Origin of the sequence: Cytobacillus sp. FSL M8-0252, assembly GCF_038007345.1 — a bacterium.
GTDB classification, from domain to species: Bacteria; Bacillota; Bacilli; order Bacillales; family Cytobacillaceae; genus Cytobacillus; species Cytobacillus kochii.
In genome coordinates, this window is the sequence record NZ_JBBOWZ010000001.1 from 3,054,754 (window position 1) to 3,112,424 (window position 57,671).

Sequence of the window (57,671 nt, forward strand, 5' to 3'; positions counted from 1 at the left end):
TACAAATAGGTAAAATTATTAACAACTACAGCTATTCCCCCTGCACTTATATTTCTACTTATCCCTATAATAGAGTGAGACATCCCTTCACCTACGGGTTGAATTTCAACAGATTCATTGAAATCAACTCTAACATACTCCCTCATTTGTTCCTTCTCATGAGTAAATTCTTTTGCATAAGCAATTTTCAATAATGGTGTGGACTGCATCATTCGACCGACCACTCTTCCAGAGAAGAAAAACATTTTCCCATTTGCATTGTAAGCAACACACTTAATTCTTCTTCCATCTACTAAGTACATTTTCCGATTCGTTTGTAAACAAACGGGATAATGAATATGTAATATATCCTCTTTAATTTCAGCAATTCTAGATATGTACTTGCCCTCACTTGATAGATAATGTTCTATATACAATTGATCACCTGGTGACAATGTATTCCCTCCTAATCTTTTCTACTTTTCCTTATTTTATCACTTAACTGTTACAAAAGAACTATATTTTTATTTGAATGAGATGAGAATTATTAACATCATGGTATAATCACATTACTCTATTTAGTCCTAATTTTTTTCTACATTTATATTTCATCTTCATGTCTTTATTTAGCCAATGATTTCCATAAAAAAAAACAAAAAGAACCCTTTTCGGGTCCTTATTTGCCTTATACCACATCTTCATAAATTGGTTCTGCATTTTGCAATTTTTCTACTTTTTCTTCTCTTCCATTTTCACTATTAATATAGATGCGATACGTGTCTTCACCTAATGTCCCAGTAAATTCATAACAAAGTACTTCTTCATTACTATCATTCAATATAATCGCTAACCGATCATCCATAATTTTTAGTTGACTATTGATTTTTTCTCTTGCTTCCTCTTTTGCTAACACAGCTTGAGGAATATCTCGCTTATGATGGGATTTCAAATAATCCTCTGCTGAAAATCCTAAAATTTGCCCATTATCTAATGCTACTTTCATCTTAATTGAATCTGGGTAAATTCTTACATCGTCCTGTTTAGACACAAATGTAAACACGCCCATTTGATCATATTGCACACTTTCAAATAGATCAAGATCTTCAAATTCATTATCTTTTAAAAATTTCACTGCTGATTGATGAGCATCTTCCAGACTAATTTTTTGTTGTTTTACATCTCTTGCCGTGATAAGCCAAATAGGATAACCGCCCTTTTTAGTAATATCTAAATTGGTTTCTATACTTTCTTTAGGAGACCTTAGTGATACACTAAAAAATCCATAATCCGATCCTTCGCCATTTTCTGCCACGGTTGCTTTAACATCATCAGGGGATTGCGCATATTTCTTCGCTTCTGATACAGCTTCCTTTTTAGATATTTCTTTTCCTTCTAAGTATTGATAGTTCTCATCTTTCTTTTGCATATTTACAAATGCGGGACCTAAATCCGTTTCATCGTATCCCTCAACTGTTTTTTCGACGGTTTGAAAGCCGTCTATAATTGTATTATCTGCTGCTTCATTATTTGTAGCAAGCGCTGTTTCTACATCCATCCATCGTAAGTCATTTTTGACGACCATATGCTGCACATTCCGTAATTCTGATTGAATATCTGCTGCCTGCTTGTATAATCCTTGTAAAGACTGATATTCTTCATCAGTCAATGGGTCTTTATCCAAGTCTCTAATCGCTGTCTTATAACTAAACTCACCAATTTGTGCTAAAAATTCTTCCGTCTTATTAAATGGTAAAAGTGATAGTGGCAGCTGACCTACATCTGAATGTGCTTGAGAGGTAATTCTCCAAACATCCGCAAGCGCAGGAGACAGTGAACTTCTAGAATTCATTGCCAAAGTAGATCCAATTTTATCATGTAATACATCGATTTCATAAGTGAGTTCATGAAATGCACGTTGATAATTGTTTTCTGCGTTAATTAATATCGCATTTTTCTCACGATGTTCTTGATAACCCCAGACAGCAGTTCCGATAACACCAACTGAAAGAACAGTTATGAGTATTCCTTTTAACACGTGACTTCACTCCTTATTTACAGAAAATATGTTGTCCAATTTTTTTAATTTGTGGTCTTGTCCAAATCCACGGACTTGTTGCAGTATCTGGATTAAAGTAATAAAGGGCATCACCACTCGGATCCCAGCCATTAATTGCATCTATCACTGCTTCCCTCGCTGTTTCATTAGGTGTTAGCCAAATTTGCCCATCTGCAACAGCCGTAAATGCTCTTGGTTCAAAGATCACACCATAAACCGTATCTGGAAAAGACGCACTTTCTACTCGGTTCAATATTACTGCCGCTACCGCTACTTGCCCTATATAAGGTTCGCCACGCGCCTCACCGTACACCGCATTTGCCATCATTTGTATGTCGTTTTCCGAGAATCCACTAGGAACATTTGCCGAAGTTGTACCACCGGATTTACCACTTGATGCATTACCATCATTTTGATTTGATCCACTATTATTAGCAGGTGCTTGTTGACTTAAATCCGTTCCGCCATAATGTGTAAATGAATTCCCTTGATTAATTTGATTCTTCACATATTGCTCATCATAATTTGACGCACTCACCAACTTTTCCTTCGTACCAGAACCAGCAAGCCCATCTATATCCAAGCCAAATTCATATTGAAAATTGCGTAATGCCCAATATGTGCCCCAACCGAAGACCCCATCGATTTTACCATTATAGAATCCTAAATATTGCAATCTTGCTTGTAGCTCAATGACATCATCGCCTATCGCTCCTTGTCTAATCACTTGATTCGAAAAAGCATTTGCCGACTTATCCAATTCAGCCATTGGAATAGTGGTCGCTATAAGCAGTAGTATTAGCATCACTTTAGTAAACATCAATAGTTGTTTCATCGTACTAACCTCCAAAAATACATCTTTTCATCTGTTAAACAATCAGGTAACCTAATATGGCGTTTTGCAGGTAAAAAATGATGGCTGTAACAGTTATTCCTCGATCTCTCTTTTTCACGTTTACTAATCAGCGAGGAAGCTAACAATACATCTATTTTTTGGTTCCAATTGGCTTTTTATACAAATTCAATGAGAAAATCATTTGGATAAATATAGCATTTACAGGGTGGCCATCAAATAGAGGCTCGTACGCTTGAAATTTAACGATTTTTATAAAAAATTCAACTTCTATGTTAGATGTTCTGATTACTTATTTTTCCTTTAGAAGGCATCCGTTAGCCGGAGGAAGCTTGGTGATTTGACAAAAAGAAAAGAAGGCGGATTTGAGTGTACTCAAATCCGCCTTCTTACTTTATCTGAACTGAAACTCATTACTTATAGCCTCTTTTAACCTATGTTAACCATAATTTGTTCTTGTATCTTCTAATGATTGATTATATTTAGCACTTAGTATTCTCGCTTGTTTGGCTTTCTTTAGCCCCATCCACCAAAGAAAGATCATAAATGGAACAATAAACAGCAGCCAATTTTCTAATGTTAACAAAATATAATCATATGTTCCATGCAAAAGGAAAGGAGTTGCTAGAGATAAGCATAGCCATTTCCCTCTAGATTTTTTCGAAAACTTTCCTTTTCCTAAATAATAGCCCATAATTACACCAAAAAGTGCATGACTAGAAACCGGGAATAATGCACGACCTAGCGCATGCTCTATTCCGAGTGTCAATAAATAAAAGATATTCTCCAATGTAGCAAACCCAAGTGATACTGCTGCGCCATAAACAATGCCGTCATACGGTTCATCAAAGTGCACATGGGGGTAAATAATAATAAGGAGGATAAACCACTTAAAAAATTCCTCAAGCATACTAGAAGAAAGAAAAGCAGAAACAAAATGAGAAGTAAACACTTGTTCTACTTCAAATACATATTGGATAAACATTATGGGAAACACAAGAAGTGCCCCAAATAAAAAGGTTCTAAAAACCATCGAAAAGGGCTCAGTCTCATGTTGATCTTTTAAATAAAAGTAACTTAATAATGCCAAGCCAGGAGCAATGGCAGCAGATATTAATCCCAGCATGGGCTGTTCCTCTTTTCAAAGCTTTTCTTTAATCGTATCATGTATAGGTAAGATTGAAAATAAATTTACCAAAATAATTACATATTAAATGGAGGTACCAAGTTGGATAAAAAGAAAATACTCCTAATTCATACAGGTGGGACCATTTCAATGAGTGAGGATGTTGAAACAGGTGCAGTATTAACAAATGAAGAAAACCCATTAACAAGACAAACAAAAGAGTTAAATGAGCTTGCGCACTTGATTGTCGAAGAACCATTTCAATTACCCTCTCCCCATATTACGCAAAAGGAAATGCTTATATTACGAAACTTAATTCATTCTTACAAGGATAAGGTATCTGGTGTTGTCATTACACATGGTACTGATACATTGGAAGAAACTGCCTATTTTCTTGACTTAACAGTAAAGGGTTCTTTGCCGATCGTTGTGACTGGGGCTATGCGCTCTAGTAATGAAATTGGCTCAGATGGGTTATATAATCTGATTTCTTCTATTCGTGTTGCCATTTGCGATGAAGCGGATGGAAAGGGCGTTTTAGTAGTGCTGAATGATGAAATTCACACAGCTGAAAATGTGACAAAGACACATACTAGCAACGTCTCGACCTTTCAAAGTCCTCAATATGGACCCATAGGTATAGTCACAAAAAGGGGTGTACTTTTTCATCACCTCCCTGTTCAACATGCACATTTCGAAATCGAACAAGCAGATAAACAAGTGATGCTTATTAAAGCTCATGCCGGCATGGACTCTACCCTATTAGGAGCAATTGCACAAACTACATGCGATGGATTGGTGATTGAAGCGCTTGGACAAGGAAACCTTCCTCCAGCCATGCTTCCTGGTATAAAAGATTTACTTGCTAGAAAGATTCCCATTATTATCGTATCAAGATGCTTTAATGGCATTGCCCAAGATGTTTATGGTTATCCTGGAGGGGGCAAAGAATTAAAAGAGCTTGGCCTCATTTTTTCTAATGGATTAAATGGGCAAAAAGCTCGTATTAAACTATTAATCGCTTTGGAAAGCAGGATGCCCTTCGAAAAACTTGAAGAAATGTTTCAACTATAAATGTTTGATTTACTGACTTTCTTTATTCCATCTATTAGATGGGAAGTCTACTGAGTTGATCGCTCACTCCTTTGGCAGTTTATGAAGATCATAATGATAGTACGCCACAAAATTTCAACATATGGAAAAATCATCCTAGACAAAAGGCAAAAAATATTGACAAAGTGATGCAACATCATTTGAAAACCCGAACAAAGCAAAGCACCATTAAAGAGTGTTTTGCATAAAGTTCGGGTTTACTTAAGCTCATATTCTCGTCTGAACTTGTTTGATTATTGTTCTTTCTCTTTAATCGCTTTGGCAATCATTTCTCCATGATGCCTACCATTCTCGATAAATATTTCATTGGCATTATTACCCGCAGCAATCACGCCAGCAATATATATACCTTCTACATTGGTCTCCATTGTTTCAGGATGATGTTCAGGTTTTCCGGTCTCTTCGTCTTTTTTAATGCCTATTGATTGTAAAAATGGATGATCTGGATGATAACCAGTCATGGCAAAGACAAAATCATTCGCGATTTCCTTAATTTTCCCTTCTTTCTCATAGACAACAGAAGTTGCTCTTATTTCCTGGACATTCGCATTAAATTCCATTTGAATATTCTCATGGCGAACAAGTGAATCAAACTGCGGTAAAATCCACGGCTTAACGCTTTTTGAATATTCATCGCCCCGATAGAGAACCGTCACATTTGCCCCAGCCTTTTCTAATTCAATGGCCGCATCAACACTGGAGTTTTTCCCACCAATAACAACAACATCTTTATTAAAAAACGGATGGGCTTCTTTAAAGTAATGAAAGACTTTATCTAAATCTTCACCAGGGACCCCCATATAATTTGGTTGATCATAATACCCAGTTGCAACAATAACATAAGAGGATTGATATTCCGCTTTATCTGTTTGCACAGAGAAGTCATTATCTTTTTTCTTTATGATGCTTTCAACCTTTTCATATGCATTGACATTGATTGCTTTCCGTTTAACCACTTCTCTATAATAGGTAAGTGCTTGATTTCTATTGGGTTTATGTTCAACCGTTACAAACGGTATATTACCAATTTCTAATTTTTGACTGGAACTAAAGAAAGTTTGATGAGTCGGGTAACGATAAATGGCATTAACAATGTTTCCCTTCTCAATGACTAAAACATCTTTCCCTAACTCTTTTAAACAAATGGCTGCGGCTAATCCACATGGTCCACCACCAACCACAATCGCATCTTTTTTATTCATGATGATCCACCTCTTGGACTGACCCGTATGATATTTTATATATGTAGAATTGAAAAAAATCTCCTAATGTATATAATAGGAGATTTTTTACCTTCTTTCAAATGTAAGAAATTGCGAAAATTAAATCCAACCTCTAAATCTTGATGCTTCAGCCATTTTACGTACACCAACCATATACGCAGCTAAGCGCATATCTACTCTACGTGTTTGAGCGGTTTCATAAATATTATTGAATGATTTCACTAGAATTTTTTCTAATTTTTCTTCTACTTCTTCTTCAGACCAGTAGTAGCCTTGGTTATTCTGCACCCATTCAAAATAAGAAACTGTTACACCACCGGATGATGCAAGCACATCAGGCACAAGAAGAATATCTCTTTCTGTTAATATTTGTGTCGCTTCTAATGTTGTTGGGCCATTCGCTGCCTCTACTACAATACTTGCTTTAATATTATGTGCGTTTTCCTCAGTAATTTGGTTTTCAATTGCTGCAGGAACCAATACGTCACATTCGAGCTCGAGTAGCTCTTTATTCGAAATCGTCTCATTAAATAACTTTGTTACAGTTCCAAAACTATCACGGCGATCAAGTAAATAATCAATATCTAAACCATTAGGGTCATGAAGGGCACCGTATGCATCAGAAATACCCACAACTTTTGCGCCTTCATCATGCATAAACTTTGCTAAGAAGCTACCTGCATTACCAAAACCTTGTACAACCACGCGAGCACCCTTTAAATTAATACCCTTTTTCTTGACTGCTTCATGAATACAGATCGTAACGCCTTTAGCTGTTGCTGATTCCCTACCATGAGAACCACCAAGTACAAGTGGTTTACCAGTAATAAATCCCGGGGAATTAAATTCATCCATTCTGCTATATTCATCCATCATCCAGGCCATAATTTGTGAATTTGTAAATACATCTGGAGCTGGAATATCTTTTGTAGGACCAACAATTTGGCTAATCGCTCTAACATACCCTCTACTTAATCTTTCAAGCTCACGGAAAGACATATCTCTTGGATCACAAACGATACCGCCTTTACCTCCGCCATATGGTAGATCGACTATACCGCATTTTAAGCTCATCCATATAGATAGTGCCTTCACTTCTTTTTCTGTTACATTAGGGTGAAAACGAATTCCCCCTTTTGTAGGACCGACTGAATCATTATGCTGAGCACGGTAACCAGTAAAAATTTTCACCGTCCCATCATCCATCCTAACAGGAATTTTCACTGTTAATAAACGCATTGGTTCTTTCAACAGTTCAAAAACCTCTTCTGGATATCCAAGTTTCTCCAACGCTTTGTGGATTACGATTTGAGTTGACTTCAAAACATCCATTTTATCTTCTTGATTCGTATGATCAGTACCTTTATCGGCCACTATTTGAAACCTCCTAGAAAAATTCACATTCTTTAGTTGTCCGCTTTCAAGACATAGTATACACCTTTACTCTATTTATGCAAGGAGAAAAAGCAATTTTTTCTTATTTTTATGTAAACGCTACCAAAGCTATAATATTACGTATTTTCCTTATTTTCAAAAATATTTACATCTATTTTATTTTGCCTTTATTAGCTGATTTCATTCATAAAATACTCATATGTATTTATCGAGTTAAATTGAATTAATCTCATCGATAAGCTCCATATTACATCCTATTCCCAAAGAACTAATACGATAAACATCAAGGCACCTGAATATTCAAACAAATAGGATCACTTAAATCCTATTTGCTTGAATGTACCATTATTTAAAATAGTGTTCGATCTTTTCTAATGCATGGTCTCTAATTAATTCTTTTCCGTATTCTTTAATAATATATAAACTAACAAAAGAAACGGTACCATATTCAGCTAAAATTGAAATCAGTTTTTCTTCCGCTTGTTTTCTATTGCCTTCAATCAATACATAATAAAGTCCGTTATACACATATAATGAATTTACCACTTCTTCTTTCCATATTTTCCGGTGACTTAATGAAATAATATTCTCAAAATCATGAAATTCATATAAAATATAATCTTGTTTGTCTACATCTACTTGAAAATCAATGATTCCATCCTTAAGCCATTCTTCTTCTACTTCTTCTTGTATCGTTACAATCATAACCATTCCTTGTATTTGCATTGAAAAAATCTCGATACTGATTGTGCCATATATATCAAGGTCAAATTCTTCACTTGCTTCCTCAAGCATATCTTGAAAAAGCTGATGCCATTTTAAAGAGTCCTTCCAAATATCTTCCTTTGACAAGCCTCTCTCAAACAAATCATCTAAAGTAAGCAAAATTTTAATTTTATTATCATTCAAACGCTCCAATTGCATTTCTTCTGCCCCCTGCCCAGAACCGACTCTTGTGATTAGTGTATGGTATATACTTTAGTTGGTGAGTCGTCCTTAACATTTCCTTCTAAACTTGGATATAAAGAAAGAATATGTGTTTGTGCAGGTGCGCCTAGCCTTAAAGGCAAGGCTGTTGTCCCATAACCATTACTTACAAAATAAGGTATACCGTTCTTATATTTCATCCCACCTTTTTCATAAGGTCCCCAGTTTAAGATACGGATTTGCCCACCATGGGTATGTCCTGACATCATAAACGAAATTTGATATTCTGGTAATAAATAGTCAACAATACCAGGGTCATGGCTCATGAGAATACGACAGCCATTCCCAGCATCCTCAATTGCAAGATCAATCTGGTCTCTTTCCCTACTAAAATCATCTGTTCCAAGTAACACGATACGTTTACCATCTGAGCCTTCAAAACTGACTGCTGAATTATCAAGAATTTTCACTCCGAGATCTAATAGCAATGCATCTAGCTCATGAAAATCCACTTCATAATCATTATTCCCCCATACAAAATAAGTCGGAGCAATAGAAACAAGGTTTTCTATATTCCGTTTCGTCCTTGCCAAAGGTACTCCCTTTTCTGTTAAATCACCGCCTATGCAAACGATATCCACCTTTCTATCTTTAACAGCTTGAATCAACTTTCCTGATAGCTCTCTACGATGGATATCAGAAATAAAAAAAATGTTCAATCCTGCAAGACTCTCTGGGAAACCTTGTATGGCAACCTTTCTCACTTCAATTGTATCTTTATGTGCTTCCTTATACATATAAACGACGACCCCAACGAAAATAAACAGTAATGCACCTGCTAAAATAATATACATGACTCCACCTCATCTATATGTACTAAAATTTAAGTTAGTCAATAAAAAAAGGATGCTCTATAAACGAACAACCTAAATATCATTTATTTCGCTTCTACAAACCTTATATTTCATGTGAACTTGCCCGATTGTCGCTATGATGACTTGAATCACCGTTAGTTGTTCTGTAAGTTCTTAGATTTTCAAATGATTCATGTCATGCAATCGCAAACTGGGGTAGGTTTTAGTCAGCAGTTCCTCTTCATTTCTCTGCTTCTTCATTCGTATGAGATAGGTTTAAATGTCTTTACTCCCTATGGCTTTGAACTATGATTATTTGTTCTCATGAAACAGATTAATATCATAATTTTTTTTCATCATATTAAAGACATGATGTCTATTTTTCCACTCATCCTCTTTTTTCCACAAGTCCTTACTCTTATCGATGATCTCGCATCTAAGTGCATGATATTCTTTTTCCGCTTTATCACGCTTCTGTTGTAACAGGACCATATATCCATAAAAGCCAATCAACGTTACCATACTGTATAAATTGAATGGATGATTAATATAAACAGAAAAAACAGAAGCAAATGAATAGGAATAAGGTAAATAAAATTGATAATACACAAAAATCACATAAGCAAATGATAGAAATACAACTAGCCACATAATAACCAAATGCCACTCTTTCAAGTGATCATATTTCGCTTTTCTTTCAACTACTTTTTGAAGCATTTGTCTCGTTGCTTGGTCTGTTCTTTCATCTAGTTGATTAATTGCTGTTTCCATAAAATCCCCCCCAGTCATAGCTATGCTTGCCCACATTATATGATTGGAGGAGTGGATTCATGACTAGTCGAGGGGAATCCTTAATACTTGGCCAACGTAAATTTCCTCAGATGGCAAATTATTAGCAGCCTTAATTTTTGCAATCCCATCAGGTGACTTATAATAATTCATAGCGATTCTATACATTGTTTCTTGTGATTGAACCGTATGCTGAACAACTTTTGTTGCTTGTTTTTTTGCTTCCTCTTCTTTCGCCTTTTGTTCTGCTAATTCCTTCTCTTTTTGTACAGCTTCTTCTCGTGCTTTCTTTTCAGCCTCTTCCTTTTCTTTTTTGGCTGCTTCTTCTTTTGCTTTCTTCTCTGCTTCCTCTTGTTTTTTTCGTTCAGCTTCTTCTTGTTCTTTTAATTTTGCCTCTTCAGCTGCTTTCTCCTTTTCTTGTTCTACCTTATCTTCTTCCTTATCATCAGGGGCGGCTGCAACATTTTGTGATGACCCATTATTACTGCTATTTGATATACCAACAGTTTCAAAATCTTCTTTTTCTGCTGAAGTTGAAGACTGATCAGCTAGCATAGGAACAAGATAATAAACAGACAAAGCCACTATTGGTACCATAATAAAAAATGCTGCAAGTAAACGAATGAGTGGGTAGTCCAACTTTTTATCCACTGTTTGTTTTTCTTTAGTACTGCTGATCTCCGCCATTGACAACTCTTCACTAACATTTACTTTTTGTAATCTTTGGCGATCTCTCTTTGCCTTCTCCCGATATGATGCCTCTCTATTCATCTATCTTCCCTTCCTGCTCTTTGACTTTTATATATATATAACCCCAATAAACAATCAATAATAAAGTGCATAATAATTGTCGCTAACAAATTACCAGTTAATTCATATATCCAACCAATGAAGAAACTCAATAAAACGACATTTAAAAATAAGAACCATTGAAATAAATAACGATAATGGACAAGAGCAAAGATTAAACTAGTCACTATCAACCCAAAGTGAGTTTGCAGCACACCTCTAAATAACACTTCCTCACTAAAGGCAATAATTAACGTAATTACTACGATATGGGCTGGTGATAGTGAGCTGAATATCCTTATATTTACCCCACCATCATTATAATAGGAGGGAGGTAGGACCCGCATCCCTATTATATCAAGCATGACAATGACTAATCCTGATAATATACCAATCGCAATAGATGGTCCATCCCATTGAAATAGCGCAAAAAAAGAATCCCATGAATGAAAGAGAAATAGGCCAATAACCAATGCAATGAAAAGTAATAACACTTGTGTTAAATATAAATGAAATCTTAATTCTTTATCAGATAACAAACGAATGGTTTCTTCATATTTACTCTTCATTTTTGGATGTCTCACTTAATAAAATGTCTTGTAGGATCTCTTCCCAATTTTCATATAAAGGCATTATCCCTAGCTCTTCAGTTTGCAGATCAGGGTAGTTGCTACCATTACAATGATCGCAGCATTCTCCTATATTTAATGTCGGCTCTTCACCAAAATAGTGTAAGATTTTTTCTCGCCTACATGTGGAACTATGAATATATTGATAAACAGTTTGAATGGCTCCTAATTTAAGCTGGAATTGTTTATTCATAATCACCTTTAGTTCATCTAAGGAACTTGCCTCCTTATGATCAAGGATAGCATTACGATGAAAATCCTTTAATATTCGCATAGATGTTTCACTAAGATTAGCAATTACTGTTATATCCTCTTCGTATTTTTCTAACTCCCACCACCTTAGGGAATCTGTTAAAAAAAAACGTTTTAAATTCTCCATTTGACTATCATTAATTAGTTCTGATTCTACCAACTGCATCGGCAGCTGTTCATCAAAAGGTGCATATAACAGTAAAGCAAGACTAGGCTTGCCATCTCTCCCAGCTCTACCAATTTCCTGTAAATATGATTCCATATTCATTGGCATATGAAAATGAATAACATAACGAATATTTTCTTTATTAATCCCCATGCCAAATGCACTTGTTGCACATATCACATCGAGTTGGTTATGAATGTATTGTTGCTGAATAAGTATTCTTTCTTCATGATTCAATCCGCCATGATAGATGCTCACTCTTTTTATCCCATTCTCTTTTAATGATTGTGCACAAACTTCTGCCGTTTTTTTACTAGAAAAATAAATAATACCTGGACCATGTAAAGCTCTTACCCTCTTAATTAACACATCGATTTTCTCTTGATAGCTTTCAACTTTCTCAACATGTAAAGAGATATTTGGTCGGTCAACTGAATAAAGAATATCAATACTGTTTTGCATGTTTAAAGATTGTTTAATATCCTGTTTCACCTTATCAGTTGCCGTAGCCGTTAACGCCAATATAGGCGGATGTCCTAACTCCTTCATTACAGAGCCAATAGCTAAATAGTCCGGTCTGAAATCATGTCCCCATTGAGAAATACAATGAGCTTCATCGACAACAAGTAATGTAATATGAAGCTCACTCAATCTCTCCATGAATAATTTTGATTGCAGCATTTCAGGTGAAGTAAAAATAAACTTATACTGGTGCAAATTTTTAAGTGCATACATTTTTTTTTGGTAATTTAAAAAAGAATTAAATGCGATAGCCCGTTTTTCCCCAATCAATAGTAATTGGTCTACCTGATCCTGCATTAAGGAAAGAAGTGGAGAAATAATTAAAGTTGTGCCTGGGAGCATAAATGTTGGAAGTTGATAACATAAAGACTTCCCAGAACCAGTTGGGAGCATGGCTAACGTATGCTTACCGGCCACTACCGCTTTTATTGTTTCTTCTTGTCCATCTCTAAAAGACGTATAACCAAATTTTTCTCTCAGTAATTGTTTCATTATACGCTCACCGCACTTTTATGTTTAGCTAGTACAAGCCGTATCTGAAAATAGCTTGCTTCAGGAACTGATTGACGGATATATTTTAGCTGCTTTATTCCGTTCGTTGAAGTTTTTATAATGTTTCTTTGTACTTCTGGTGGAACATATACATCTATATTAAAAGACGAATCAACAATGGCCAATTCCACAATATGATCTTCAATTGTTCCTTGTTTTAATTTTCTTATTTTAATAATATCCTCAATATCGTATCCTTGATTTAAATAGATAGCTGTTTTTCTTGTTGATTGTGTTAGCTGTAACCACTCATTTGTCTCTTTTGTCTCTAATATTTGCTCGAGTAACGGATAAGAGGTGTTATTTTCTTTTACTTCAGTTAATATCATGTGAATCACATTTGTAAAATGTAACTGATAGGTTAACATTGACATTTGCAACTGTTCGGCTGCCTGCTGCTGTGTTAAGCCAATTCGATTACTTCCTGTTAACCTTAGAATGAGAATAAGAGGGTCAATTTTTTTATTCGTTAAAATTTGTTGTAACTCCTTAAACAGTTGTGTTGCCAACTCATGGCGATTGATTCTATTCCTTTGAATAAAGTTCTTTAACCAATCAAGATCAGGTTTATTATTTTGAATAGGGAGATACCTTCCGTTATATGCGACTAGGTTAGAAATTACTTGAACCATAAGAGAAAGGCGCTCCCAAAAAAGTTTGTCCATCCGGTTATATGACCAGCCATTGAGATAGCTAGGTATGATTGGTTCAGCAAACTCTTGGAGATACATATCCCCTTTTTCCGTCATTCGATAAGACCCCTCACCAAGACAAGTGACATATTTCTCCTCTAAAAGATGATCTAATATTTGATTAAATTCCTCTCTTGCCAAATGGGGTAACACATGAAAGTATTGCTTCAAGTGAAATAAATGAGCATCTTGTATTGTTTGAGATGACTTTTTGCCATTAAGCAAATGTAAAATGGCATAAGCAGTTCTCTGATTCTCAATTGATTTTAGACAAAATAAGACCAATTTCTGAATAACGCTCACATTTCTCTCCCCTTTATTCATTGACTAATTAGTTTTTAGAATAGCATTTCCGTGGTGAATTCGCAGACTTTTTCGACATTATTTTATTTTTTTTTGTTGAATTTTATTGTATCATGAAACCGTTATATACGTGATAATATCAGTCAATTTTTCATCATGAACAAGATGAAAAGTCCCACCATAGACTATTCTAGATGGTAGATTTTTATTGAAATGTTTACAAGACAGATTTACAATAGAACATGTGGTAAGTGTTTCGGCAGATATTTTCGTGCTTTAACATGAAAAAGATTTTAAATAGGAGGTTATTCCATGGCGAAGTATACAATTGTTGACAAAGAAACATGTATTGCTTGTGGCGCATGTGGTGCGGCAGCTCCAGACATTTATGATTACGATGATGAGGGCATCGCATTTGTAACACTAGATGATAATGAAGGAATTGTTGAAATTCCCGATGTTCTTATAGAAGATATGATGGATGCATTTGAAGGCTGTCCAACTGACTCAATAAAAGTCGCAGACGATGCCTTTGATGGTGATCCGTTAAAATACGAATAGAACAAAAAGAAATCTAATGGTAAAAAAAGAAAACGAGTAAATCCTATTTTAGGGATTTGCTCGTTTTTTCTATGAGCTACAGGGAATCACATACTCGTATACTCATTCGAATAAAAATCGTTCCCTTCATCAATTATCCAGTTGGAATTAAAATAGTAGTTATCGAGGATTGCATATGAGTTCATTGGTGCTTTTACGAATGATGTAATATGATGGATAAGAGTGACAATTCTACTTAAGCGGCATAAAATTATATATTAAAAGGCATCTAACTTTTCAAAGTTAGATGCCTCCTTTATAAATTAAGCAATCGTATTTAGCGATCTTTGTTTATTAATCCAATTACTCATCTTAGCAAATACAAGCATAAATACCGATGCCATTAAAATTCCTTTAATAAAGTTAAAAGGTAGAATAAACATGACTGCAGTTGAACGCATTTCTGGTCCTGACATAGCGGGCATATTTAAAAACATTGTATAGGCAGGTAAAAAGACGAAATAATTAAGCAAACTCATGGATACAGCCATTACACTTGTGCCAATGATTAATCCTATTGTCATACCTTTTTTGGATTTCATCTTTGTATAAACATAATAGGTTGGCAAAATAAATAATAAACCTGCTACAAAGTTAGCAATATGACCAACAGGTACACCAGTAGCACTTCCCGTCATAAAATAATCCAACACATTTTTAAACAATTCGACCAGTATTCCCGCAATCGGACCAAATATTAACGCAGCCACTAAAGCAGGGATATCACTAAAGTCAATCATCAAAAAGTTCGGAAACGGTGGTAATGGAAAGTTTAACAACATAAGAATATACGCGATACTACTCAACATACCGATTGCAACAAAAGCTTTGACATTTAACTTCTTCAATTTTCCTCTCTCCTTTTAGGCTATCTCTCCTATAGAAGAAAGGTTCAGCAAATAAGCGTCTTTGCATAACAAAACCCTCAAGTAAACTTGAGGGAGAATTGAACAAAGACATTCTTAATAAACGTTCTTGTAGTGTATACTTTGAACGTTAGCAGAACCTCCATCTTCTCCCATCCAGACTTTACTGTCGGCTTTGGATTCTCACCAAATCCTGCCCAATACAAACGCTTCGTGCTAATTGCACTCCACTTTTAGGCTCGCGGGCTTAAAGTATAAATACTTATCACCGCCGGTCGGGAATTTCACCCTGCCCCGAAGATAGACCATATTTATTTGACAACTTCATTATACTGAAAAATAATTCATTTGTGAAGCCTAAAATAGTAAATATCTCGAATTAAAAACATTCCTTTCATTATGCACATTTGTCTTCAGGAGATAAAATTTTCTTTCCACGAAGATCGTTTTATTTTACTACATTAAAGCGTTTCCATTTTAAACACAAACAATAAATCCAATTGACAGAATAATATTCGTCTTGTAAAATAATCAGATAATTAAGTAACCAACTTAGGAGGGTTCATACATGTATCAAATATTAGTGGCTGATGCCATTAGTGAAGAAGGCTTATACCCTTTACTTAACGACACAAATGCTGAAATTATTCAAAAGAAAACCGACGATCCCGAGGTTGATTTATCAACTATTGAGGCTTTGTTAGTACGGAGTGCCACGAAAGTAACGGATGAATTAATGGCGGAGATGCCAAAGTTAAAAATTATTGCAAGAGCAGGTGTGGGTGTCGATAATATTGATGTTCCAGCAGCAACTAAAAGAGGCATTATCGTCATAAATGCACCAGACGGAAACACAATTTCTACGGCAGAGCATACTTTTGCTATGATGGCCTCCCTTATGAGAAATATTCCTCAAGCACATAGCTCAGTTAAGAATTTGGAATGGAAAAGAAATCAGTATGTAGGTACTGAACTATTCGGTAAAAGTCTTGGTATTGTTGGTATGGGAAGAATCGGGAGTGAAATCGCCAAGCGAGCAAAAGTATTTGGTATGAGTGTGTTAGTATTCGATCCCTTTTTAACGAAAGAACGTGCAGCAAAACTCGGTGTAGAATCTAGTACATTAGATGAAATACTGCAAAGATCTGATATTATTACGGTTCATACTCCACTTACACCTGAAACAAGAGGGATTATCAATGAAGAGGCATTGAAAAAAACAAAAAAAGGCGTTCGCTTACTTAACTGTGCCCGTGGTGGTATCATTGATGAGCAAGATTTAGCTAAATATGTGGCTAATGGACATGTTGGAGGAGTTGCATTAGACGTATTTGAAACTGAACCACCTGGTGAACACCCACTTTTGAAATATGAAAATGTCATTGTAACGCCACATTTAGGTGCGTCAACAAAAGAAGCACAATTAAATGTAGCAACACAAGTCGCTCAAGAAGTTCGGACTTACTTTGAAGGAAATCCAGTATCTAATTCAATTAACTTACCAGCTATCTCCAAAGACATTTATGAAAAAATACAACCTTTTTACCAAATCTCTAAACAAATCGGAAATATTTTAACTCAATGTGTTAAAGAAGGGGTACATGAACTCTCTATTACTTACTCTGGTTCAGTGACAGATTTAGAAACTGCATACTTAACAAAAGCAATGCTGTCCGGTTTCTTCAAAGGTAGAATTGACGTTAACGTGAATGAGGTTAATGCATTACTCACTGCAAAAGAGCGTGGTATCACTGTTGGAGAAAAGATTTCCACCGATGCATTTGGCTATGACAACTGCATTTCGGTCACAGCAAAAGGAGAAGAAAATGCATTTACAGTTAGAGGAACATTTATTGATCATTATGGGCCAAGAATTGTCTATTTAAACGGGTTTAATATTGACTTCTTACCAGAAGGTAACCTTCTTTATATTCAACATATGGACAGACCTGGTGTTATTGGCCACGTAGGTCAAGTCCTTGGCGATCACCATATTAATATTGCCACAATGCAAGTAGGTCGTAAACAAGCAGGTGGAGAAGCGATTATGGTGCTAGCTTTTGACAAACCACTAAGTGACAAAGAGCTTTCCTTATTGAACAACTTAGATGAGATTGTTTCTATTAATCCTATTATTTTATAATTCCTTTTTGTAGAGAGTGGCCCTCAGTCGACCACTCTTTTTTATATTTAGGATAAAAGTAAAAGTCATTCACAACACAAACAGATTCCAATTAGAACCTGTTCATTTTATGAATGACTTTTTTAAATTGAGCACTATTCATCATTATTCCTAGCCTAAAGGATATTCTTTACGTTCACCTTTTGAAAAAGTCATGATGGATGAATATCCAATTTCTTTTGCTAATGCAAGCGATTGATCAAAGTCTGCACCAACATGCTCGGGAAAATGAGCATCAGACGATAGAACGATTGGTATATTCTTCTCAAAACATTTTCGTAATAATCTTGGATCTGGATATAGCTCACCCACAGGTTTTCTTAAACCAGCACTACTAATTTCCACGCATGTTTTTGATTGTGCTAAAGCATCAGTTACTCTTTCATATTGTTCTAATAGAAACTCTTCATCCTGAGGAACATACTTAAAAATCTTCACTAAGTCAATATGGCCGACAATATCAAATAGATTAGATTGAGCCAAAGTAACTATCTGATCATAATATTTACGATATACATCATAAAGATCGCGTCGTTCCCATTCCTTTTTGTACTCAGCTAAATCTATGCCAAAGTCACCTACCCAATGGACAGAGCCAATCACATAATCAAAATCATATGATTGAATGAATTTCTCCATTTCCTTATGCTTTCCAGGTGTATAATCCATTTCAATGGACATTTTTACATCTATTTCTTTATTCCATGCTTGGTGAAATAATGATACATAATCCTTCATATCATAATATCGTCTTTCATTTACCCATTTATTTTGCAGAATATCTGCCGTTTGGTAAAAGTGATAAGCATGTTCAGAAATACCAAATGAACCAATATTTTTATTATTAGCCGCGTTTGTAAATTGTTCTAAATAGTCTAATGTAAGTGTACCGTTCTCTAAATGATTATGATAATCCGTTAACATTTTGCCTGCCTCCTCAATTGTATGTAACAATTATACGCCTTAAAAGAGGCATGGACAATGAGATTTAACTATTTTTTTAGAATAATCAATACTTAAATGGTGTCAAATTATTTTGATTGAAAAAAGATGCGATTTTTTAAAAAAATACAACCTTTTCATTTATTTTCATATTACATGTACGTACCTTGTATGTATTCCTTTCAATTTAGGGAACCTGTAATATTTGATTAGGATATATGTTTTCTGTCCGCAATCCATTCTTATTTACCAATTCTGCTACCGTCACATTATACCTTTCACTAATCGACCATAACGTATCTCCTGTTTTCACTTCATACGTATCCATATGAGGTCCGTTCATTTTTCCTGAAACAAGTATCGTATCCTCATCGTGATTAAATACTAAAAAAGGATCAAGCGCATTCTCCTTAGAAAAGGTCCATTCGTTTGCGTGAACTTCAAAATGCAAATGAACACCTGAGGAATCACCGGTATTCCCCATCTCTCCTATTGTATCGCCTGCTGAAATCACTTCACCTTCAAATACTAAACGCTTTTTCAAATGAGCATAAATGGTTTCTGTATCGTTATGATGCTGTATAAACACAACATTACCATATGTATCAGAGTAATATGATCTTGTAACTACTCCACTATCCACTGAGTGAATAGGTGTACCTATCTCTGCAGCAATATCAATCCCTTTATGATGTCCTCCTCTAGTTCCATATGTATCTGTGATGACCCCTTCTACTGGCCATACCCAATTTTTTGTTTTTTCTGGCCAAGAGTCTGCTAAAGCATTTTTTTCACTACTGAATATTAAAAAAAGAAAACATATACTTCCGAACATGAATAAACGGCTTACTTTATACTTCAAAACTTTGCCTCCTATAGCGGTTATATTATATAGACAAATTAATTACTCTATGATTACGACAAATCCTGCCAAAAAACACATCCATTACTATGTACGAGTTTTTAAAAAATATGTATATAAAAATAAATTTTTCTTTTTTTAATGTAGCACCTTATTTTAAAATTATAGTTATGAGTGTTTTACTTTTTTCAATATTACCTTTGTCAAAAACGCAAAAAAAGTTGGTAATATTAGACTTTTACAGTCATAATTACCAACTCTTTATTCTTTCTTATGGTAAATCCCTTTTATTAGGTGCTACCGGCACTTGAATTTCTTTTTCTAAATCAAACCGACCAATTTGATCAATTTCGGTATTTTCCAACTTAACCTCATTATATTCAAATTCCTTGGCTGTTAATAGAATCGCTTCAATCGTATATAAAGTTTCCTCATCATTCTTTATATCGGCATCATCTTCAAAAGTAATTAATAATTGTTCATCGGAAACGACTTCCGTTTCAAAGTCTATGTCATTAGGTATAGAAGCTTTCAGGTTATAAGTTTCAATCCCTTTTTTCATTGCTGCAAAAGCATCTGTCACTGAGTTTATTTTTTCTCTAAACGGAACAAGGAAAGGCGTTGTCCATTCTTCGTTAGGATAGTAAAAATAGTAAGCAGATTTATTAGACGTATCAACTTGATCTATTTCTTCTGTAAAGCCTTCATTTCCCATCTCTAGCCCTTGTTCACCATCTGTTAATAAATCGATTTTCTCTATATTAAAATCAGCCATCATATCCGTTAATATTTCTTTTATTGCTTCTGATTGACTGCTTGATGAAATATTTGTTGCAGCAGGAAAATCAACTGCAAGCACTTGATTTGAAGTATCATAATGAAAGTCCGCATTAAATGGGTTTAGCTCCCCTAACCCCCATTCAGCTTCTTTTAAATCTGACATATGATTAATGAATAATTCCATTTTAGAAAGATCTGCTTCTTTATTTACCATCACACTAATGGGAATAAAATTTTGAACATTATGATCCGGTATAGAATAAGTTAAAACTTCCTCTTGATCTTTAATATCTTCCGCATAGACTGCAGTTGGTTCAATTTGCTGTGTCACTGGTTGCTCATTATTATCATTGGCATTGGCATTGGCCTCTTCTGACTGGTCATTTTGAGCATAAATTTCATCCGTCTGATCTATATCTTCTTGCGGAGTTACTTCTTCATCCTTTACTATGTCTTCCGTATTTTCTTGCGTATGATTACTCTCGTCATTTGTTATCTCATCGTTTACTTCCTTTTGTTGAGTCGCATTCGATGCCAATTGATTCTCTTGCTCGCTATCATCTATATTACTTCCGGCTGAATCTTGAAAATTGATCATGGTCGGAACGAGAATACATAACAATAAAACAGCAACTGCAGAAGCTACAGATGGGGTTAACCACCTTTTTCTTTTCTTCTGCTCTTTAAATATCATCATTTGTTGATACATATCTTGCTTACTTATGTGGTTAGTAATTTTAGGAAGTTGTTTCAATAGTTCTTCGATGTGATCATCTTTCCAATCTTGTTTTTTCACTATTTAACCCCTCCTTTTCCCACATGTCAGACATGTTTTTCTTCAGAGCCTTTAATGCTCTGTGTTGCGTAGTTTTCACTTTACTTTCCGTCCAGCCTAGAGTTGCTGCCGTCTCAGCAATGGATAGTTCTTGAATATATCTCATTATAATAACCGTTCGTTGGTCCACTGAACACTTCTCCATGCACCGATATATCATTTGGATTTCCTGACTCTGCATAACTACTTCCTCTGGCATAGGGTGTTCATCTTTAATCTGTTGCTTTGACCAATCAAATTTTTCAATTATTTTTTGTTTCCAGCCTTTTTGTTTTCTAAATGAATCAATGGCCACATTCCTTGCAATTGAGAATAGCCATGTTTTTTCACTACTCTTGCCTTCGAATTTATCATATGACTTCAAAACTCTTATATATACTTCTTGCATAAGATCTTCTGCCAGCTCTCGATCTCTCACCATATAGAATAAGAATTGAAATACATCCTGATGGTATTTTGTATATAATTCATCGAAAACGGAGTCCAATAACTTCCCCTCCCCGTTCATAAATAATAGTCGTTATTAGAATTAAAAAAGTTACACTCTAACTATAGTATTAATGAAATTAAAATGGAAGGGTTTCTTTAGGAAATCTCTTTTTGCTTATTTCGCTTCTGTTTTCTGACATGAATGGTTTGCCAAATGCACATCGATTGTCTGAATCATCACATATCCAGCTCTTTTATACTTGTTAGAGATAAAATTCAAAAGAAGGCCTTATATTAATCCCATGTGGTATTGACATTCATACGTAAACAGAAATAAAAAAACCGAACACGCACTCTTAATTTGTTAATGTCCCCTTTAAGTAGACATTCAAAAAAACCTTCATGTTACCATGAAGGAAAGAATGCTACTTGGAGGGGATTTTTCTATGGCAAAGAAAGGACAAACTTTTAATAGTTATTCGGAAGAGTTTAAACATAATGCCGTCATGAAATATGTGAATGGGTCTAAAAGTTATAAAGCATTGGCAGAGGAACTGGGAATCCGTCACTGCAGCCAGCTTAAAGTGTGGGTTAAGAAATGGAAAGAAGGAGCCCCGTTTGATGAACGTAAAGGAGTTTCTAATCCTTTAAAAGGCAGGCCTAGGACTAAATTTAAGTCGGTTGAAGAGGAAAGGGATTATTTGAAAGCACAAGTTGAATTTCTAAAAAAGCAGTATCCAAATCTGGTAAAGGAGGAGAAAACCCCAGACGAATGAAATATGAATTGGTGGATGAGTTAAGGGTTACCTATCCGGTCTCCTGGCTGTTGGAGATTGCCTATATCAAACCGGCTAGCTACTACAAATGGAGAAAAAACAATCATAAACGCGAAGCAAAAGTTAGGGATGAACAAGAGGTTCGAGAGCACATTTTGGGCATACATTTTATGCATCCCGAATATGGACGACCCCGTATTACAGACGAATTAAATGAAAATGGGTATTTAATTAATCACAAAAAGGTCTACCGATTGATGACGGCAATGAACATACAATCAGTCATACGAAAAAAGAGAAAACGACATGGTCATAGTCCTTCTAACCTCTTTCCTAACCGTCTGAAAAGGAAGTTCAAGGCGGTAGGACCTAATCAAAAAATGGTAACGGATATCACATTTGTGTCTGTTGGCGAAGAATATTATTATTTATCGGTCATACAGGATCTCTTTAATAACGAAATAGTAAGTTGGGAGCTAGCCCAAAGAAATGATTTGGAACTTGTGTTAAAAACGGTAGAGAAATGGACAAAGAAAAAAGACGTGGCTGGAGCCGTTCTCCATTCGGATCAAGGCTTCCAGTACACGTCAAAAATATACGGCAACCGATTAAAGGATTATGGCATCAAAGGCAGCCACTCTCGCAAAGGAAACTGCCTGGACAATGCCTGTATAGAATCATTCTTTTCACACCTCAAAACCGAGAAGCTGTATATAAGTAAGTGTAAGGGAGAAGAAGAACTAGAGCAAGCTCTTGAGGATTACATTTACCATTACAATTACAAACGAAGACAAAAGAAACTAAAGAAACGCGCGCCGATTGAATATCGACACGCGCTCACTGCTTAGCTTTTTATGTTGTCTACTTGACAGGGGCAAGACCAATTAGGAGTTCATGTCCGGTTTTTTTGAATCGCAGTTACTATATTTCATTTTTATGATTGGAATGTTCCTTATGAATCAAGAGAATTCGTCAAGAATAGCGCTGACTATTCATGACTTTTCGGAAGAAAGATGGAAAATGTCGTACCATGTCCAATTTTACTCTGAACAGTGATTTGACCTTTATGGGTATCGACAATATTTTTGGCAATTGCGAGGCCAAGCCCTGTTCCAGATCTTCCTCTTGTTCGTGCTTTATCTGCTTTATAAAACCTTTCAAATACAAATGGCAAATCTTCTTCTGGAATTCCAGATCCAGAATCAACAACCTCTATCATTAGCCCTTTTTCGTTACTACGTTGAACGACAGTGACTTGTCCACCTTCAGGAGTATGTCTAATAGCATTATCTATCAGATTGGTCAAGACTTGCTCCATCCGATCAGGATCAAAACTTGCCCAAACCCCTTTATCTTCCAATGACTCAGCTAATATAATTTTCTTTTCAGCCGCCAGTCTTTGAAACTTTCTAGTAACTTTTAGAATAAATGATTTTACTTCTACAGCTTCACGAATAAGCTGAATATGGCCAGCTTCCATCCTTGCGATATCTAGTAGTTCATTCACAAGTCTACTCATTCTTAACGATTCATCATAAATAACTTTAGCCATTTCTTTCTTTTCATCCTCAGTACCAGCGATGTCATCGACAATTGCTTCACTATACCCTTGCATTAAAGCAATTGGTGTCCGTAATTCATGAGAGACGTTGGCGATAAAATCTTTGCGTAATTTATCAAGTTGTCGTTCCTCTGTCATATCACGGATAACTGCAACAGCACCCCGAATATAGGTTTCATTATATAAAGGACTAATAATCATTACCCACGTTCGCCCTTGAATATTTACTTCACCTATACTTTCACTTTCTGTATTTACAGCTGTTTGGAACAACTCCATTACATAAGCAGGTACACTATTAGTGAGACCATCTTCACGTTCATAGGACCAATTACGCAGAAAACGGTCTGCGGGTGGATTTGTTATCACAATTTCACCATCTTTACTAAAGGTGAATACACCATCTGCCATACTGCTTAAAATACTAGATAATTGTTCTTTCTCTTGACTTAAAGCATCAATATTATATTTCAACTGCCGGCCCATCCGATTAAAGGTAATCGCTAAATCACCTATTTCATCTTTAGAAAGATAAGGTACTTTTGTATCAAAATTCCCTCGTGATGCTGCTGTGACGGCTTCTTTCATTTTTCTAAGGGGTGCAGTAATCCTCGTTGACAAGAAGAAGGCAAAAATAGTTGTTAAAATAATCGCTACCCCAGCGGCTAATAAAGTAAACTTAGTTGTTGACTCTGTTGTTTCTTGCATAACCTCCAAAGATTGATATATAAATACTGCACCATCACTTTCATTTGAAGGCGGAAGTGGGACCCCGCTAATCAGTATATCAGGATTATCTATATTTCCTTCTCCACCATTTGTTAAATAAGAAGACACCTTAGTAACTGATTCATTTTTTGTAAAAACAGCTTTTAAATCTGGGTCACCATGTAAATAGGATAGTGGCAACTCGAATGTTTGACTTTCATTGGGAGAATAGTACACTTGATCATCAGCAATAATAATTACTTTTGTCACTTCATCCACTAGCTCCCAAGCAATTTCCAGTCCTATTTCACGATCATGTTTTTCCAAGATCATTGCTATTTTATTGGCAGTTGCCTTCAATCCCTTTTCTGTTTGATCAATATGATAATTCTCAAAGAATTGCAGCAACATAACCGTTAAAATAAATAAGACAAAGGAGACCAGTATAAGAAAAGTTGCCCATAGTTTCCCTACAACACTATGCCATAACCTCATTCATTTACAACCTCAAACTTATAACCCACTCCCCAAACAGTAACAATCATTCTAGCGGCTTGCTCTGATACTTTGTTTAATTTTTCTCGCAACCTTTTTACATGTGTGTCTACTGTACGCAAGTCACCAAAGAATTCATAATGCCATACTTCTTTTAGTAACTGTTCACGATCAAATACTTTATCTGGTGCTTTAGCCAAAAAGTAAAGCAGCTCATATTCTTTAGGAGTCAAGCTGACTTCTTTACCATCTGCTAATACACGGTGAGCATCATTGTCTATTGTTAAATAAGGAAAGACAATGATATCTTTAGCAGTTGTTTCTGGTGGGACGTAAGAAGATTTAGACGACCTTCTTAGCAATGCCTTCACTCTTAAAACCACTTCTCTAGGACTAAAGGGCTTGACGATATAATCATCTGTACCTACTTCAAATCCTTGGACGCGATTTACTTCCTCACCTTTTGCCGTAAGCATAATGATTGGTGTTGTTTTCTTTTCTCTTATTTCTTTACAAACTTCTATCCCATCTTTACCTGGCATCATTAGATCTAAAAGAATAACATCATATTCATTTGTTAGGGCTTTATCTAGTGCCTCGTCACCATCTTCTGCTTCTTCAATAACATAGTCTTCTCTCTCTAAATACATTTTTAATAATCGGCGAATTCTCTCTTCATCATCAACAACTAAAACTTTTACTTCATTATCCATTTATAGCACTCCTTTAGAATGAAGATTATTTTCATAGAAAAAAGCCTTCACTCCACTACATGTGAAGTGAAGGCATAAAATCTAGCACTACCTTAATGCTCAATTCTATTTTAGCAAAATTTTCACGATCCTGCATAGGAATGCAACCCGGCAATAACTAAGTTGACAACAATTAAGTTAAACATGATAATAATAAACCCAATTACACCGAGCCAAGCAGATTTTTTACCATGCCAACCTTTTGATAATCTGAGGTGGAGGTATGCTGCATAGAATAACCAAGTAATTAATGCCCACACTTCTTTAGGATCCCAGCCCCAAAATCGCGACCAAGCGATCTGTGCCCATATCATGGCAAAAATTAACGCTCCCAATGTAAACACCGGAAAACCAATTAGGACAGATCGGTAACCTACTTCATCGACTAAATCTAAATTTACTCTCTTCGTTAGTGGTTGCAAGGCTAGCGTCATTCGTTTTCTAACAAATAACCTAAATAGCAAATAGAGAATTGCTCCTGTAAACAATGACCATAAAACAGTATTTAACTTTTTGGCATTAATGATACCAGGAGTCTCCACCAATGGGCTAAATTTATCCGGCGTTAAATGTTCACCTTCATGAGGCCCAACGAGAGCAGGTAAGTGATATTCTAACGTTTCTTCTACATTATTATTATCAACCCAATGAAACTCTGACTTATAGCCTGTTGCCCCAAATACGGAAGAAATGATAATAAAACCTAGTGTACAGACAACTCCAAAGAGAACAACTTCTAACCAGATTGCCTCTTTTGTTTTTTTCGTATGATCCACTGCTTTGATTAAATAGATTAAGCCAGCAACAAAGCTAATCGCTAAAATCGCTTGTCCTAACGCTGCTGTTGTTACATGGATATGAAGCCAATTACTTTGAAGAGATGGGACCAATGGTGTAATGTCCCTTGGGAACATGGCAGCATAACCAATAAGGAGAAGTGCCACTGGTAATGTAAATAACCCAAGGGCAGGAAGCTTATAAACAAAATAAATGACAATAAACGCCCCAACTAAACACATGCCAAAGAATGTTGTAAACTCAAATAAATTACTTACTGGTGCATGTCCAGCTGCTATCCATCTTGTAATAAAATAACCTACTTGACATATAAATCCGGCAATCGCTATCGTAACACCTATTTTTGCCCACTTATTTGGTCCATGATCTTTTTCTCTTGCTTTCTTGTCCTTAATCGAACCGGCAAAAAAAGCCGTGCCTACTAAATAGAGCAAAAAGGCGATAAATAATAAATTTCCACTTAATGCAACCATTATTACTCCTCCTTACCCTTCTTATTTGTTGTTTCATCTGATTGGTCAATCGGTTCTTGAATACCACTACCATCAAATACATGGGTGATCTCTCTCTTAAGTCCGTGCCAATTTTTATTTGTATGACCCGCAACTAAAACTTGATCTCCTAACCTTCTAACCCATATTCTGCGATGGTTCCAGTATGCACCTTGCACGACACCAATCATGAAGATGAGACCACCTATAGCTAGAATAGGAAGTGTTAAGTCTTTTCTTACGGTCAAAGCACTAACATTTTGCGTGTCTACTCCTTTAAAGGCCATCTTTAAGTCATTATCACCATATGGTTCAATCGTTTGTTGTATAGCAACGAAGCTAACTTCTCCATCAGGATGTTCGGGTGAGAACATTTTAAAGATAAACGCTGGGTTGTTCGGCACGCGTGATTTCGTGACTGGCTCTGAATTTTCATCAAATTCAAAATCAGGGAAATAGCTCATTAGCTCAACACTGTATCCATTTTCAAATGTATATTCATCTTGTGGGTTATGTAAATCAATTGTCATTTGACCAAATTCTTCATTTGTTTCTTTATTCGTTAAAGCAAACGACATTTCGCTTAGCTCACCTAGTTTATAGCTTTGTTGATAAAGAGCAAACTGTTCAAACTTTAAAGGTTCATTTACCCTTAATTCATAGTCTTCTACCTTTTCTAGTTCTGGGTCTTGCCCTGCAATTGTTTCTCCAGATTCTTTGTAAAGGCTCACATTTGTTTGAAAGTTCTTCGCGACTGTACCATTGTTTTCTATCGCTGTTGAAAACGCTTCATTTTCTTTTTCTTTTTCATAAGTTTCTAGAATAAATTCGTGATTTTCCAGATAATACTCGCCTTTTGTTTCTGGGATAACGACTGTTTCACCTTCACGGATCCATAGCAATTCGTCAACATACATTCCTGGCACAAAACGCAACATGCCTCCAATTAAAAAAATAATCAACCCAATATGGTTTATATAAGGGCCCCATCTTGAAAATCGATTTTTCTCAGCAAGTATACTCCCATTCTCTTCTCTTATGTTGTAGCGTTTTTCCTTTAGTTTCGCCTTGATTTTCTCAAATGAATCCTCTTCTACAGAAGCCAAGGTTGTAGCTCTATATAATCTTTGGCGTTTTAAAAACCCTTCATGCCGATCGACTCTTTGTTTTTTCAAGGCACGGTATAGAGGTACGACACGATCAAGACTACATATAACCAGAGATACGCCAATTGAAGCAATGAGCAATAAATACCACCATGAGCTATACAGGTTGTGAAATCCTAACGTATAATACACTTCCCCAGCAAACCCGTATTGATCCTCATAATAAACGGATGCATTTTCTGTAGGCGGTATATACATTTCTTGCGGGAAAATGGTACCAATTGCTGAAGCGGCTAATGTAATAATGATTAAAGTTACCCCTACTTTAACAGAAGAAAAGAAGTTCCATATTTTATCAATAATTGTTTTGTTGTACGTTTGTGACCTTCTCGCACTGCCCTCATAACGCATATCAACGAGCTTTTTACTTTTCTCTTCTTCTACTAACACACGACCGCATGATTCACATAGGACTGTACCATGAGGGTTTACATGGCCACATTCACACTTTACTTGTTTCATCATAAAAACTCCCCAATAATTACGGTTTGATTTGCGTCATAAAATCTTTTACCATTGGTTCTGTCAAAGTCCCCGTATGATATTTCACGACTTCACCTTCAGGATTAATGAGAAAAGTCGCAGGCAAAGGACCGATTCCATATGCTGCCTTTACATCTTCATTTTTATCAATGACTACCGGAAAAGTCATGCCATGTCTTTCAATAAACTTATTCACTGCTAGATTCGATTCACTTATGTTTACTGCGATTGTTTGAACCCCTTGATCTTTAAATTGTTCATATTGATTGTTGATAAATGGCATTTCTTTTTCGCAAGGCTTACACCAAGTACCCCAAAAGTTCAAAAAAACGCCTTGGCCTTTATAGTCAGATAATTGATGCTCTTTTCCATCCATATCGACTAATACAAAATCAGGAGCTTCTTTACCTATTTGTACTTTATGCACATTATCCTTATTAAAGTTTGCATATAGCGTGTAAGCAACGGCTGCAAATAGAATCACTAATATCGCTGTCCTCATAACGAGCCGTCGTTTTTTCATGAAAAATTCCTCCCAAAGTTAAGACACAAATTTTTAGCATTATTTTAACAATTTGGTATTTATTATATCACTAGTATGAAAACAGTCCTTGTAAACGGTGTGAAGGAAATGTGACAACTCTATGACTTTTTCATTTATTTACCTGTACTCTTTTTAGCTAATGCCCTAAATTGCTTTACTTCATGTGCTGTAAGTTCTCTTGCCCCGCCCGCTGAAAGTCCGTTCAATTGAAGGAATCCGTATCTTTCTCTTTTAAGCTTTTGCACTTGATGACCAACAGCCTCAAACATTCTTCTCACTTGACGGTTTCTGCCTTCGTGAATCGTTAATTCGATTATCGCTGTTTGTTTTTGTTTATCACTACTAAGCACTTTTACTCGTGCAGGAGCCGTTTTTCCATCTTCCAAGCGGACACCTCTTTGTAAATGATTTAAACTTTCTTTAGAAGGAATGCCCTTTACCTTCGCTACATATACTTTTTCAATTTCATTTCTTGGATGCATAAGCAAGTTCGCGAATTCACCATCATTCGTCAATAATAATAATCCTGATGTATCATAATCTAATCGACCCACTGGATAAATTCTTTGTTTCACATGTTCAAAGTAATCGGTTACCACTTTTCTACCTTTGTCATCCGCAACACTTGATAATACACCTCTTGGCTTATATAGAAGAAAATAAACCGGCTCTTCACCCTCAACCGGGATACCATCAACTTCGACTTTATCAGAAGGTGTCACTTTCACCCCTAATTCTTTTACAATTTTACCATTAACCTTTACACGGCCATCTACAATAAGTTGCTCCGCTTTTCTCCTAGATGCAACCCCTGCATGGGCTATGACTTTCTGTAATCTTTCCATTATCAGTCACCTCAAAATCTCTATTACTGTCCATATGAATTATGCCATAAGTTCAAGTTTTTTCAAAGAGCGCATTTTTTAACCAAATTGTACATTTTTAAACTAAGTATACAATAGTCATTCCCTTCTCTTTGAATTTGAACAGTTAGTAGGCAATTCTAACATAAAAGAAGCATTGTAGTAAGCTGTTATCACACTGCACAAAAAAAAGCCAAACAAATGATCCAAATTTGTTCAGCTTCCTCTTTTATAAATAAAAGACTACATTATGAAAAGACAAGTAATACAATAAGGATGGCAGCGATAAAACCTGCTAAGTCTGCTAATAGGCCAACTTTCAACGCATCACCCATCTTCTTAATACCGACTGCTCCAAAATAAACAGTCAATACATAAAAGGTTGTATCTGTACTCCCTTGAATGACAGATGCCATTCTTCCAATTAATGAATCTGGTCCGTGTTCAGCTATTAAATCAGTTGTCATTCCTAAGGCAGCATTACCTGATATTGGACGAATAATAGCGAGTGGGACAACATCTGCTGGAATCCCGATAGCCACAAATAATGGTCTGATGAAATCAAGAAAGTATTCTAATGCACCTGATGCTCGAAAGATAGCAATAGCTACCATCATACCTACTAAGAAAGGAATGATTGAGATAGCAATTTTAATGCCATCTTTCCCACCTTCTACAAAACTCTCATAAGTCGGTACTTTTTTAAACGTCGCGTAGACTAATATAAAACCTATAAGTACGGGAATAAACCAAAGAGAAATTAAAGATACTATTTCCATCTATCTCATCCTTTTCGTGATCTCCTGTAATAAAAGTATCTATCAATCAAAATAGCGGAAATGGTCGAACAAATTGTCGCTATAAGGGTAGGACCAACGATGTCAGTTGGACTAGCTGACCCGTAATTCATGCGGATGGCGATAATTGTTGTTGGAATTAATGTAATACTTGATGTATTGATGGCAAGAAATGTGATCATAGAACGACTTGCTTCTGTACTTTCACCATTTAATGCTTTTAATTGTTCCATTGCTTTAATCCCTAGAGGTGTAGCAGCATTCCCTAAGCCGAACAAATTGGCCATCATATTCGATAATATATAGCCCATTGCCGGATGATCTTTCGGTACATCCGGAAAAAGTCTTGATATAAATGGTTTAAATAGTTTAGCCAGCTTGTCTAATAGACCTGCATGTTCGGCTATTTTCATCATTCCTAGCCAAAAGACTAATATGCTGATTAAACCAATACATAATGTGACTGCTTCTTTTGCCCCTTTAAATATCGCTTCATTTACATCACTTATAGTTCCATTAATCATGGCAAAAACGATACCAATGATCGCTAACCCTGCCCATATAACATTAATCATGTTGTTGTACTCCTAATATCCTTATAAACAGATGTTTGAAGTAATCAAAAAATTTTCCTTTTTCTTCTTTAACTCCAGCCTGATTATAGTGAATAGGCAAAGTTTTAATTGCTTCATCATTTAAGTAAACAACGGCTTTTCCTACTATTTCAGGTGATTTTTCACCTTTTCTCCAACTCTCTTTCGGTTCAATAAAATTATATTTAATCCGAAAAGATTCTTTCTCTTTTTCTGTTACCGGGTATGAAAAGGAGGAGTGCAGTGATACCTTATCTTTGTAGAAAGCATATTCTACCCCCTTAATTCTCCCTTCACTCAATACTTCAACTTGTTCATATTGATCAAATGCACCCTCATACATAGCAATATGATCATTCCAATCATCCGGTCCATTTAACGTAACAGCAATTAGATCAAGATTGTTTTTTGTCGCTGTTGTTACTAAAGTCCTTTTTGCTCTTTTTGTATAACCAGTCTTTCCACCAGTTGTATATTTATAAAGCTGGGTCAATAAACGATTTTTATTATTCCAGCTGTAATCTCTGTTTTCAGATCGATAAGATTTTGTCCCTGCTATTTTTTGATACGTCTCATTTTTCATTGCATAGCGAGTAAGTAACGCCATATCATAGGCAGTTGAATAGTGATTTTCATGATCGTCAAGCCCATGTGGATTTTCAAAATGCGTATTTGTCATGCCTATTTCTTCAGCCTTCTGATTCATTAAATACACAAAGCCATCTAAGCTTCCGCCTACATACTCTGCAATCGCAACTGCCGCATCATTACCCGAGCGAAGCATTAAGCCATAAACCAAATCTTCTAGTTTGATTTCTTCCCCCGGTTTCAAATAAATGGATGAGCCTTCTGCTTTTAAAATCGTATCAGTTACTTTCACATCTTCTTCTAGCTTATTTGATTCAATCGCCAATATTGCTGTCATAATTTTTGTTATACTAGCAATCCGGTTTCGATCATTGGCTGCCTTATCATAAATAATTCTACCTGATTCCTGTTCGATTAATACTGCATTTCTAGCACTAACAGAGGGCTTCGCCTCTACTAGTTGTGGACTTAAACTAAGCAATAAGGTGGACATTATGAGAATAGTGATTAGGTTTTTCCATTTCTTCATCGCACAAACCCCGTCTCATTTTATGGTTTGTACAATTCTATGCAGGACAAGTTTTGTTATGACAGATTCATGGCGATCGGTTCATAAATTAGTAGGCTGTATTTTATCAACCTTCATCGAAAGGAGTTGAACTATTCATTCAAATTGGGGTAAGGATACGGGTATTGTAAACTGTTGGATCACTTGGACTTTGTTGACTGACTATGATTGAGGTTCCGCAAGAGATGAAAGCTCAATACTCTTGCGGGGTGTAAAAAACATAAGCAACTGCCTGTTTTCTTGTGCTATTTTCTTAAAAAGGCTGCCATTTCATTTCATGTGCTTTTTGAAACCTTCTTGAAACATTGTCCCAGTTTACAATATTCCACCAACTGTCAATATAAGCACCTTTGTCATTTTTATATTGTAAATAATAGGCATGCTCCCAAACATCTAACACAAGTAACGGGATCGTGTCCCATTGTGTTAAGTTTTGATGTTTTTCAGATTGTAATACTTCTAAATGTCTAGCTCTCGGAGACCAAACAAGAATGGTCCAACCTGAACCTTCTACTTGCTTTGCCGCTTCTGTAAAATGTTTTTTAAAAGCTTCAAAGCTACCAAAGTATTTGACTATTTCTTTTTTCAATTCCCCCGTAGGTTCTCCACCACCTTGCGGACTCATATTTCCCCAAAATATCGTATGCAAATAATGGCCTGATCCATTAAAAGCCAATTCTCTTGACCAATGTTTAACTAGAGAAAAATCGCCCGAATTTCTCGCCTTTTCTAATTCTTTTTCTGCTTTATTCAGTCCATCCACATAACTTTTGTGATGCTTATCATGATGTAATCTCATGATTTCTTCTGAGATATACGGTTCTAAAGCATTATATCCATAAGGTAAAGGTGGAAGTTCATGCTTTCCAGCTTGAACACTTACTTCATTAACATAAATTTGTCCAAGTGATAATCGGTGATTGAAATACTGTTCCATCTCACCGTGAAGTTCTTCTACTTTTTCGTGAATTTCTTCTATTTCCTTGTCTCCCATACTATGATCAATTGTCTCCATAATGGCTGTCATATGATCAAGTTTATCCCATAGCTCATTGCTCTCTTCAATATTTTCACTCTCCAAAAAAGCCCTCATATCTTCATTCCATTGAAACACATTCTTTAAGTATTCATTCATACGATGATTCAAGCTAAATCCCTCCTCTTCACTACATCATATGTATAGTAATGATAAATAATATCGTTTTTTAGCCATTCTACATGATGCTTATCATTTTGAACGCTATAGACACAAAAAAGCACGAACAAATTTGTCCGTGCCTTAGCTCATTCTAAAGTATTTCATTATTTATTTGGATTGCATCATTTTTGTACGATAATCTGTTTCGTAGTATTCTAGTTCTTCTCTTATCTTTTGGAAATCGCTTTCTAATCCTCTAAATAAGTTCTCAAGGCGAACGGGTACTTCGTGATGAAAACGAATTGAATTCTTTCCTGTATACGCTGAACGACTATTCTCATACCACGCATCATTTTTAGGTGAGAAAAACTCTTCAATACAATGATGGTAAAGTTTATACAATGTTTGCTCAGCTGCTCCCCGCTGAAATTGATCACTCATGAGTATGATGCGACATGCTTCATGACCTTCCTCGCAAAACACTAGAAGCTTTCTCAAATTCGATAAAATGCTTTTATAATATCGCTCATCACCCTGTCCTTCCTCTTTAAGTACCGACAAGGTTGTTTCATTTAAGAAGTTCTCAAAAGTGCTTACCGTATTACTAAGGAATTGTTGCACATCTTCCATTTGTGATTCAACTATAGAATTTCCCATCATTTTCCTCCCGTATATTTAGCTACTCTTTTATCCATTTCGTTCTTCAGCCAATTTGTTTATATCAGCTCTTCATTTATTCTGCATCATTGTTTCTATTATGTTAGATATTTGCTTAAAATCAAATCCCTCAAATAACCGTATAAAAGCGGTCTCATCACTTATAAATAACCGTTTTCTCAGCTTCAATTCCGGATGATTGAGAAGAGAAGCTAGCGCTGCAATATCCTTAAAAGTTCTATCACTTACTGACTGTTCATATGATGTCAATTGATCAAGCTTTTCTTCAAAGTACTGCAAATAAGTTAATGTGAATTTTCTTTCCTCTCCATCTTCCTCATAAATGACTTCACTTTTATTAAAAAAATCTTCGAAGGAATTAGGAAGAGTTTTTTCAAGCGACCATCCTTTCGATTGCAGAATGAACAATCAGAACCCTCCTTCAGATTCAATCTACTTTTTGATAAGCATCGTGATTGATAATAATGAAGTTTGCTGATGATATAAATTTATTAAGGGAAATAATTTTCTTTTGTACCATCTGACATTATGTATATATGCCTTTGGTGTTTAATTATGCTAAACAAGTAAATCACCCTTAATGTTTTTATATTAACATAAATGAGCTGTTGATTGTTCAGAATTATTTCACTTATACATTATTTAATGTATCAAAGAACAAATCTGCTTCTGTTTGCTCAAACTCTTCGTCTCCTTGATCAGGTAGCTTTGGAAGCTCTTTTAAACTTTTTAATCCAAATGTATCTAAGAAACCCTTTGTCGTGCCATACAAATATGCACGACCATTACCTTCAGCTCTTCCTACTTCTTTGATTAATGCTTTTGCCACAAGTGTTTGTAATGGTCTTTCTGTCTTCACTCCACGAATTTCCTCGATTTCAATTCTTGTAATGGGCTGCTTGTAAGCAATAATTGCTAATGTCTCTAAAGAAGCTTGCGATAAAGAATGGGAGGAAGGAGCTTCCACGAGTTTCTTTAAATAGTCAGCTAATTCCTTTTTAGTCGTTAATTGATACGACCCACCAATTTCAATGATTTGTAATCCCCGTCCTTGGTTATTTGCTAACTCAGTCATTAAGTGATTCATTCTTTCACTTGCCTCTTGATCACTCACTTCAAATACCGAAGCAATCGATTTCAAATTAAGTCCTTCATCTCCTGCTGCAAATAAAAGCCCTTCTAAAATGGCTTTCCAATTTTCTTTCTTACTCACTTACTTTCCCTCCGCTACTTCTACATACAATTCTGCAAAGTTATTATCTTGTGTAACGAGCACAGCCTGTCTTTTCATTAACTCTAGAACAGCTAGAAAGGTTACAACAACTTCTTCTCTAGAATGTGCAGTAAATAAATCATTAAAGTTTTTACGGCCATTACTTTTTCTAAGTGTACGTATAACTTCGTCTATTCTTTTTTCAATCGGAATTTCCTGCCTGGCTACTTTCGTTGCAAGTGGTTCTTTCCATTTTTTTCTTCTTAATAACTTTTGCAGCGCACCTAACATATCGTAAAGCGATACGTCGACTTGGGTCTGTTCCATTTTCACTTCTTTTGCCATGTCAGAAAGGTCACTCGGTGCTTTTGTGTATAATAAGCTTCTTTCTTGTTCAAGTTCCTTTAAGTCCTCGGCTGCTTCTTTAAAACGGCGATACTCTATTAATCTTTCAACGAGTTCATCTCGTGGATCTTCTTCCATTTCCATATCAATATCTTCGTCATAGTTATCTTCTTCGTGCTTTGGGAGTAGCATTTGACTCTTGATAGCGAGTAACGTGGCAGCCATAACCAAATACTCACTTGCTATATCCAGCTCTAATTCTTGCATAGTATGTATATAGATTAAATACTGTTCAGTAATTTCTGCGACTGGAATATCATATATATCAATCTCGAGCCGATTAATTAAATGCAGTAATAAATCGAGCGGCCCTTCGAAGGCGTTAATCTTTACATTATAATGCTCCATATGTTCCACCAAAATTTCTATAAAATTATTTCTTTACTCTATACAGTATAGATGATTCAACGTAGCGAATCCAACATAATTCTTTCCTTTAACAAGGGACTCTTTTTTCAACTTTTAGAAACTTACTTTTTATTTTATCCTAAGCCCAAACATGAGACAAACTACGCACATACAATGAGAAGGTAATGACAATTAGGTACTAATGGAGGTATAAATATGTCCAGAGAAAATTATGGTGACAATCATCATAGAGAAGAAGAGTGCTATGGTGGCGGTTTCGGTGCAGGCTTTGCTTTAATCGTTGTTCTCTTCATCCTACTTATTATCGTAGGCGCTTCTTGGTTATTTTAATGTAAATAGACATTGCCTGGCATTGTAATTTGCCAGGCATTTCTTTTTTCCATCATTATTATATGATACCATGAAATTAATCAACTGTATGTTTGAAGGAGGAGTGTAACTTTGCATCCCCAAGCTTTTATTGACTATTTAGCTCATTATCACGGCGATCGTGATTATTTTGAATGCCACGAAATTTTAGAGGAATATTGGAAAGAAGTAGACAATCGAAACAAGCAATCCATCTGGGTTGGCTTGATTCAAGTCGCCGTGTCTAATTATCATCATCGTAGAGGGAATTTTCATGGTGCTAAAAAAACATTGCAAAAAGCAGCATTTATTCTTTCGTCATATCCAAAAGAAGTAAAACAACTTGGTATTGACCATCAACAACTGTTAAATGATATACACACAATGCAAGAAGAAATTGATAAGGCCTTTCCTTATAAAAGCTATTACTTCCCTATAAACGATGTTTCCTTATTAGATGAGGTCAAAAAGACATGTAATTCTAAAGGATTCCGATGGGGACAGGAAAGCAATCTTGAAAACGAAGAAATTGTTCATCGACATATGAAAAGAGATCGGTCAAATGTCATCGCAGAAAGAGAGAAAGCCCTCCAAAGACATCGCTAAAAGGCAGCGAAAATTATTCGCTGCCTTTATTTATCTCTTCACATTTCTGTAAAAAGGCTTCTGTAACATTGTCCGCTGTTAGTTCTTTATGTGGATAAGTGTCATTTAATGCTTTTATCATCGACTTACCGACTCCTTGCTGACGATGAGAAGGGTTGACTGATATATGACGAACTTCAATATGATGATCAGATAAGCATACACCAACTAGCCCAATAATATCTTCGTCTTCTTTCCACAAAAACAATTGCAGATTTTCTTCACTTTCATACTCTTTAATCGTCTGTAACAACTGCTTTAATACTTTTTCTTTTGGCATAAAAGATAAAAGTCCCATAGCAATCTTCTCAAAAGACTTTTTATAGCGTATTAACATGATAACCCCTCATTATTAGTAAAACCGTTTATTTGCTATTATTTCCATTTCACAACTAACATAAACTATTTTATCATATGTATCTATAGATTGAAATGGAACTAGTTATGATTGCGGGGCAATAAATAACCAATAAATAAGCCCCCATATAAAAGCTATACCTAAAATAAAGACAAATAACATAATATTACTTTTTTTATCCATACTTTCTTCAGTAGCTCCCCTTTTGATATACATTCATCTTTATTGTACAGGAAAGGTTTCTACATTCCAATATGTTAAAAGAAGGAGTTCGCCAAATAAGTAGAATAATAGGTGAGTCCCTTATGAAGATTCTGAAACCCACCTAAGTTTCTTGGTTCATGTTAATTACTGATTAACCTTGTTTTTTAAAGGTAAATCTAGCCGTGCCATATCTTCAAATGATTCTCTTTTAATGACCAATCGATCTTCTCCATCTTCCACAAACACAACAGGTGGACGAGGGATACGATTATAATTATTTGCCATTGAATAACCATATGCACCTGTACAAAAAACAGCTAACAAATCGTTGTTTCCAGCCTTCGGAAGTGGCAAATCCCAAATAAGCATATCTCCGGATTCACAACATTTACCTGCGATAGAGACTTTTTCCTCTATATCATCTAGGACACGATTAGCAAGAACAGCTTCATATTGTGCCTGATAGAGAGCAGGACGGATATTATCACTCATTCCTCCATCAATAGCCAAGTATTTTCTTACATTCGGAACATCTTTTGATGAGCCAATTTGGTAGATGGTTGTGCCAGCATCACCGACAAGTGATCTTCCAGGTTCAATCCATATTTCAGGTAAAGTCATCCCGTGATGGCTTGTTTGTTTTTTTACTTCCTTGATAATTTCCTCTACATACGTTTCTGGGTCGAGTGGTTCATCTTCCTCTGTATATCTAATCCCAAATCCTCCACCTAAATTAAGAACTTCAGATTCATAATCATATTTTTGGCTCCACGTTTTCAATTTGGCAAAGATTTTTTGTGTGGCAAGGATAAATCCAGTTGGTTCAAAGATTTGTGAACCAATATGACAATGGAACCCAAGTAAATGGATGTGTTGGGAATTAAGGGCGATTTTTAATGCTTCCTCTGCCTGTCCATTTTGTAAATCGAAACCAAATTTAGAATCTTCTTGCCCAGTTAAAATATAATCATGTGTATGCGCTTCTATTCCTGGAGTAATCCTTAGTAACACATCGACGCGCTTATTCATTGATATAGCTACTTCTTCTAATAAGTTCATTTCATGGAAATTATCTATGACGATACAACCAATATTATAGGAAAGCGCCATTTCTAATTCTTCACGGCTTTTATTATTCCCATGAAAATGAATACGTTCAACTGGAAAATCCGCCCTAATGGCAGTGTATAGTTCTCCTCCAGAAACAACATCTAAAGACAATCCTTCTTCTTCCACTAACTGAATCATCGCTACAGAAGAGAAAGCCTTACTTGCATAGGCTACTTGTGCCTTTATATTATTTTCCTGAAACATTTTCTTAAATCCACGTGCTCTTCTTCTTATTAACTCTACATCATAAATATAAACAGGCGTGCCATATTTACTAGCTAATTTTACTGTATCAACACCGCCAATTTCTAAGTGTCCTTTGTCATTTACCTTTGATGTACCGTGAAAAAACATGCTTTCCCCTCTTTCGTCCATTACTTCTCTAATCAAAGAATTGATGCTTATTTTTATCGGACTAAAATGAAGAAATAGACAGAATCCTTAAGAAACTGTCTATTCTGTTATCCTTTAACCCTTTATTCAGTTGAACATACTTTACCATAATTCCCATATGCCTGCAATCGCCATTTACCCAATTATTTTGGTGGCTGCTTAAAACGATTGCGAGAATGGGTAATACTTGGTCGGATTTTTGACCCTGGGACGGCTCTTCTAAAAATAATATGAACGATAGCGCCAGGGCAAAATGGAATGAATGGCCATAAATATGGTGTTCTAAATGAACGCATGGATACAAGAAAAAGAATAAATAGCGTAATTCCGACAACTAAACCTGGTGTATGAAAAATTGCAACTAATATTAACAAGAGCATACGAATAAGTTTATTTGCCACACTTAATTCATAGCTCGGAGTGGCAAAAGTTCCAATTGCCGCAACAGAAACATAGAGAATAACTTCAGGTACAAACAATCCAACAGTGATTGCAATTTCTCCTATTAGTATTGCAGCTATTAGTCCCATTGCCGTTGATAATGGTGTCGGTGTATGGATAGCAGCTAATCTTAAAAACTCTATCCCTAAATCCGCTAATAATAATTGAATAAGAATAGGTATATTTGATTGTTCATTCGGCCCGATATAATCAATGGCATCCGGAAGCAAAGACGGTTCTAAGACAAATAAAAACCACAATGGTAGAAAAAATAAAGAAGCAGCAAGTCCGATAAACCTCATAAATCTAACAAAAGTACCGACAGCTGGGGCTTGCCTATATTCCTCTACATGCTGCAAATGATGAAATAAAGTCGTTGGGGCGATGATTACACTGGGCGATGTATCCACAAAAACCACGACATGACCTTCCATCAAGTGAGTGGCCGCTACATCCGCTCTTTCAGTGTACCTTACAAGTGGAAATGGATTATAACTTTGATGAAGGATGAATTCTTCTACCGTTTTATCTGCCATGGGTAGCCCATCGATATCGATTTCATTAATTTCTTTACGTAACACTTCTACTAGGTTGGGATCAGCTAACCCTTCAATATAGCCTAAGGAAATATCAGTTTTTGACCTTACACCAACATGGAGCATTTCAAACCTTAAACGTTCATCACGAATTCTTCTTCTTGTTAGAGCTGTATTGACAATTATATTTTCTACGTAACCATCACGAGAACCTCTAATTACCTTCTCCGTATCAGGCTCTTGTGGTGTTCGTCCTGGATAACTTCTTACGTCTATTACTAAAGCGGTACCTTCACCTTCCATCACAATAACAATAAGCCCTGATAATACTTGGTCAACGAGCTCATCAATTGTCTTAATGCGATCAACTGCTTGATGAACGATACGGTTCTCTACAATATCAAAGAGATGGGTCGATAATTTTTCTTTATCATTAATCCCTACAAGCTCTTCAACAATTTCAATGATAAATTGTGTCTCTGTTAAACCATTAATAAAGTATAAATGAACATCCTTTTTTAATACTTTAAGCTTTCTCACTCCAAGGTCAAAACTTGTTCCAAGACCTACATGGTCCTGCATGTACGCTTCAACTTCCTTGACGGATGTGGGTAATGGTCTCTTTCTTATTTTTTCTTTTTCGCTCATAACATACCGCTCCTTTCCAGTATAAGTTCAACAGCTTGTTTCGTAATGGGTGAACCGGCTTTTATTGAATCAATTCTTGCCATTTTACCAATATCACCAATACCGACGATAAAAGGGATATTTAACATTTCAAGACAATAAACGGTATCACCTACTATTCTGCCTTCATCCATATCTGCTATCCCAGATTTATCAACACCATATTCTGTCAATTCACCAAAGCGATCAATGCTTACATCTACCTTTGTCCATTCCTCGTGGTGAGTCCTTGATGCTACAGCTATTGCACCAATGACTTCAATATCAGGGTGATTGGCAACGAAAGTCATCGCTTTCTCTCCTGGACCTTCTCCGATATAACCACTATCATCAAACATGATATAAACAGGATCTGAATGAGCTTTTTTAATTAAATGCACCATCTCTTCACCAGACAGTATAGTTGGATTTCCTTGAGAAGCAGAAATACAACTACCACCAATATCATGAGCAATGAGCTCTATTGTTCGCTTTGCAAACTCATCTCCATCTGTAATCAATATGACTTTTCTCCGTTCTTTCATCGCCATTTCCCTTTCTAAGTGAGCAAACCTACAGATTGACATAATATATCCATTGAAATAAAGATCCGATAATTTTCCCAAAAACAAAAGCCATTAATAAATAGACAATTTTCCCTTCTACACCAATGCGTTTAGCTAATATCGGGAAGACATTTAGAACTTCCGTAAGTGCAGCTGCAAGCATTCCTACAAAGATTCCACATAACAGGCCAATCGGAATAAGTATAAAGGGCGGTGCTTGTAGTACTGGCTCCCACATGGAAGCTACAGCTCCAGCAATCACCCCGCACACCGCTGCCCATTCATAAGCATGGATCATCTTCATTGTTTTTGTTAGTTGTGTAAGCCTTGGAATAATTCCTAAGACAGATAAGAATGCAACTACTCCACCACCTACAGCTATACCACTCGCTAAGCCTATAAAGATGGCAAAGATAATTTTACCGCTCATCAATATTCTTCATACTCTCTTTGTTTTCGTGTAGGGAAACATAATTATCCAAATCCATTTGATAATTAAACATCTCTACCTCTAAAGGACTAGGCTCTTCATTTAAACGCTTTTTAAATACATGATTGAAGAAGAGAATCATTCCTAAGCCTAATCCAATTGAGTATGGGATTTGAAAAATCAATGGCCGACTATCTACTTCACCTGTAATCAATGTATAAATCTTTTGTTGAACTTCTTGCATACTAACGTCTTCATGAAAATTCATGATGGTGAGAGCAGCACCAAAAAATAATAAAAACCATATTAGCATAAACAATGGAAGTGAGACTTTTCTTCTTTTCACGGCAACTTCAACAATAATCTGTGTCGGCCCAACCGTTTGGATTTCCAAACTCGGAAAACATTTTGTAATATGCTTAATTACCTGCATAACATCAATAATGATAATATTTTTATCTTCCTTAGACACACGGTATAACAGGAGATTAGCTAATTTATCATAAACTTCGTCATCTGCAATCAACTGCGCAACATCCGATAAAACAATAGTTTCGTGCGGTTTAACCTGCAATCGATGTCGCAAGCGTAAATAAACGATACGTTCCATCCTTTCACTTCCCACACAAAGATTTCCTTGCATATAGTATGAGTAAAGGTATTTCACTTCATGAAATCCAATAATTTCCTCACACTGATATTACTTTCTTGGTTATTAGTAAATACATAAACGTCGACTTTCTTCGCTTAAAAGAAGCAAATGAAAGAGCATATAGACTATAAGTCCATATGCTCTTTCATTTGCTTCAATATTTTCTTCTCAAGCCTCGAGACTTGTACTTGTGAAATGCCAAGCCTGACTGCTACTTCTGATTGTGTTTGGTCTTTGTAATAGCGCAAATAAACAATCAGTCTCTCTCTTTCATCTAATTCATTTATCGCTTCTTTTAATGCGATTTTATCAAACCATCTCCCCTCATCCCCATCATCTATTTGGTCAAGTAATGTAATAGGGTCACCATCATTTTCATACACGGTTTCATGAATTGACGAGGGAAGTCGACTAGCATCTTGGGCCATGATAATATCCTCTGTTGGGATATCAAGGAATTCTGAAATCTCTGATACGGTTGGTACCCTACCTAATGATTTCGATAACTCATCTTTTGCTTTTCGAATTTTATTTCCGAGTTCTTTAAGTGAACGACTGACTTTAACTGTTCCATCGTCTCTTATAAAACGTTGGATCTCACCAATAATCATAGGAACAGCGTAAGTAGAAAATTTCACATCATAACTCAAATCAAATTTATCAACCGATTTCAACAATCCAATACAGCCAATTTGAAATAAGTCATCTGGTTCGTATCCTCGATTGAGGAAGCGCTGGACAACTGACCATACTAAGCGCATATTCTTTTGGACAATCAAATCTCTAGACGCTTGATCACCATTTTGACTTTTACCAATGAGCTCTTTAACTTCATGATCTTTTAAATATTGCGTCTTTCCTGTTTTAACCTCCACATCCATAGCAAGACTCCTTAATTACATAGCATTTTACTATTTGATAAATGCTTCTTTAAACGAACCTCTGTGCCTTCACCTGGGTGTGATACAATACTAATTTCGTCCATAAAATTTTCCATAATCGTAAAGCCCATGCCTGATCTCTCTAGCTCTGGCTTTGTTGTATAAAGAGGCTGTCTTGCCTCTTCTATATCCATAATACCGAGACCTTCGTCTTTAATGGACAGTTCGACTATTCCTTCCTCAATGGTTACTGAAATGTGTACAATACCATCTGGGCTCATATCATAGCCGTGAATAATAGCGTTCGTTACAGCTTCTGAGACAACGGTCTTAATTTCTGTTAATTCATCCATTGTTGGATCAAGCTGAGCAATAAAAGCTGCCACTGTCACTCGAGCAAATGATTCATTTTGACTGAGAGCAGTAAACTGCATTTGCATAACATTTTTCACTTACGCCACCCCCAATCGTTGCAGGGCAAACGCTTCAGTAGGTTCTAAGCGAATAATTTTAAATAAACCAGACATATCAAAAAGTCTTTTTACAGATGGAGAAATTGCACATACAACCATTTCGCCATTTTTTTGTTTCACTTGTTTATATCTGCCAAGAATTACTCCAAGTCCAGAACTATCCATGAATGTTAATTGTTCCAGATTAAGAATAATATGGTGGATATCGTGTTCCTCAATCGTTTTTGTTGCTTTTGCTCTTAATTCATCCGCAGAGTGATGATCAAGCTCCCCGCTTAAACGAATACATAATACGTTGTTTTTTATTTCTAAATTAATTGCTAGACTCACTAACCATAGCCTCCTTTGTAATCAGTTGTCTCTATGGATTAGACAGGATTGACACCAATAGAATATCAACCTGCCTTTAGTGAGTCCAATTCTATACTATGAACTGTTTTTCCTTCATGAAGACAAAACTAGTGTTTATTCGCTAAAACAGGACTTGTCTTCACTCGATTCGACATATTACTCTGAGACTTTCGTAAACATTCCCATTGAACGCTTAAACAATGTCCATACGTTGGCTTTTTTACTATCTTGACTTGCGACTAAAGGACTTTCAACCATTGTTTTTCCGTCTTTTTCAAAAATAATCTTGCCGACTTCATCACCTTTTTTAACAGGAGCCTTCATATTTTCATCGAGTACAACCGTTTGTTTCACGTTTTTAATATCTTCACCTTTTTTAGCTAATATTGAAATGGGTTCGCTTGTTAATGCTTCTACTTGTTTCTTTTCACCTTTTGACACTTTCACTTTTGCCACCGCTTGATTCCTTTTATACATGGCATGAGTTTCATATTTATTAAAAGCATAGTCTAGCATTTTCGTCACTTCTGCATTTCTCTCTTTTGAGCTAGGTGCACCGAAAACAACCGCAATGACACGCATGCCGTTTTTCTCAGCTGTCGCCGTTAAACAATACTTTGCTTCTTGAGTAAATCCAGTCTTAAGACCATCTACCCCTGGATAAAAACGCACTAATTTATTCGTATTTACTAACCAGAACTTTTTATCGGTGTCTTCACGCAAATAAGCCTCGTAAGTACCGGTAAAGTTTGTAATATCTTCATACTTCAGTAATTCCTTTGCCATCATCGCCATATCATGAGCCGTACTAAAATGATCCGTTACCGGGAGGCCTGTAGGATTTTTGAATACAGTGTCCTTTAAACCTAGCTCTTTTGCTTTTGCATTCATCATATTGACAAAGTCATCTACCGTACCCGCTAATCTTTCTGCTACAGCAACAGAAGCGTCATTTCCAGAACCGATTGCAATTCCTTGTAACATTTCTTTTGTTGTCATTTCTTCTCCAGGCTCAAGAAAAATTTGTGAACCACCCATAGAAGCAGCATATTCACTTGTCTTAATCTTTTCATCCCATTTAAGTTTGCCTTCATCGATTGCTTCCATAATTAAAAGCATCGTCATAATCTTCGTCATACTTGCGGGTGGTAATTGAACATCACTATTTTTTTCATACAGAACTTTGCCTGTATCTCGCTCAATTAAAATAGCTGACTTTACATTTTTCACAACTTCTTCTTCAGTCATTTTTTCACTTTCACGTGCAAATACTTGTGGTGCTATGGTAGAAACCATGAGAATACATATAAAAAATACACTAACTATTCGCTTCATCGCACAAACCCTCCATTCTTTATAGTTTCCATGATTACCATTTGTTGATAATTTATACCAATGAAAATACCATAAACTACATTTTATAAATGAGAAATTCCGTGTTTTACTTTGAAAAAAGATCGGGAAGGTGAGAGGTATGAAATGAGACCTTCTATCCTTTGATGTGGGAATTATTCGAAGGAAATATTTTAAGAATGAGCATCTTTCAGTTAAATTGTACTAAAAAAGCTTAAAGGTTTTATTTCCTTTAAGCTTTTTCTAGTATTTTTATTCTGTGATGACTTGATGTATCAATGTTGGTGCTGTTACTTCTTCTGACACTATTTTAATATGATTAATAAGGATATCTTTTACTTCTTCCACATCTTCCATATTGCTATGAATCGTTAACAACGCTTCTCCTTTTTGGACAGAATCGCCAACTTTTTTATGAAGAAGGAGGCCTGCTGCGAGATCTATAATAGAATCTTTTGTTGCTCTACCCGCACCAAGCATCATTGCAGCAGTACCAAGTTTTTCTGCAGCAATTTCAGAAATATATCCACTTTGTGCAGCTTCTACCTTTATTTGATATTTTGCCTGTGGAAGTAGAGATGGGTCATCAACGACTGCAACATCTCCTCCTTGAGATTGGATAAATGTTTTAAAAGTCTCTAACGCTTTACCACTACTGATTGCTTCTTGTAATAGCGTGCGCGCACTTTCTAACGTATCGGCCTTTTTCGCTAATACGACCATTTGACTTCCAAGAGTTAAACATAAATCAGTCAAATCTTCCGGGCCTTCTCCTTTTAAAGTATTTATCGCTTCTTCTACTTCTAAAGCATTACCGATTGCTAGGCCAAGGGGTTGGCTCATATCTGAGATGACAGCCATTGTCTGTCTACCAACATGATTCCCGATTTTCACCATTGTTTTTGCTAAATCAATTGCTTCTTCAATCGTTTTCATAAATGCACCTGAACCCGTTTTCACGTCTAAAACAATTGCATCTGCACCCGCAGCAATTTTTTTACTCATGATACTTGATGCAATTAATGGGATGCTATTAACAGAAGCAGTCACATCTCTTAACGCATAAAGCTTCTTATCAGCTGGTGTCAAGTTTCCACTTTGACCTATGACTGCTAATTTATTACGATTGACTAAATTCATAAATTCATCATTATCAATCTCTACATGAAATCCATCTATAGCCTCTAATTTATCAATGGTCCCACCCGTATGGCCCAGACCTCTTCCGCTCATCTTTGCAACTGGTACACCTACAGCAGCTACTAGCGGCCCTAATACGAGCGTGGTTGTATCTCCTACACCCCCAGTAGAATGCTTATCGACTTTGATTCCATCAATGTTTGAAAGATTAATTTCATCGCCTGATTTAACCATTGCCGTTGTTAAATCAGCTGTTTCTCTTTCATCCATTCCTTGAAAATAAATCGCCATAGCAAGTGCACTTGCTTGATAATCAGGGATTGTTTCATTTGTGTAGCCTTGAATAAAATAGTTAATTTCCTCTGTCGTTAAGCAATGACCATCCCTTTTTTTCTCAATGATGTCCACCATTCTCATCGTATCGTTCCCCCCACTAAATTTAAATTTTTGTCACGATTCCTTTGACAAAGCTTAAAAATTGTTGTTTTACTTTCTCCGTTGTTTCTATCACTTCTTCATGATTTAATGGTTGGTCTAAAATACCTGCAGCCATATTAGAAATACAAGAGATTCCAAGTACATTCATACCAGCATGATTCGCAACAATAACTTCCGGAACAGTTGACATACCAACTGCATCTCCACCACAAATTCTAAGCATTTTTACTTCTGCAGGTGTTTCATAAACTGGCCCTGTATTAGCTACGTATACACCAGTTTGTATGTTTAATTGTTGGTGTTCTGCGACCTCTTTTGCGACTTGTATCATTTCTTTATTGTACGCTGATGACAAATCTTGAAAACGCACACCAAAATGGTCGTCATTAGGACCTATAAGTGGGTTTACCCCCATATTGTTAATATGGTCTGTGATGATCATTAAATCACCTGGTGAGAAAGTTTCATTAACGCCTCCAGCAGCGTTGGTTACGATTAATTTCTGTACTCCCAACTCCTTCATTACACGGATCGGAAACGTAACTTGCTGCATAGTATAGCCTTCGTAATAATGAAATCTTCCTTGCATCGCAACAACCGCTACACCGTTTAATCGGCCAATAACGAGTTGACCTGCATGACCGGCTACTGTTGATTGCGGGAAACCCGGTATATCTCTATAAGGTATTTTTATCGCATTTGTTATCTCTTCAGCAAGAACCCCAAGTCCAGAACCTAATATAAGTCCTACTGTTGGTGTTTGGTCTATTCTAGATTGAATTAATTCTTTCGCTGCTTTTACCTCATGTAAACTAGTCATTATTTCCCTACTCCCTTGACATTTTTAAGAAAGCTCTCTCCAATCAATGGCTTCTTTACTTGGAAATTCTCTGCAATAGTCGCGCCAATGTTAGCAAATGTCTTGCCTTGAGGCAGTTCTTCTCCATGAGATAAGCGCTTAGAATAAACAAGTAATGGCACATATTCTCTCGTATGGTCTGTACCATGATGGATTGGGTCATTACCATGATCCGCTGTAATAATCAGAAGATCATTTTCATTTAACTGCTCGAACAGTTCAGGTAAACGAGCATCGTATTCTTCTAATGCTTGACCGTATCCAAGTGGATCTCTTCTATGTCCATAAAGGGCATCGAAGTCTACTAAATTCAAAAAGCTCATGCCTGTAAAGTCTTTTTTTGCTATAGCTACCATCTTGTCCATGCCATCCATATTTGAAGTGGTTCTAATTGCTTCTGTTACGCCTTCTCCATCATATATATCATTAATTTTTCCGATGGCTATGACATCTAGATTGGCATCTTTTAACTCATTCATTACTGTTCTGCCAAATGGCTTTAATGCATAATCATGTCTATTCGCTGTTCTTATAAATGCCCCAGCTTTACCAACAAATGGTCTAGCAATGACTCTACCTACCATGTATTTTTCATTTAAAGTCAATTCTCTAGCAATTTCACAAATACGATACTGTTCTTCAATTGGTATGATTTCCTCATGGGCGGCGATTTGTAGCACCGAATCAGCCGACGTATAAACAATAAGAGAACCTGTCTCCATATGCTCTTCCCCTAATTCGTCTAAAATCACTGTTCCACTCGCAGGTTTATTACCAATCACTTTTCGACCTGTCTTTTCTTCTAGTTCTTGAATTAACTCCTCTGGAAATCCATTAGGAAATACTTGAAAGGGTTTTTGAATATGAAGGCCCATTATTTCCCAATGTCCTGTCATGGTATCTTTCCCAACAGAAGCTTCTTGAAGCTTTGTATAATAAGCCTCAGGTTGTGCGACTTTTGCTATCCCTTTTATTTCATTGATATTACTTAATCCGAGACGTTCCATATGTGGCATATGCAAACCGCCCATTTTCTCGGCAATATGGCCTAACGTATGAGAACCTTCATCACCGAAATTTTTCGCATCAGGTGCTTCTCCTATTCCAACAGAGTCCATTACAATAAGGAAAATACGTTTATATGTAAATGTGTTCACAATTAACACTCCTTTCTAACTATTTCTTTACTACAGAAATCCTTACTTATCATACCCCAAAAAGGCTTTCATCAACAGCGAAGGATAGTGTAAAACGTCTAGAACCTAACAAAGAGGAATGTCATGAATATACTTCACCTTTAAGAAAGATTTCTTTCGTCAGAAGTCTGACATCTATATTGTACTGAAAATAAAAAAAGAAAAACAGTCTTTTATATCACTTTTCACTGTTTTTCTACATATTTCCTGTTAAGCCCTCGGATGGAATTGTTTATATACATCTTTTAATCTCGTTTTTGACACATGTGTATATATTTGTGTCGTAGAAATATCTGCATGGCCAAGCATTTCTTGTACAGCTCTTAAATCTGCTCCATTTTCAAGTAAATGGGTGGCAAATGAATGCCTTAAAGTATGAGGCGTTAACTCTTTTTGAATACCAGCTACTTGTGCTGTTTTTTTTAAGTTTTTCCAAAACCCTTGCCGTGATAACCCTTTACCGTGATGATTTAAAAATAAGTATTCTGTCGGGTGTTTTGGTGATAACAACTGTTGTCTACCCTTATCTAAATAATCTTGAATAGCTGCTTGTGCTGTTTTTCCTAATGGAATGATTCTTTCCTTATTTCCCTTACCAATACATCTTAAAAAACCCATGGTTAGATGAACATCATTTATTGTTAAATGGATTAATTCACTGACGCGGATTCCTGTTGCATAGAGTACTTCTAGCATGGCTTTGTCCCTTAAATAAAAGCGGCTGCCATTGTTCGGGAGGTCTAGCAATCTCTCAACTTCCTTCATATTTAAAACCTTTGGCAAAGATTTTTCAGCTTGCGGTGTTTCAATATGAATAGAAGGATCGTGATCTGCTATTTTTTCACGAAGTGCAAATTGGTGAAAGGAACGAATAGACGCTATATGCCTTGCAATTGTTTTAGCAGACTTACCATCATCCTTAAGCTGAGCTAGAAACTGAACAATATGAACACGTTCAATCTCATTCATCGATTGCTTCATCATCTTCTTCTCAATAAACAATATATAACTTCTTAAGTCTCTTTCATATGACATTATCGTATTTCTGGCTAGCCCTTTTTCAATCATTAAATAGTGGATAAAATCCTGCAGATGATCATTCATAAAATCATTACTCCCCATTTAAATAAAACAGAATCAACCGATCCAACCAAGAAGAGTCCGTTGCATTCGCACTTGCTGCTACCTTCACGGCTGCCCCACTCGGTTCATCATAACGATGATAATCCTGATACTCTTCATTTAACCACATAATACCATAATAAAAAAGAATTGTGCTTCCTGTAAAAAGAACAAAAACCTTAATGGTTTGATAGACTAGTTTGATCCATGCACTCATCATTTCTCCCCCAAATAAAACGTCTTATTAGAGGGTATGCCATTTTGGACAAGATTTATACCTGTTTCCAACGAGGAATCATTTAAGTTCTGTGAGCTTCTATCGAACAAAAACCTTAATTTCGTTCGCAGCTTGAGGCAGAATTAGAGAAAAATAAGAAAACCCTTTCCAATGAAATTAGAAAAGGGTTTTGCCTTATGCTTCTGGCTCTTCATCATTTTTTTTATCTTGACATCGATAGCAGATGCCATGAAAAGTAAGACGATGGTCTTTTATTTTGAAATGCCAACGCTTCTCAACAACTTCTTCCACATCTTCTAGTAGATCTTCTTGAATTTCATCTACTGCACCGCATTCTATGCATACAAGATGATGATGGAAGTGAGCAGCACCTTCTTGACGTAAGTCATATCGGGAAACGCCATCACCAAAATTAATTTTATCAACAATTTTTAATTCAGTTAGTAATTCAAGTGTTCGATAAACAGTTGCTAAACCGATTTCTGGCGACTTTTCTTTAACAAGGAGGTATACATCTTCCGCACTCAAATGGTCCTCTTCATGTTCTAACAAAACGCGAACCGTGGCTTCACGTTGTGGTGTTAGCTTATAACTGGATGAATGCAACTGTTTTTTGATTCTGTCAATTCTGCTTTCCATACCGAAAGTCCCTCCCTCACCACTAACATTCTCATTATAACAGATAGATGTATAGAATCAAACTAAAATCATTATAAAGAGACCTTTATAATAACTCTTATATTAGAATTGTTATAATAGCTAAAACAACATAAAAGTACAGAACCTAACGTAGGCTCTGTACATGATAATTTATCCAAGTAGTCATTATTACTAAACTCATATGATAAAAGAATTATAGCATTCAAATCTTATATAAGCAATCGATGAGTTTAGAGGACTGAATCAATGACTGACTTCATTAACACCGGTGAAATATACGCCTCAATAGCTGATGCACCAGCTAATATAATAATGGCAATAAGGAAAGAAATTAAGTATTTACCTAGCAACGGCATAAATGGATTATTTACTTTCTTCATAAACAACCGACGAATCATCTTCATTGAAAATGAAATCGCAAAAGTAGATGTAATAATAAAAATTGGAATGATAATCATATTTTGTGGCAAAATGGACACAAAAGATAGTAAAAACCCATGCCACTTTAATTGACTTACTAAAAAACCGACAGTAAAACCAACGACCATCCCTTTCACAAATAATAAAACTAAAATAAGCGGTAATCCAATAATAGATATCCCCAATAGCCATATCACGCCTATATATTTACCATTATGAAGTAAGCTTTGTTCAAATATGTTAGCCGGTGTCGCCATTTCTTCATTTGAAACATGACCAAAAAACTGAGTCAAGTATTGAAATAAATCCTCTTTTTGCGTCAAACTTAAACTGTTTACGACCACCGCTCCAAATATGACACCCATCAAAAACAATATAATAACAAACAAGTAGATTGAGGAATGCTCACGGAAATGATTTGCTACGACGTTCTGGTACATTTTTTTTATCATTGCTCTTCCTCCTGAAAATGATTTCACTTACTAGAATGTATGCTAGACTTGCTGAGATCATGACAGAAAGATACGAAATAATATAACTAATCTATTAAAATTTTTATTGTCAATAAGATGTTATTTATTTACACTTTAAGAAAGTTACATTTACTATATGTAAAAGGGTATGATAGACCGGCGATAGGCGCTATTAAATTAAAAAGGAGAATAAAGAATGAATCCCATCTTAGTAGATTTTCCAGAGAAAATAGAAACAACACGTTTGTATTTTAGACCATGTTTGCCTGGTGACGGCAAGATAGTGCATGAAGCCATTGCAGTGTCGCGAGATTCTCTAAAAAAGTGGTTGCCTTTTGCTGTAAAAGAAGAGACTGTTGAAGAAGTAGAAGCTGGAATACGCGCATCTTTTGCCGAATTTATTAACCGAAGCGATTTCCGTCTACATATCTATCTGAAGGAGAATCATCTTTTTGTTGGCTCAATCGGCCTTCACCGGATAAATTGGGATATTAAAAAATTTGAAATTGGTTATTGGTGTGATAGCCGCCAAATTAAGAATGGCTATATAACAGAAGCTGCAGAAGCTTTGACAGCTTTCTGTTTTGAGCATTTCAAAGCGAATAGAGTTGAAATCCGCTGTGATGAAAAAAATATAGATAATCGGCGAATAGCGGAACGTCTCGGTTTCCCATTAGAGGGCATATTGCGTAACGATAGCTTAGCAACCGATAACATATCCCTAAGAAGTACATGTGTGTATGCAAAAGTAAAAGTTGATGACTAATTGATATCCTCATACAAAAAGGTGAGGGCCTTGTCAAAATCTTAAACAAAGCCCCCACCATCTCAAGAAAAAAATAAACATATCCCCGATTAATTAACTCGCCTTTGACGACTGAATGAGGTCGTGGTCCTTTTTTGTTTTATGAGCCACATTACCATAAATAATCCCTAAAATGATAATACAAACCCCTAACCACTGAAGCGGGACAAGTTCTTCCTGTAAAACCAGTACAGACATTAGTAAAGCAACTGGTAATTCTGACGATGTCAATATTGTACCTAACCCAGCACCCACATGAGGCATTCCGATTGCAAATAACAATGGTGGTAAAGTGACACCAAAAAGACCTAAAAACAATCCGTACGGCATAAGTGCCGTTACAGTTGCTGCATCAGCTAAGAAAACTGGCGGGAAGATGACAAAAGTAATGAGTAATCCACCAATGGCAAAGACAGCGCTTCTTTGGATCGGCGGTACTTCTTTCCCTACCGTGCTACTAATATAGGCGAAGATGGAGAAGGATAATGCCGCAAGCATACCCCATCCTGCACCAACTAGAGAAAAGTCATTAAATCCTTGTGACAAAATACCTGTTGCCAAGAAAGAGCCAATAAGTAACAGCAAAATCGCACGTAATTTTTTCATTCCTGGTTTTTTTCTATCAACAATAAACTCAATAGCCGTACCAATCCAAACAAACTGAAATAAGAAAATGATGGCTAACGACGCATTTAAAGACTGTAAGGATTGATAATAAAATATTCCCGTTAAACCAGTTGGCACACCACATAATACGAGAAAGCTAAAACGCTTGAAGCTTATCTTCTGTTTTTTTGTAAACAAGAATATAAGCCAAATCAGTAACGTCCCAGCTAAAAATTGGCTTCCAGAAACTTCAGCAAGTTCGAACCCCTCACCGTAGGCAAGCTTGACAAAGGTTGATAATACACCAAAGCAAGCACCTCCGATAAGGACTGCTAAAGGATACATTGATTGTTTCATCCGTATTTCCTCCTCAATCTACCGGTTGACAAATATCGTTTTAATAAAGATAAGAGCATTTTTTTAAAATACAAAAAGCCACACATCGATGCTACTTGCATCAATGTGTGGCGAAAAAAGAGTGTCTACTCTTAAAAAGTCCACAAATCCGTACCGGTTTTGGCATTCAATTATTTATACCACTGTATCTTATCCTCGACATGGGTAGTCTGTCAAGTCTAGTATTTAATCAATGCGAATTCTACCATATCTTCCTCCGCCACCTACGTCAAATTGTAAGCTCCCTGATCTCGCCTGCTCAATCAGAAGCGCTGCTTGTTCAGGTATGACTTGTTGCAATGAGGCAAGAGGAACATCATGGATGATGGCCATTTCTGTGCCATAATGAAGAAGTAGCTTTTCTAATGTCTTTACCCCGATTCCGGGAATAAACTCTAAAGGGATTTGATGGATATAGGGTGGTCGTTTCCTCCCTTGAGCCATTGAAGTTACATTTGCTAACTCTTGAATACGATTTTTTACCCCTTTAATGATTTTCTTACTAGCACAGTTACTGCATAGTACTGTCCCTTGTGGCTGGGCCACACCACATTGAACACAGACCGTCTCATGATATTTACCCAGAAGCGGATCTAATCCATAATTAGCTTCAACTGCTCTTCCATCCATTTGTTGCAGTGCCATAGTTAACTCCTTAAAACTTAATTCTTGGAGGGAGATTTTTTGGTATTCTCTTGCAATTTTCGCTAATGAATGCGCATCAGAGTTTGTTATAAATGGATAGTCATGTAACTCAGCTATCCTGTCGGCCATTTCTGTATTAGCGCTCAATCCTAATTCAATTGCATCAATCGAATGAGGGTCAAATACTTCCTTAAGTGAATGCTTTACGCCCTTTCCATATAAGCTTTTAAAAGGTGTAAACACATGGGCAGGAATAAACAAACCTTCTAATTCCTTTACCTTTTGTTGAAGCATACGTCCTTCTATATAAACACGCTGTGAACTCAGTTGAATATTCTTCATTAAAACTGACAACCAGTTTGAAAAATCTTTCATGTGGCTAAGTGTTGGGAAAAACGATAGAACATGGATGGGCCCATGACAATATTGATCATAAATCTCGAGCTCTGAACCAAGAATAATCATCATATCATCAAATAATAATCCGCCATCCTCATGTTCTTGTAACTCACCCTCCTGAAGTAAAGCCTCTATTTCATTTATCACTTCTGGAGAATGACAATCGATAATCCCAATGATGTCTAACCCTTTTTGATTTTTTGCATGATGAATAATGTTTGTAAAAGTCAAGTTTTTTGAACCTGTGATTTTAACCGGCTTTCCAGTAGCGGTTCTCCCAATATGAATATGCAAATCTGCATAATAAGATTTCATTTTTCCTGCAATGCTTCTTTTAGTTGCATATATTGAACTGCATAAGCGGTTTTCGCATCATAGATTTTTTGCTCTCCTATTAATTGGACAGCTTCTTGAACAGTGACTTCTTTCAGATTAACAAATTCATCTTCATCAAGATTGGCCGAATTTTCTATCACATGTAAACCTTTTGCCATATACAAATGAACAATTTCATCAGCAAAACCAGGAGAGGTATAAAAAGAAATAAGCCACTCTATCTCATCACACCCATACCCTGTTTCTTCTTCTAATTCTCTTTTTGCACATTGTAGGGGATCTTCGTTTCCTTCTAATTTACCTGCTGGTATTTCAATTATCGTCTTCTCAAGTGCTTTACGGTATTGTTCAACCATAACCATTTTTCCTTCATCTGTTAGTGCTAATATTGCTACTGCACCTGGGTGCTTGACTACTTCTCTTTTCGACAATTGTCCGTTCGGTAGTTCAACTTCCTCTACTTGGAGTCGAATAATCCTACCGTCAAAGATTTTTTCCGTTTTTAACGTTTTTTCTTCTAGGCGACTCATTTTCTCTCGTCACTCCTGTTCTATCCGATTATTCTGCTCATACATTTTAACATACTTATGTTTAGGAGAGCTCTTGATGAAAATTTACGTTCATGAAAAGGGTATTACCTTTGTTGGTAAGGCATGGGAAATTAAAGAAAAACTAAAGGTTTATCAGAAGTCATTTACTTATGTTAGAGAATGGATAGATGGAACAACAAATGATGATTATTACAAGGAGCCCAAGAATAGCGAACGTGACTCATAAATTCTCCATGCAATGAATCAAAAGATTTGTTTAACCTCTCTCAGTATCGGTAAAATAGATAAAAAATACTCAGAGGAGAGCGGAGGTTCACAAATGAAAAAAGTACAGTTAGGTAAATCACCATTAATGGTTACTCCACTTGGTCTTGGTTGTATGTCACTTGGAACAGATAAACGAAAGGCACAAGCGATTATTGAAACAGCACTAGAAGAAGGTATTAATTATTTTGATACAGCCGACTTATACGACTTTGGTTTGAATGAACAGCTAGTTGGAGAAGCGTTAAAACGCGTACGAGAGGATGTCGTTATTGCCACAAAAGTAGGTAATCGGTGGACTGAAGGAAAAGAAGGCTGGCGCTGGGATCCGTCAAAAGCTTATATAAAAGAAGCCGTAAAACAAAGCTTGAAACGATTAAGTGTAGAATATATTGACTTATATCAATTGCATGGCGGGACGCTAGAAGATAATATACTAGAAACAATTGACGCGTTTGAAGAGCTTAAACAAGAAGGTTTTATTAAGGCATATGGTATCTCCTCCATTCGTCCTAATGTGATTCGCGAATATGTTAAGCATGCCTCTATTGATTCAGTAATGATGCAATATAGTTTACTTGATCGTCGTCCAGAGGAAGAAGTTTTACCACTATTAGCTGAAAATAACATTAGTGTCGTTACGAGAGGTCCACTCGCTAAAGGTTTATTAAGTGAAAACTGGATTGATAAACTATCGGAACAAGGATATTTAGATTATAGTGAAACTGAATTGCGCGCTCTTCTGACTGAGCTTAAAGCAAAGTTTACTGAAACACGCCATCTACAAGAAGCGGCTATACAATATAACTTGGCACATAAAGGGGTTACTTCTATTATTGCCGGTGCCTCTTCTATGGAGCAGGTTAAAGAGAATGTTGCCGCCGTTCGTGCAGAGCCATTATCTAAGTCAGAATTAACTTTCATGGAACAATTAGCTAAAATGAATAAGTACGAGGCACATCGTTAACACTTACTTAAATCAAAAAGGATGACGTACCTTTGGATACGTCATCT

Annotated in this window: 62 protein-coding genes and 1 riboswitch (1 of these 63 running past the window's edge); of the genes, 10 read left to right on the forward strand and 52 right to left on the reverse strand. The window is 36.1% G+C overall.

Annotated features, from left to right (window positions below):
- The 4 genes from MKX83_RS15335 to prsW form a co-directional block, all read right to left on the reverse strand.
- Positions 1-434 carry the 5' portion of a flagellar brake protein gene (locus MKX83_RS15335; protein WP_095372737.1) on the reverse strand. The gene continues 220 nt to the left of window position 1, outside the view, so only the first 434 of its 654 coding nucleotides appear in the window; it begins with the start codon at positions 432-434; its stop codon lies off the left edge, out of view.
- Between the two features lie 230 nt (positions 435-664).
- Positions 665-2,014 carry a germination protein YpeB gene (gene ypeB, locus MKX83_RS15340; protein ID WP_322909560.1) on the reverse strand — a complete coding sequence of 450 codons (1,350 nt, stop codon included), beginning with the start codon at positions 2,012-2,014 and terminating at the stop codon, positions 665-667.
- A 13-nt stretch (positions 2,015-2,027) separates the two neighbouring features.
- A complete protein-coding gene (gene sleB, locus MKX83_RS15345; protein ID WP_445293187.1) occupies positions 2,028-2,804 on the reverse strand; it encodes a spore cortex-lytic enzyme in 777 nt (258 codons plus the stop codon).
- A gap of 523 nt (positions 2,805-3,327) precedes the next feature.
- Positions 3,328-4,014 carry a glutamic-type intramembrane protease PrsW gene (gene prsW, locus MKX83_RS15350; protein WP_341056171.1) on the reverse strand — a complete coding sequence of 229 codons (687 nt, stop codon included), beginning with the start codon at positions 4,012-4,014 and terminating at the stop codon, positions 3,328-3,330.
- A 102-nt stretch (positions 4,015-4,116) separates the two neighbouring features.
- Between prsW and MKX83_RS15355 the strand changes: the two genes are divergently transcribed.
- Complete coding sequence (locus MKX83_RS15355; protein WP_095372733.1) at positions 4,117-5,088, forward strand: asparaginase; 972 nt, start codon at positions 4,117-4,119, stop codon at positions 5,086-5,088.
- Positions 5,089-5,360: 272 nt separating this feature from the next.
- Here MKX83_RS15355 and MKX83_RS15360 read toward each other — a convergent pair whose 3' ends face one another.
- From MKX83_RS15360 to MKX83_RS15400, 9 genes are all read right to left on the reverse strand, one after another.
- Positions 5,361-6,329 (reverse strand): YpdA family putative bacillithiol disulfide reductase, encoded by a 969-nt coding sequence (locus tag MKX83_RS15360; protein ID WP_307313029.1) that lies wholly within the window; start codon positions 6,327-6,329, stop codon positions 5,361-5,363.
- A gap of 120 nt (positions 6,330-6,449) precedes the next feature.
- Positions 6,450-7,727 (reverse strand): Glu/Leu/Phe/Val family dehydrogenase, encoded by a 1,278-nt coding sequence (locus MKX83_RS15365; protein WP_095373653.1) that lies wholly within the window; start codon positions 7,725-7,727, stop codon positions 6,450-6,452.
- A 363-nt stretch (positions 7,728-8,090) separates the two neighbouring features.
- Positions 8,091-8,669 carry an adaptor protein MecA gene (locus MKX83_RS15370; RefSeq protein WP_095372731.1) on the reverse strand — a complete coding sequence of 193 codons (579 nt, stop codon included), beginning with the start codon at positions 8,667-8,669 and terminating at the stop codon, positions 8,091-8,093.
- Between the two features lie 35 nt (positions 8,670-8,704).
- The gene (locus tag MKX83_RS15375; RefSeq protein WP_095372730.1) at positions 8,705-9,526 is read right to left on the reverse strand and encodes a metallophosphoesterase; all 822 of its coding nucleotides are present in this window, start codon (positions 9,524-9,526) and stop codon (positions 8,705-8,707) included.
- 312 nt (positions 9,527-9,838) lie between these two features.
- Positions 9,839-10,297: a YpbF family protein gene (locus MKX83_RS15380; protein WP_095372729.1), complete on the reverse strand. Its 459-nt coding sequence runs from the start codon at positions 10,295-10,297 to the stop codon at positions 9,839-9,841.
- Between the two features lie 63 nt (positions 10,298-10,360).
- Positions 10,361-11,086, reverse strand: coding sequence for a LysM peptidoglycan-binding domain-containing protein (locus MKX83_RS15385; protein ID WP_341056176.1), 726 nt, complete (start codon positions 11,084-11,086; stop codon positions 10,361-10,363).
- Positions 11,083-11,673 (reverse strand): CPBP family intramembrane glutamic endopeptidase, encoded by a 591-nt coding sequence (locus MKX83_RS15390; protein ID WP_095372727.1) that lies wholly within the window; start codon positions 11,671-11,673, stop codon positions 11,083-11,085. The genes MKX83_RS15385 and MKX83_RS15390 overlap by 4 nt, the downstream gene beginning before the upstream one ends.
- Positions 11,663-13,165 carry a RecQ family ATP-dependent DNA helicase gene (locus MKX83_RS15395; RefSeq protein ID WP_328197565.1) on the reverse strand — a complete coding sequence of 501 codons (1,503 nt, stop codon included), beginning with the start codon at positions 13,163-13,165 and terminating at the stop codon, positions 11,663-11,665. The genes MKX83_RS15390 and MKX83_RS15395 overlap by 11 nt, the downstream gene beginning before the upstream one ends.
- Positions 13,165-14,220, reverse strand: a complete 1,056-nt coding sequence (locus MKX83_RS15400; RefSeq protein ID WP_322909562.1) for a helix-turn-helix domain-containing protein — start codon at positions 14,218-14,220, stop codon at positions 13,165-13,167. Before MKX83_RS15400 ends, MKX83_RS15395 begins: the two co-directional genes overlap by 1 nt.
- A gap of 312 nt (positions 14,221-14,532) precedes the next feature.
- Between MKX83_RS15400 and MKX83_RS15405 the strand changes: the two genes are divergently transcribed.
- The gene (locus MKX83_RS15405; protein WP_095372725.1) at positions 14,533-14,781 is read left to right on the forward strand and encodes a ferredoxin; all 249 of its coding nucleotides are present in this window, start codon (positions 14,533-14,535) and stop codon (positions 14,779-14,781) included.
- A gap of 302 nt (positions 14,782-15,083) precedes the next feature.
- On the opposite strand, the gene MKX83_RS15410 is transcribed toward MKX83_RS15405, so the two are convergent.
- Positions 15,084-15,668: an ECF transporter S component gene (locus MKX83_RS15410; RefSeq protein WP_095372724.1), complete on the reverse strand. Its 585-nt coding sequence runs from the start codon at positions 15,666-15,668 to the stop codon at positions 15,084-15,086.
- 158 nt (positions 15,669-15,826) lie between these two features.
- A riboswitch (FMN riboswitch) is annotated at positions 15,827-15,992 on the reverse strand.
- 262 nt (positions 15,993-16,254) lie between these two features.
- Between MKX83_RS15410 and serA the strand changes: the two genes are divergently transcribed.
- Positions 16,255-17,829, forward strand: a complete 1,575-nt coding sequence (gene serA, locus MKX83_RS15415; RefSeq protein ID WP_095372723.1) for a phosphoglycerate dehydrogenase — start codon at positions 16,255-16,257, stop codon at positions 17,827-17,829.
- A 150-nt stretch (positions 17,830-17,979) separates the two neighbouring features.
- Here the strand turns inward: serA and MKX83_RS15420 are convergent, their stop codons facing one another.
- The 4 genes from MKX83_RS15420 to sigX form a co-directional block, all read right to left on the reverse strand.
- Positions 17,980-18,792 (reverse strand): histidinol-phosphatase, encoded by an 813-nt coding sequence (locus MKX83_RS15420; RefSeq protein ID WP_341056184.1) that lies wholly within the window; start codon positions 18,790-18,792, stop codon positions 17,980-17,982.
- Positions 18,793-18,997: 205 nt separating this feature from the next.
- A complete protein-coding gene (locus tag MKX83_RS15425; RefSeq protein ID WP_370873268.1) occupies positions 18,998-19,645 on the reverse strand; it encodes a peptidoglycan DD-metalloendopeptidase family protein in 648 nt (215 codons plus the stop codon).
- A gap of 298 nt (positions 19,646-19,943) precedes the next feature.
- Positions 19,944-21,248 carry a hypothetical protein gene (locus MKX83_RS15430; protein WP_341056185.1) on the reverse strand — a complete coding sequence of 435 codons (1,305 nt, stop codon included), beginning with the start codon at positions 21,246-21,248 and terminating at the stop codon, positions 19,944-19,946.
- Complete coding sequence (gene sigX, locus MKX83_RS15435) at positions 21,223-21,774, reverse strand: RNA polymerase sigma factor SigX (protein ID WP_095372719.1); 552 nt, start codon at positions 21,772-21,774, stop codon at positions 21,223-21,225. Before sigX ends, MKX83_RS15430 begins: the two co-directional genes overlap by 26 nt.
- Positions 21,775-22,162: 388 nt before the next feature.
- Here sigX and MKX83_RS24670 point away from each other — a divergent pair, with 388 nt between their 5' ends.
- Positions 22,163-22,492 carry a transposase gene (locus MKX83_RS24670; protein ID WP_251161713.1) on the forward strand — a complete coding sequence of 110 codons (330 nt, stop codon included), beginning with the start codon at positions 22,163-22,165 and terminating at the stop codon, positions 22,490-22,492.
- Positions 22,489-23,340, forward strand: a complete 852-nt coding sequence (locus MKX83_RS15440) for an IS3 family transposase (RefSeq protein WP_445293149.1) — start codon at positions 22,489-22,491, stop codon at positions 23,338-23,340. Before MKX83_RS24670 ends, MKX83_RS15440 begins: the two co-directional genes overlap by 4 nt.
- Before the next feature lie 140 nt (positions 23,341-23,480).
- On the opposite strand, the gene MKX83_RS15445 is transcribed toward MKX83_RS15440, so the two are convergent.
- The 14 genes from MKX83_RS15445 to MKX83_RS15510 all read right to left on the reverse strand — a co-directional run bounded on the left by MKX83_RS15445 (position 23,481) and on the right by MKX83_RS15510 (position 36,681).
- The gene (locus MKX83_RS15445) at positions 23,481-25,256 is read right to left on the reverse strand and encodes an ATP-binding protein (RefSeq protein WP_307313015.1); all 1,776 of its coding nucleotides are present in this window, start codon (positions 25,254-25,256) and stop codon (positions 23,481-23,483) included.
- The gene (locus MKX83_RS15450; protein WP_095372717.1) at positions 25,253-25,969 is read right to left on the reverse strand and encodes a response regulator transcription factor; all 717 of its coding nucleotides are present in this window, start codon (positions 25,967-25,969) and stop codon (positions 25,253-25,255) included. Before MKX83_RS15450 ends, MKX83_RS15445 begins: the two co-directional genes overlap by 4 nt.
- Before the next feature lie 122 nt (positions 25,970-26,091).
- Positions 26,092-27,279, reverse strand: a complete 1,188-nt coding sequence (gene ccsB / locus MKX83_RS15455; RefSeq protein WP_095372716.1) for a c-type cytochrome biogenesis protein CcsB — start codon at positions 27,277-27,279, stop codon at positions 26,092-26,094.
- A gap of 2 nt (positions 27,280-27,281) precedes the next feature.
- Positions 27,282-28,925, reverse strand: a complete 1,644-nt coding sequence (resB, locus tag MKX83_RS15460; RefSeq protein ID WP_095372715.1) for a cytochrome c biogenesis protein ResB — start codon at positions 28,923-28,925, stop codon at positions 27,282-27,284.
- 19 nt (positions 28,926-28,944) lie between these two features.
- Positions 28,945-29,469, reverse strand: a complete 525-nt coding sequence (resA, locus tag MKX83_RS15465; protein ID WP_307313012.1) for a thiol-disulfide oxidoreductase ResA — start codon at positions 29,467-29,469, stop codon at positions 28,945-28,947.
- A 134-nt stretch (positions 29,470-29,603) separates the two neighbouring features.
- Entirely contained in the window at positions 29,604-30,335 is a 732-nt protein-coding gene (gene rluB, locus MKX83_RS15470) for a 23S rRNA pseudouridine(2605) synthase RluB (RefSeq protein ID WP_095372714.1), read from the reverse strand.
- A gap of 266 nt (positions 30,336-30,601) precedes the next feature.
- The gene (locus MKX83_RS15475) at positions 30,602-31,132 is read right to left on the reverse strand and encodes a spore maturation protein (RefSeq protein ID WP_095372713.1); all 531 of its coding nucleotides are present in this window, start codon (positions 31,130-31,132) and stop codon (positions 30,602-30,604) included.
- A gap of 5 nt (positions 31,133-31,137) precedes the next feature.
- Positions 31,138-31,725 carry a nucleoside recognition domain-containing protein gene (locus tag MKX83_RS15480; protein ID WP_095372712.1) on the reverse strand — a complete coding sequence of 196 codons (588 nt, stop codon included), beginning with the start codon at positions 31,723-31,725 and terminating at the stop codon, positions 31,138-31,140.
- Entirely contained in the window at positions 31,718-32,860 is a 1,143-nt protein-coding gene (locus MKX83_RS15485; protein ID WP_307313009.1) for a D-alanyl-D-alanine carboxypeptidase family protein, read from the reverse strand. Before MKX83_RS15485 ends, MKX83_RS15480 begins: the two co-directional genes overlap by 8 nt.
- A gap of 292 nt (positions 32,861-33,152) precedes the next feature.
- Positions 33,153-34,034: a superoxide dismutase gene (locus MKX83_RS15490; RefSeq protein ID WP_095373652.1), complete on the reverse strand. Its 882-nt coding sequence runs from the start codon at positions 34,032-34,034 to the stop codon at positions 33,153-33,155.
- A gap of 171 nt (positions 34,035-34,205) precedes the next feature.
- A complete protein-coding gene (locus MKX83_RS15495) occupies positions 34,206-34,694 on the reverse strand; it encodes a YpuI family protein (RefSeq protein ID WP_095372710.1) in 489 nt (162 codons plus the stop codon).
- Positions 34,695-34,766: 72 nt separating this feature from the next.
- Positions 34,767-35,123, reverse strand: coding sequence for a hypothetical protein (locus MKX83_RS15500; RefSeq protein ID WP_095372709.1), 357 nt, complete (start codon positions 35,121-35,123; stop codon positions 34,767-34,769).
- Between the two features lie 223 nt (positions 35,124-35,346).
- On the reverse strand, positions 35,347-35,928 hold the full coding sequence (gene scpB / locus MKX83_RS15505; RefSeq protein WP_340975424.1) for an SMC-Scp complex subunit ScpB: 582 nt from the start codon (positions 35,926-35,928) through the stop codon (positions 35,347-35,349).
- Entirely contained in the window at positions 35,929-36,681 is a 753-nt protein-coding gene (locus MKX83_RS15510; RefSeq protein ID WP_095372707.1) for a segregation/condensation protein A, read from the reverse strand.
- A gap of 216 nt (positions 36,682-36,897) precedes the next feature.
- On the opposite strand from MKX83_RS15510, the gene MKX83_RS15515 reads away from it, so the two are divergent.
- Together MKX83_RS15515 and MKX83_RS15520 are read left to right on the forward strand one after the other, a co-directional pair.
- Positions 36,898-37,032, forward strand: coding sequence for a YjcZ family sporulation protein (locus tag MKX83_RS15515; protein ID WP_095372706.1), 135 nt, complete (start codon positions 36,898-36,900; stop codon positions 37,030-37,032).
- A 111-nt stretch (positions 37,033-37,143) separates the two neighbouring features.
- Positions 37,144-37,656 carry a DUF309 domain-containing protein gene (locus tag MKX83_RS15520; protein ID WP_095372705.1) on the forward strand — a complete coding sequence of 171 codons (513 nt, stop codon included), beginning with the start codon at positions 37,144-37,146 and terminating at the stop codon, positions 37,654-37,656.
- Between the two features lie 13 nt (positions 37,657-37,669).
- On the opposite strand, the gene MKX83_RS15525 is transcribed toward MKX83_RS15520, so the two are convergent.
- The 17 genes from MKX83_RS15525 to spoIIM form a co-directional block, all read right to left on the reverse strand.
- Entirely contained in the window at positions 37,670-38,032 is a 363-nt protein-coding gene (locus MKX83_RS15525; protein WP_095372704.1) for a GNAT family N-acetyltransferase, read from the reverse strand.
- Between the two features lie 369 nt (positions 38,033-38,401).
- A complete protein-coding gene (gene lysA / locus MKX83_RS15530) occupies positions 38,402-39,721 on the reverse strand; it encodes a diaminopimelate decarboxylase (RefSeq protein ID WP_095372703.1) in 1,320 nt (439 codons plus the stop codon).
- A gap of 182 nt (positions 39,722-39,903) precedes the next feature.
- Entirely contained in the window at positions 39,904-41,385 is a 1,482-nt protein-coding gene (locus tag MKX83_RS15535) for a spore germination protein (RefSeq protein ID WP_095372702.1), read from the reverse strand.
- Complete coding sequence (locus tag MKX83_RS15540; RefSeq protein ID WP_095372701.1) at positions 41,382-41,948, reverse strand: stage V sporulation protein AE; 567 nt, start codon at positions 41,946-41,948, stop codon at positions 41,382-41,384. The genes MKX83_RS15535 and MKX83_RS15540 overlap by 4 nt, the downstream gene beginning before the upstream one ends.
- A 28-nt stretch (positions 41,949-41,976) precedes the next feature.
- On the reverse strand, positions 41,977-42,399 hold the full coding sequence (locus MKX83_RS15545) for a stage V sporulation protein AB (RefSeq protein WP_095372700.1): 423 nt from the start codon (positions 42,397-42,399) through the stop codon (positions 41,977-41,979).
- Positions 42,389-43,009 carry a stage V sporulation protein AA gene (locus MKX83_RS15550; protein WP_095372699.1) on the reverse strand — a complete coding sequence of 207 codons (621 nt, stop codon included), beginning with the start codon at positions 43,007-43,009 and terminating at the stop codon, positions 42,389-42,391. The genes MKX83_RS15545 and MKX83_RS15550 overlap by 11 nt, the downstream gene beginning before the upstream one ends.
- A gap of 167 nt (positions 43,010-43,176) precedes the next feature.
- Positions 43,177-43,932 (reverse strand): RNA polymerase sporulation sigma factor SigF, encoded by a 756-nt coding sequence (sigF, locus tag MKX83_RS15555; RefSeq protein WP_095372698.1) that lies wholly within the window; start codon positions 43,930-43,932, stop codon positions 43,177-43,179.
- A gap of 11 nt (positions 43,933-43,943) precedes the next feature.
- Positions 43,944-44,384 carry an anti-sigma F factor gene (gene spoIIAB / locus MKX83_RS15560; protein WP_095372697.1) on the reverse strand — a complete coding sequence of 147 codons (441 nt, stop codon included), beginning with the start codon at positions 44,382-44,384 and terminating at the stop codon, positions 43,944-43,946.
- The gene (gene spoIIAA / locus MKX83_RS15565) at positions 44,385-44,735 is read right to left on the reverse strand and encodes an anti-sigma F factor antagonist (RefSeq protein WP_095372696.1); all 351 of its coding nucleotides are present in this window, start codon (positions 44,733-44,735) and stop codon (positions 44,385-44,387) included.
- Positions 44,736-44,912: 177 nt separating this feature from the next.
- Positions 44,913-46,091: a D-alanyl-D-alanine carboxypeptidase family protein gene (locus tag MKX83_RS15570; protein ID WP_095372695.1), complete on the reverse strand. Its 1,179-nt coding sequence runs from the start codon at positions 46,089-46,091 to the stop codon at positions 44,913-44,915.
- 270 nt (positions 46,092-46,361) lie between these two features.
- Positions 46,362-47,666: a pyrimidine-nucleoside phosphorylase gene (locus MKX83_RS15575; protein WP_341056201.1), complete on the reverse strand. Its 1,305-nt coding sequence runs from the start codon at positions 47,664-47,666 to the stop codon at positions 46,362-46,364.
- Between the two features lie 22 nt (positions 47,667-47,688).
- Positions 47,689-48,507 (reverse strand): purine-nucleoside phosphorylase, encoded by an 819-nt coding sequence (locus MKX83_RS15580; protein WP_095372693.1) that lies wholly within the window; start codon positions 48,505-48,507, stop codon positions 47,689-47,691.
- Entirely contained in the window at positions 48,507-49,703 is a 1,197-nt protein-coding gene (gene deoB / locus MKX83_RS15585; RefSeq protein ID WP_095372692.1) for a phosphopentomutase, read from the reverse strand. Before deoB ends, MKX83_RS15580 begins: the two co-directional genes overlap by 1 nt.
- Before the next feature lie 249 nt (positions 49,704-49,952).
- Entirely contained in the window at positions 49,953-50,846 is an 894-nt protein-coding gene (gene xerD, locus MKX83_RS15590; RefSeq protein WP_095372691.1) for a site-specific tyrosine recombinase XerD, read from the reverse strand.
- Between the two features lie 7 nt (positions 50,847-50,853).
- Positions 50,854-51,081, reverse strand: coding sequence for a YqzK family protein (locus MKX83_RS15595; RefSeq protein ID WP_095372690.1), 228 nt, complete (start codon positions 51,079-51,081; stop codon positions 50,854-50,856).
- 195 nt (positions 51,082-51,276) lie between these two features.
- Positions 51,277-51,741, reverse strand: a complete 465-nt coding sequence (gene fur, locus MKX83_RS15600; protein WP_224936064.1) for a ferric iron uptake transcriptional regulator — start codon at positions 51,739-51,741, stop codon at positions 51,277-51,279.
- Positions 51,742-51,992: 251 nt separating this feature from the next.
- On the reverse strand, positions 51,993-52,634 hold the full coding sequence (gene spoIIM, locus MKX83_RS15605) for a stage II sporulation protein M (protein ID WP_307312990.1): 642 nt from the start codon (positions 52,632-52,634) through the stop codon (positions 51,993-51,995).
- A gap of 217 nt (positions 52,635-52,851) precedes the next feature.
- On the opposite strand from spoIIM, the gene MKX83_RS15610 reads away from it, so the two are divergent.
- The gene (locus tag MKX83_RS15610) at positions 52,852-53,421 is read left to right on the forward strand and encodes a GNAT family N-acetyltransferase (protein ID WP_341056205.1); all 570 of its coding nucleotides are present in this window, start codon (positions 52,852-52,854) and stop codon (positions 53,419-53,421) included.
- Between the two features lie 93 nt (positions 53,422-53,514).
- Here MKX83_RS15610 and MKX83_RS15615 read toward each other — a convergent pair whose 3' ends face one another.
- The 3 genes from MKX83_RS15615 to MKX83_RS15625 all read right to left on the reverse strand — a co-directional run bounded on the left by MKX83_RS15615 (position 53,515) and on the right by MKX83_RS15625 (position 56,372).
- The gene (locus MKX83_RS15615; RefSeq protein ID WP_307312989.1) at positions 53,515-54,423 is read right to left on the reverse strand and encodes an EamA family transporter; all 909 of its coding nucleotides are present in this window, start codon (positions 54,421-54,423) and stop codon (positions 53,515-53,517) included.
- 225 nt (positions 54,424-54,648) lie between these two features.
- A complete protein-coding gene (locus MKX83_RS15620) occupies positions 54,649-55,821 on the reverse strand; it encodes an endonuclease Q family protein (RefSeq protein ID WP_341051559.1) in 1,173 nt (390 codons plus the stop codon).
- The gene (locus MKX83_RS15625; RefSeq protein ID WP_095372684.1) at positions 55,818-56,372 is read right to left on the reverse strand and encodes an NUDIX hydrolase; all 555 of its coding nucleotides are present in this window, start codon (positions 56,370-56,372) and stop codon (positions 55,818-55,820) included. The genes MKX83_RS15620 and MKX83_RS15625 overlap by 4 nt, the downstream gene beginning before the upstream one ends.
- 76 nt (positions 56,373-56,448) lie before the next feature.
- Here MKX83_RS15625 and mciZ point away from each other — a divergent pair, with 76 nt between their 5' ends.
- Positions 56,449-56,619, forward strand: coding sequence for a Z-ring formation inhibitor MciZ (gene mciZ, locus MKX83_RS15630; RefSeq protein ID WP_307312985.1), 171 nt, complete (start codon positions 56,449-56,451; stop codon positions 56,617-56,619).
- A gap of 93 nt (positions 56,620-56,712) precedes the next feature.
- Positions 56,713-57,624 (forward strand): aldo/keto reductase, encoded by a 912-nt coding sequence (locus MKX83_RS15635; protein ID WP_095372682.1) that lies wholly within the window; start codon positions 56,713-56,715, stop codon positions 57,622-57,624.
- Positions 57,625-57,671 lie beyond the last annotated feature (47 nt).

Bases quoted from the DNA above. Each gene is read 5' to 3' on its own strand.
- MKX83_RS15575 (WP_341056201.1), bottom strand. From the start codon at position 47,666: ATGAGAATGGTGGACATCATTGAGAAAAAAAGGGATGGTCATTGCTTA.
- MKX83_RS15515 (WP_095372706.1), top strand. From the start codon at position 36,898: ATGTCCAGAGAAAATTATGGTGACAATCATCATAGAGAAGAAGAGTGC.
- resB (WP_095372715.1), bottom strand. From the start codon at position 28,925: ATGAAACAAGTAAAGTGTGAATGTGGCCATGTAAACCCTCATGGTACA.
- MKX83_RS15420 (WP_341056184.1), bottom strand. From the start codon at position 18,792: ATGTTAACGGATTATCATAATCATTTAGAGAACGGTACACTTACATTA.
- MKX83_RS15370 (WP_095372731.1), bottom strand. From the start codon at position 8,669: ATGCAATTGGAGCGTTTGAATGATAATAAAATTAAAATTTTGCTTACT.
- MKX83_RS15535 (WP_095372702.1), bottom strand. From the start codon at position 41,385: ATGAGCGAAAAAGAAAAAATAAGAAAGAGACCATTACCCACATCCGTC.
- MKX83_RS15595 (WP_095372690.1), bottom strand. From the start codon at position 51,081: ATGAGTGCATGGATCAAACTAGTCTATCAAACCATTAAGGTTTTTGTT.
- MKX83_RS15550 (WP_095372699.1), bottom strand. From the start codon at position 43,009: ATGGAACGTATCGTTTATTTACGCTTGCGACATCGATTGCAGGTTAAA.
- xerD (WP_095372691.1), bottom strand. From the start codon at position 50,846: ATGAATGATCATCTGCAGGATTTTATCCACTATTTAATGATTGAAAAA.
- MKX83_RS15450 (WP_095372717.1), bottom strand. From the start codon at position 25,969: ATGGATAATGAAGTAAAAGTTTTAGTTGTTGATGATGAAGAGAGAATT.
- MKX83_RS15495 (WP_095372710.1), bottom strand. From the start codon at position 34,694: ATGGGAAATTCTATAGTTGAATCACAAATGGAAGATGTGCAACAATTC.
- MKX83_RS15425 (WP_370873268.1), bottom strand. From the start codon at position 19,645: ATGTTCGGAAGTATATGTTTTCTTTTTTTAATATTCAGTAGTGAAAAA.
- MKX83_RS15510 (WP_095372707.1), bottom strand. From the start codon at position 36,681: ATGGAGCATTATAATGTAAAGATTAACGCCTTCGAAGGGCCGCTCGAT.
- MKX83_RS15620 (WP_341051559.1), bottom strand. From the start codon at position 55,821: ATGAAATCTTATTATGCAGATTTGCATATTCATATTGGGAGAACCGCT.
- MKX83_RS15610 (WP_341056205.1), top strand. From the start codon at position 52,852: ATGAATCCCATCTTAGTAGATTTTCCAGAGAAAATAGAAACAACACGT.
- MKX83_RS15570 (WP_095372695.1), bottom strand. From the start codon at position 46,091: ATGAAGCGAATAGTTAGTGTATTTTTTATATGTATTCTCATGGTTTCT.
- MKX83_RS15540 (WP_095372701.1), bottom strand. From the start codon at position 41,948: ATGAAAGAACGGAGAAAAGTCATATTGATTACAGATGGAGATGAGTTT.
- MKX83_RS15395 (WP_328197565.1), bottom strand. From the start codon at position 13,165: ATGAAACAATTACTGAGAGAAAAATTTGGTTATACGTCTTTTAGAGAT.
- MKX83_RS15545 (WP_095372700.1), bottom strand. From the start codon at position 42,399: ATGAGCGGTAAAATTATCTTTGCCATCTTTATAGGCTTAGCGAGTGGT.
- sleB (WP_445293187.1), bottom strand. From the start codon at position 2,804: ATGGCTGAATTGGATAAGTCGGCAAATGCTTTTTCGAATCAAGTGATT.
- MKX83_RS15375 (WP_095372730.1), bottom strand. From the start codon at position 9,526: ATGTATATTATTTTAGCAGGTGCATTACTGTTTATTTTCGTTGGGGTC.
- spoIIM (WP_307312990.1), bottom strand. From the start codon at position 52,634: ATGATAAAAAAAATGTACCAGAACGTCGTAGCAAATCATTTCCGTGAG.
- MKX83_RS15405 (WP_095372725.1), top strand. From the start codon at position 14,533: ATGGCGAAGTATACAATTGTTGACAAAGAAACATGTATTGCTTGTGGC.
- fur (WP_224936064.1), bottom strand. From the start codon at position 51,741: ATGGAAAGCAGAATTGACAGAATCAAAAAACAGTTGCATTCATCCAGT.
- MKX83_RS15390 (WP_095372727.1), bottom strand. From the start codon at position 11,673: ATGAAGAGTAAATATGAAGAAACCATTCGTTTGTTATCTGATAAAGAA.
- mciZ (WP_307312985.1), top strand. From the start codon at position 56,449: ATGAAAATTTACGTTCATGAAAAGGGTATTACCTTTGTTGGTAAGGCA.
- MKX83_RS15445 (WP_307313015.1), bottom strand. From the start codon at position 25,256: ATGAGGTTATGGCATAGTGTTGTAGGGAAACTATGGGCAACTTTTCTT.
- serA (WP_095372723.1), top strand. From the start codon at position 16,255: ATGTATCAAATATTAGTGGCTGATGCCATTAGTGAAGAAGGCTTATAC.
- MKX83_RS15360 (WP_307313029.1), bottom strand. From the start codon at position 6,329: ATGAATAAAAAAGATGCGATTGTGGTTGGTGGTGGACCATGTGGATTA.
- resA (WP_307313012.1), bottom strand. From the start codon at position 29,469: ATGAAAAAACGACGGCTCGTTATGAGGACAGCGATATTAGTGATTCTA.
- MKX83_RS15380 (WP_095372729.1), bottom strand. From the start codon at position 10,297: ATGGAAACAGCAATTAATCAACTAGATGAAAGAACAGACCAAGCAACG.
- prsW (WP_341056171.1), bottom strand. From the start codon at position 4,014: ATGCTGGGATTAATATCTGCTGCCATTGCTCCTGGCTTGGCATTATTA.
- MKX83_RS15490 (WP_095373652.1), bottom strand. From the start codon at position 34,034: ATGAATGAATACTTAAAGAATGTGTTTCAATGGAATGAAGATATGAGG.
- MKX83_RS15485 (WP_307313009.1), bottom strand. From the start codon at position 32,860: ATGAAGAAATGGAAAAACCTAATCACTATTCTCATAATGTCCACCTTA.
- MKX83_RS15385 (WP_341056176.1), bottom strand. From the start codon at position 11,086: ATGAATAGAGAGGCATCATATCGGGAGAAGGCAAAGAGAGATCGCCAA.
- MKX83_RS15525 (WP_095372704.1), bottom strand. From the start codon at position 38,032: ATGTTAATACGCTATAAAAAGTCTTTTGAGAAGATTGCTATGGGACTT.
- MKX83_RS15635 (WP_095372682.1), top strand. From the start codon at position 56,713: ATGAAAAAAGTACAGTTAGGTAAATCACCATTAATGGTTACTCCACTT.
- MKX83_RS15480 (WP_095372712.1), bottom strand. From the start codon at position 31,725: ATGATTAATGTTATATGGGCAGGGTTAGCGATCATTGGTATCGTTTTT.
- rluB (WP_095372714.1), bottom strand. From the start codon at position 30,335: ATGGAAAGATTACAGAAAGTCATAGCCCATGCAGGGGTTGCATCTAGG.
- MKX83_RS15615 (WP_307312989.1), bottom strand. From the start codon at position 54,423: ATGAAACAATCAATGTATCCTTTAGCAGTCCTTATCGGAGGTGCTTGC.
- MKX83_RS15475 (WP_095372713.1), bottom strand. From the start codon at position 31,132: ATGGAAATAGTATCTTTAATTTCTCTTTGGTTTATTCCCGTACTTATA.
- MKX83_RS24670 (WP_251161713.1), top strand. From the start codon at position 22,163: ATGGCAAAGAAAGGACAAACTTTTAATAGTTATTCGGAAGAGTTTAAA.
- MKX83_RS15625 (WP_095372684.1), bottom strand. From the start codon at position 56,372: ATGAGTCGCCTAGAAGAAAAAACGTTAAAAACGGAAAAAATCTTTGAC.
- MKX83_RS15440 (WP_445293149.1), top strand. From the start codon at position 22,489: ATGAAATATGAATTGGTGGATGAGTTAAGGGTTACCTATCCGGTCTCC.
- MKX83_RS15580 (WP_095372693.1), bottom strand. From the start codon at position 48,507: ATGACTAGTTTACATGAGGTAAAAGCAGCGAAAGAATTAATTCAATCT.
- lysA (WP_095372703.1), bottom strand. From the start codon at position 39,721: ATGTTTTTTCACGGTACATCAAAGGTAAATGACAAAGGACACTTAGAA.
- ccsB (WP_095372716.1), bottom strand. From the start codon at position 27,279: ATGGTTGCATTAAGTGGAAATTTATTATTTATCGCCTTTTTGCTCTAT.
- sigF (WP_095372698.1), bottom strand. From the start codon at position 43,932: ATGGATGTGGAGGTTAAAACAGGAAAGACGCAATATTTAAAAGATCAT.